Below are 57671 nucleotides of genomic sequence, written 5' to 3'. Positions count from 1 at the left end.
CTCAAAACGAACCTGGACGGCGACCGGATCGCCGGTGAGACGAGCGGGAGCATCCACCACTTCCTGCTCCCTCACGAGGGCTGGGGTTCAGCGGTCGACGCGAAGGAAGCGAAACCACTCGCGCCTGAGGCTCTTGCGGCGCTGAAGGCGTGGCGGGGTGAAGTGCGCAAGCGCCCTTCCAAGAAGCAGATCGACTCCCTGACTGCGTTGGCGTTCCGTGTGGAACGGCTGTGGCAGCTTTCCCTGCGCCGAATCGAGATCGCGGAAGAGCAGATCCGCCGTCCCATCGCCGTGTGGGGTGCGGAGCTCCCGGCAGGTGGCGCAGTGACTCGTGAGGAGATCGAAGCGGCACTCAACAACGCCGATGGGGCCTACCAGCGACTCAGATTGGTGATGGATGCGTGGTGCGCCATGTGGTTCTGGCCACTCACCGAGTCCGCAACGCAGGGCGCGCAGCCACCAACGATCGACGAGTGGATTACCGCGCTGGAAGGACTCCTAGGAGTGCACGTGGAAGCGCGCACCGCAAAAGAGAAGCGCGATGCTCTGGCGCGCGCCAAGGGCGGCTCGATCACCCTGCTCGCAAGCGCGACTTGGAACGATCTTGCGCTCGCTGAGGAGATCGAACTCGATCTTTCGGGCGCTCAGCGCGTGGCCGACGTGATCGCCGCGAGCCCGTGGCTCCGAGTGGTGCAATCCATCGCCAGCCGGCAGGGCTTCTTCCATTGGGAGCTCGACTTCGCCGCCGTCTTCGAACGCGGCGGCTTCGACCTGCAGGTCGGAAACCCGCCATGGGTGCGGCCACGTTCCGATGTTGATGCCCTTCTGTCCGAGGGCGACCCCTGGTGGCAGCTCACCAACAAACCGTCACAGGCGCAGATCGCTGCGAAGCGCCCCGAAACGCTGAACCTCCCGGGCATACGTGATCTTGTCGTTGAGGGCACCTCCGACGTCGCGGCAACCGCAGCCTTCGTGGGTTCGCCGTCGCAATACCCGCACCTCACCGGCCTCCAGCCAGATCTCTACCGTTGCTTCATGGAACAAACCTGGCGGAACGGGTCGCCGTTCGGAATCACGACACTCATCCACCCGGAGAGCCATTTCACGGACGAGAAGGCGCGCCCGCTGCGTTCCGAGACATACTCGCGCCTTCGACGTCACTGGCAGTTCATCAACGAGCTGCAACTTTATGCGGAGATCGACCATCATGTTTCCTATGGCGTTCACGTCTATGGAGCGCCCCGTGAGCGTCCGTCGTTCCAGATGGCAACCTCGCTGTACCACCCCGATACCGTCGAACGCTCCCTCGTCCACAACGGAGTCGGGTCTGAACCAGGCCTGAAGAACGCGGACGGCAAGTGGGACGTCAGCGCACACCGCGGACGCATCACCCTCGTCAACGAAGACGTGCTCGCCACCTGGCACGCGGTCCTCGAGGACGAAGCCGTTCCGGTGCGGCAGACACGCATGGTCTACTCCGTGAACACCTCCACCTCGGCCGTGCTCGCGAAACTCGCCGCAGCTCCAAGGCTTGGCCAACTCGGGCTCGAATTCTCACGCGGCTGGGACGAGAGCATTGACCGTAAGAACGGTTTCTTCGAGAAGGAATGGGGCGCGCCGGATTCGTGGCGAGATGTCATCCTCCAGGGGCCACACCTCTTCGTCTCGACGCCGTTCTACAAGTCACCGAACTCGACCATGCTCCACAACCAAGATTGGTCGGACACTGATTTCGAGACGCTCCCGGCGGACGCGATCCCGGTCACCAGCTACAAGCCCGCGGGCGGGCGTGCCCTCTACGATGCGGCCTACACGCGCTGGTCAGACGGTTCCTCCGCCCGCGACCACTACCGCATCGCGTGGCGCAAGATGGCGGCTACAACTGGTGCAAGAACTCTCATAAGTGCACTCATTCCACCTGGGGTTGCGCACATCGATGGTGTTTACACGGCCATACCGAAAGAAGGGTCGCAACTTGTCCCGCTGCTTGCCTCGATGAGTTCGATCCTGCACGACACGTTAATTCGGGTCGTACCGGGAAACAACATTCGTTCCGGTCCCATAGTCCGGCTCCCGCAAGTCGACTTTGGAACGCTCTCCGATGAGGCGGCCATCCGAGTTTTGAGACTCAATGCTCTGACTGACGCGTACGCAACAATCTGGGCCGCGGTGCGTCCAATCGCTACAGAGATAGCACCCTGGGTCGGAGGGATCCAGTACAGCGGCCGACCCGAGATAGGAGATGTAAGCGAAAAATGGAACTCAGACGTGCCGCTCCGCCGCGCATCCGACCGCCGTCAGGCGCAGCTTGAGATCGACGCGATCGTTGCGTTGTCGCTCGGAATCACAGCGGACGAGCTCTGCACGGTCTACCGCACGCAGTTCCCGGTGCTGTACGGGTACGACCGTCGCGAGTATCTGTACGACGCCAACGGTCGCCTGGTGCCGATGCCGGTCCAGCAGGTGTGGCGGAAGAAGGGCGACTCGATTGCCGAGGCGGAACGCACCCACACGAACGCGTCCGACAACACGTACGTGTACGAGCTGCCGTTCGTGAACCTCGACCGGGAGGCCGACATGCGCGCCGCGTACTCGCACTTCGAGCGAATCATGGAGGAACGTTCGTGAGCGAGCTCGTCCCTACCGTCCAAGCGTCCAGCCTGCGCGAGGGGCTTGTCGACTACCTGACGACGGCGTTCTCGCTCACCGACCCGCGCGCGGCCGAGGCGCTGCGCAGTTTTCTCGAGTCGCCGCGGTCTGGCATATTCCGGGGGCCGTTCCTCCGACTCCGACTTCCATTCCAGTCTGCTGACGATGAGTGGCGCCAGCACCTCGGCGAGTGGGCGCAAGATTTCACGCCATACGGGCACCAAGCCGCGGCGTTTACCCGGCTCAGCAGCCTCGGCGAAGGGATCACCCCGCGGCCGACGCTCGTGACCACGGGAACCGGCTCCGGAAAGACAGAAGCGTTCCTCTACCCGATCCTCGACCACGTCATCCGTGCTCGGCGTGGTGGCGAGACCGGAACTAAAGCGCTCCTCCTCTACCCGATGAACGCGCTCGCCAACGACCAAGCGCAACGCCTCGCCCGCCTCATCAGCAGCACCCCAGCCCTCGCCGGCGTCACGGCTGCGCTCTACACGGGTGAAGACACCTCCGGTCGCACGACCGTCACCGCTGACGGGGTCATCACGGAACGATCCGTCATCCGACAAAGCGCACCCGACATCCTCCTCACCAACTACAAGATGCTCGACCAGCTCCTCCTGCGGCACGACGACGCGGGCATCTGGGAACAGAGCGCGCACAGCCTCCGCTACCTCGTACTTGACGAGTTCCACACCTACGACGGCGCGCAAGGCACCGACGTCGCCATGCTCCTGCGACGCTTCGGCCTCCGCCTCAAGTCACTCAACGCTTCCACTTCCTCGAACCCGCTCGGCGACGTCACGCCCATCGCCACGTCCGCGACACTCGGCGACCGGGGCGACCCCGAAGCGATGATGACCTTCGCGGCAACCGTGTTCGGAGAGGAGTTCGGCGAAGACGCCGTCGTCACCGAGTCGCGGCTCGACTTCGACGAATGGCAAGGTCGAGCGGCGAGCCGCATCAGCGAGGCTGGCTTCCGGCCGGAGCCGCTCACCGTCGAACGCGTACAAACCCTCGCTGCACTCGCGACCGATGCGCTCGATTCCCATGAGCGATCGATCGCTGTCGCGAAGGTGCTGTTCTCTCGCACAGGTGACCAACCCGATGAGAGAGCATTCGATGAGGACACCGACCTCCTCCTCGATTTCTCGAAGGCGCACCCCGTCTTCCGCCAGCTCATCGGGCTCTGCAGCGACTCAGCCCAGTCTCTCGACGCGGTCGCAACCGTCATCCTGCCCGGCGAAGCCGCCGATCTGACCACACACCGCGGCGCCGCGCTGCAGTCGATCATCGCTTTCCTCAGCCACGTTCGAGCCATCAGCGGCAGGGCCGCGCTCAGCATCGACCTGCACCTGTGGATCCGCGAACTCACCCGAATCGATCGCACCGCCGCTGGAACCGTGGGGTTCCGCTGGAGCGACGACGGGGCTCGCGAAGTACACGACGATGGAGCCGACCTCGACGGCCTCAGCGCACCCGCGTTCCCCGCCATCTACTGCCGCCACTGCGGCCGCTCCGGGTGGGGCGTCACCCTCGCGTCAGTCGGAGAAGACCTCCACGCCGACGACTCCAGGATCCGAGCCAAGCACGCGGCACACGAAGGACGCTTCCGCGCGCTCCTCACGGCAGACAACGAGGCCGACACCGCGATCCTCGACAAGAACCTCGACGAGGCAATCCGTGGCGGTCTTCGATTCTTCGCCGTCCGCGACCGACGCCTCCTCGACACCATGCCCGGCGATGACGACGAAGACCTCGCCGAGGGCGGCATCCTGCCCGTTCTCACGCTCGTCGGCCCCGACGCCGACTCCAATTCCGCAGACGACCTCTGCCCTGCCTGCGAACAGCCGGACGGCATCCGGTTCCTCGGTAGTGCCATCTCGACGCTCCTCTCCGTGTCCATCTCAACAATCTTCGGCACCGAATCGCTCGACTCCCGTGAGAAGAAAGCGCTCGTCTTCACCGACAGCGTGCAGGACGCTGCCCACCGGGCAGGGTTCGTGCAAAGCCGCTCCCACACCTTGAGCCTGCGCGCAGCACTCGGTCGAGCCATCGCGACCGGTGGCAGCTCCCTCCCAGAACTCGTCGAGGCCGCACTCAACCAAGCCGGAGACGACAAGTTCGACCGCTACCGGCTGATGGACCCGGTCTACGCCGATAGGGACGGATTCAGCGAATTCTGGCGCACCCGCACCCAGCGCGCAGTTCCATCGAGCATCCGAAAGCGCGTCCGCGATCGACTCACCTTCGATGCTGCCCTCGAGTTCGGGCTGCAATCGCACGTCGGCCGTACGCTCGAACGCACCGGAGCGGCAAGTGCACGAGTCGAGGCCGGAACAGCGCAGAAGCTCGCCGCACTCGCCCGCCCGCTGCTCGAAGGGTTCGAGCGCGGCGCGGAGCTCGGTGAGACCGGCGAGGTGACCGACGAGGCCCTCATCGCCTGGGTCCGCGGAATTCTGGAACGTATGCGCACGCGCGGCGCGATCCAGCACCGATGGCTGAACCAGTACCTCAACAGCGATGGAAACCGCTGGCACATCAACGGCGGACGACTCCGTAGCGAAGGCATGCCCGCGTTCCCCGCTCGCCGACCCACCCCCGCATTCCCCCGAGTTGGTGGCGCTGCTCCGACGCGCGGCCGCGACACGCTCGACCCTGTCACCCCAGCACAGAGCTGGTACGCGACCTGGACCCACAAGGTATTACGAGTCTCCCCCAGCGACGGCGGCCGGCTCGCGACGCGCCTCTTCGCGCGGCTCGCCTCCGTTGGCGTGATCGAGAGCATCCGTTCTGAGAGCGGCAGCGAGATCTATGCGCTCTCGCCGGACTCCATCCTCGTCACTCCCGTCAGCGAAGCCGAACTCGCCGACATCCGGCTCCGGTGTGATGTGTGCCGCGACCCTGTTCACGGCGACGCGGAGACCATCGCCGAACTCAACGGCGCACCCTGCACGGTTGTTCGGTGTCCCGGCAAGCTTGGCCTCGCACCAGTCTCAGACAACTACTACCGATCGCTCTATCAGTCAAGGGACATGCGCCGCGTCGTCGCACGCGAGCACACCAGCCTCCTCGAAGCGGAGACACGCCTCGAATACGAAAACGGGTTCAAGAACGACGCGGACGACCCAGGTGCGCCCAACGTGCTTGTTGCCACCCCGACGCTCGAAATGGGCATCGACATTGGTGATCTCTCAACCGTCATGCTCTCTTCCCTGCCCCGCCGCGTCGCGTCCTTCCTGCAGCGAGTCGGCCGCGCAGGACGACTCACAGGCAACGCGCTCGACCTCGCCTTCGTGAGTGGCCGCGGCGAGAACCTGCCGCTCCTCAGCGATCCGCTCCGCATGATCAATGGAGCCGTGCGACCGCCAGCCACCTACCTGAACGCCGAAGAGATTCTGCGTCGGCAATACGTCGCCTCGATCGCCGACCGCTTCGCAGCTGACCCGGCGAGACCCCACCCGCGCCGAGCAAGCGCCGCCATCGCATCCAGCGAACCCGGCACGTATCTTGGCGACCTCATCGACACCTCAGAAGAACACGCCGACGTGCTCCTCGGAGCCTTCCTCGGCACCTTTGATGCACTTTCCGAAGACTCAGAGCTACGTCTGCGCTCGTGGGCGACACCAACAGACGGCCCTGGCACGAGTGCGCTCGCCCAGCATCTTCACCTGGCGTCCGCGAGCTGGCGTACAACCGTCGAAGCACTCGAACGCCGCCGCAAGCAGATCGAAGAGAGCCTCCCTGACCTCGAGCTCCGAGCCAAGCTCGAGCAGGCGGAAGACGAAGACAAGCGGGCCCATCGCACCGCCCTCGGCGCGCTCAAGCTCACCCAACGGCAGCTGAAAGATCTCCGCGGTGAACACTGGATCTCCGTGCTGGAGTCCTACGCGATCCTCCCCAACTACACGCTGCTCAACGACACCGTCACCCTCGACGTCACGCTCAACTGGATCGATCCGGACACCGATGAGTACCACAGCGACGGGGTGACCTACTCGCGCGGGGCATCCGTGGCTCTGAGAGAACTCGCTCCGGGCGCCACGTTCTATGCGCACGGCGCCGCCGTCCGCGTCGACGCCATCGACCTCGGTCACGAGGCCGAAGCCGTGCACCCGTGGGCGTACTGTGCCGCATGTGGATACGCGGTCGCGCTCGACACCGAAGGTGCCCCTCGAGTCGTCACCAGCTGCCCACGATGCGGGGACCGGGCGATCGCCGACACCCGCCAACACATCGACACTGTCGAGCTTGAACGAGTCAGCGCTGAAGTTCGACGAGACGAAGCGCTCATTACCGACTCGAGCGACGAACGCACCAGAGAACGCTTCGCAGTCGTCGTCGCGGCGGACATCGACCGCCGCGAGATGCAGGCGGAGTGGTACGCGGAACGCATAGGGTTCGGGGCAACACTCCTCCGAGCCGTTGACATTCGGTGGCTCAACCTGGGACGCAGTGGAGGCTCAGGAACAGCCAGAACCATCGCGAGCGTCGAAGAGTCCGCGCCTCTCTTCCGTGTCTGCGCACAGTGCGGGAAGCTCGACCGCGCGATCGGTTCGAACCGACGCGAAGAGCACCGCCCTTGGTGTCCGCTGCGCACAACGGTCGGTGAGGACCAGCGAACTGTCGCTCTCTCTCGCACTCTGAGGACGCAAGCCGTCGCGCTCCGGCTGCCACCATCGACCACTATCGGCGACTCGTTTGCCGTACCGAGCCTCGCAGCGGCCGTGCTTCTCGGGCTCCGCGAGCAGCTTGGCGGAGCGCCGGACCACATCCAGATCGTCGCGACCGTCATGCCTGAAGGCGATGGGGTCATCGACACGCTCCTCGTGCACGACACGGTGCCCGGAGGAACCGGCTACCTCGCGGATCTCGCCGACTCGGACCGTGTCTGGGACCTCCTCCTTCGTGCATATCGCATTGTCGGGGACTGCGACTGCAAACTGGACGGACGTCTCGCATGCCACGACTGCCTCTTGCCGTTCGCATCCGGATCGGCAGATGTGGTCTCAAGAGAAACCGCCGTCCGCCTGCTGCGCCAGATCCTCGTCGGGTCTTCAGAAGATGCCCCGACTGACGAGAGCTCCTGGTCAGTCACCAGCGTGGCCCCCGACTCCCACGACCCAGAATCAGTGCTCGAGCAGGAGTTCCGAGCTGCATTCGTGAAACGAGTGATGGCGACGGGCGCTGTCGTGCGAGAAGTTCCGGGCCCGACCGGCAACCGCATCGACGTGACCGGGGCGAGCGGCGGCATCCGCTGGTCGCTCATCCCGCAGAAGGGCAACGGATCAAGCCGCCCCGACTTCACCCTGCAGTCCCAGAAGACGACGATCCCCGAAGTGCTCATCTTCACTGACGGGCATCGGTACCACGCACATCGCGCCAACAACCGACTGGCCGATGACGCGGAGAAACGTGAGATGGCCCGACTCAACGGCGATGTGGTCATCGGCGTCACCTGGGATGATCTCAGGTCCGAGCCAGTCGCCCCAAGCTGGTATAGCGAACAGCAAGCACTGCGAATGATGAACGCCTACGGTTACAACCGTGAGCTGCTCTCCGTGCTTGCCGGGTCGCCTCTCGACTTCCTCCTCTGGTGGATGACAGCGCCAGACCAGCGGGCCTGGTCGACAATCGCGGACGCGGTGCCAGCGTTGCTGCGCAGCGCACAGTCCGTTGACGAGGGGGTCTCTGCTTCCACCCTGGCGTCGGAAGTGGCGAACGGCACATCCGCTCCGGGCGACGTGCGAGCCCTGCGATACCAGAACGGTCCCCTGAGCGTTGGAGTTGTCGCGCCTGCCCCAAATCGCATGCGCATTTCCCTGGTCCTCGATGACTCAGCAGATGCGGTGAGCCGTGACGACCACGCTGCGGCTTGGAGAGAGTGGCTTCGGCTTTCCAACCTGCTGGCTCTGCGCACCTTCGCTGCCGAGATCACGACCACGAGCCTGCTTGCCGAAAGGTCACCGCGCTCTCAGGGCACCCCCGTCGTTGCAGACTTCGAGTTCCCTGCGGGCTGGCAGCTCATCGTCGATGAGCTACCTGAGGAACACAAGCCCTTCGCGCGCGAGCTGGCAGAAGCCGGAGCATCCGCGCCAGTCGTGGGCATGGAAACCGACGAAGGTGCACCTGTCGATTTCGCCTGGCCATCTCAGCGTGTTGCCGCATCACCCGATTGGGATAGCGAGACTCGTGCCGAACTCGAAGCAGCAGGATGGGCGGTGTTCGATACCAACGTTGACGACATCTGCACCGCCCTTGTCCGAACGGAAGGCTGAAGATGCCCACGATTGTCATGACACCCACGATGAATAAACTCGACGGCACGCTCAAGCGAAAAGCGTGGGCGTTCATCGAGAAGCTGACAACCAGCGACGACACCCTCGGCTTGCACATCGAACCGATCAACAACTCCGTTGACTCTCGAGTGCGCACCGGGCGCGTTGATCAGCAGTTCCGAGCGGTGCTCTTCAAGATTCAGGGCAGCGGTCCTGAGGCGTACTACGTGCTGCACGGCGTGTGGAACCACGACGAAGCGATCGAAATTGCGAAGAAGTCGCGCCTGTCGGTGAACCCCGTGAACGGTGTCCTGGAGCTCGTCCAGGAAGAGCCAGTTGCGCCTCCCGCGCCTCGAGCCGAGCCCGTGCAACCTGCCCTTGCTGCATCAGTGTCCGACGCAGAGCAATCTGTCGTGTCACCTGATGCTGCGATAACCCCCGAGACTGCCGCCGAGCCGGTGCTGCGTGCGCGCGGGATCAGCCTGGCCGACCTCACGGACGTGCTTGGCATCGACCGTGACCTGGCTGCTGGGGCCGTCGAAGCAACAAGCGATGATGCGCTGTCCGCGGTGGCGGATCGCGCCGCAGATCAAGTCATCTGGCAGGGAATCGCGCTCCTGGAGATCGCCGCTGGTTCATCGGTCCTAGAGGTCCAACAGTCGCTTGAGCTCGAGCGCGCTGCTGTGGCCCTCGATTCCTCCGATGACGATGCGGTCATCGCGGCGCTTCAGCGGCCAGCGTCGCGCACGGGCTTCTCCGTCCTCGACGACGATGAGCTGCGTCGCGCCATCGAAGAGAAGAGCTTCGACGCGTGGCGTGTGTTCCTGCACCCGGAGCAGCGCGACTACGCGGAGCGGCGGCGGCTGGGGCCGTTCCGTCTCTCCGGCGGTGCTGGTACGGGAAAGACTGTGGTGCTCATCCACCGGGCGCGATCGCTCGCGCGCGCGAACCCGGATGCGCGCATCCTGGTGACGACGTACACCCGCAACCTCGCGGACGCGCTCAAGGCAGATTTGCTTCGCCTCGACCCGTCGATCGTGCTGGCTTTGAAGCTCGGCGAGCCCGGTGTGTTCGTGACAGGTATCGACGCGGTCGCGGCGGCTGTCCTGCGTGACGCGTCCGACTTGTCGGGTGCCGCGCGTGAGGTGCTCGGAGTTGACGCGGCCGGAGTTGCGAAGCGCACGAACAAGAATGAGTGGACGGACGCGTTGGAGTCTGCCGGGCAGAATCTGCCAACGGATGCGCGGTCCGTCCCATTCCTGCAGGCCGAGTACGCCCTCATCGTGTTGCCGAACCGGATCACGTCCAGGGAGGAGTACTGGAAGGCGCGCAGGCCCGGGCGTGGGGTGAAGCTCGATAGGGCGAAGCGCTCAGCTGTTTGGGATGTGGTGGAGACGTACCGACGACGTAGCCGCCTCGACGGATCCATTGATTTCGAGGAGGCCCCGGCGTTGGCCGCTGCCGCACTTGAACGGTCGGGCCAGCATCTCTGCGATCACGTGCTCGTGGATGAGGGGCAGGATCTGACGCCTACTCGCTGGCAGCTGCTTCGCGCTCTCGTAGAGAGCGGGCCGGATGATCTCTTCATTGCCGAGGATTCGCAGCAGCGCATCTATGGCCGGCAGGTCGTGCTCGGGCGTTACGGGATCGGGATCGTGGGCAGGTCTCGTCGTTTGACATTGAACTACCGGACGACGGCGGAAAACCTGGCGTTCGCGGTGGGCGTGCTGTCTGGAGCCTCGTTCACTGACGTGGAGAACACCGAAGCTGTCAGTGCCGGGTATCGCTCAGCTCGCCGCGGGCCGGAGCCGCTCCTGATCGGCACCGAGACCGTCAGCGAGGAGTTGCAAGCAGCCGCGGATCTCGTTGCCGGCTGGTTGAATGACGGTCTGGAGCCCGAAACCGTTGCTGTGCTGACGCGCGACCAACGCCAGCGGCACTTCGTGATGGAAGGACTTCGCGAGCGTGGCGTCCAAGCCCGCGAAGTCGACGCCGGCGAAGCAGGTGTAGGCCTCCCCCTCGTCATGACCATGCACCGTGCGAAGGGCACGGAATTCTCCAACGTGCTGCTCTTCGGGTTGGGTGCACGCGCCATGCCGAGTCCTGTGGCCACCAAGGGCCTCACCGACAGCGACCTCGAAGACGCGCTCCTCCGCGAACGATCGCTGCTCTACGTCGCCGCCACGCGCGCCCGCGATCAGTTGGCGTGCACGTGGAACGGGGAGCGGACGCGGCTGTTGCCTGAAGCGGCGGAGCATTGACCACGTCAGCCCCAGGTTTGTGGACAGTCCTTGGCCATTCGAACACCGGACCAAGGCACTCAACCGTCGTGCGCGCACAAACCAATGCGAGCAAGTGTCCGCACCAGCCTGGGCTCAAGTTCTACTTGCATGCAATCGCGCATCGAATGGCAAATACCCACCGTGAAGAGCTCAGGGGTCGCCAAGTATCGAGTGAGCAAGCTGATGTGCATGCGCGAGCGAACTCGTGCATCATTTCTTCCAGGCAGAGCACCGCTCTGCGCACACCAGGAGGTGGGCCATGTCCACCACGTCGATGACTTCCGACGGAGATGCGCGCGTCCGTGCGGCTCTCGGACAATGGCGAGATTCGCTCGTAAACCTCAGCGGAAATAACCGACTCCTGAATTACAGGAAGCTGAAGACGACGCTCGAGTTCAGCTTCCTGGGACTCAGGAGAACATCCATTCCAGCAGGCCTCACGTCCCGCTTCAATAGATGTGCACGGCAGGAGAGTAATCCCACCGGCGCGATGTACACCGTTTGTCGGTTGTGGGGGCTAGAGTCGCTGACACGAACGTCGAGCTGACAAACGAGGCCAGGGACAGGGTTCTACCGATCACTATGAGCACAGCGGAAACGTCGACGAAGGCCGCCCTTGCGGACAACAGGGCGGTCACGTCGCTACTCATCTCTCAGCCCCTGGAGTGGCGGGTACGCGCCGTGGAAGAACTCGTGATCGACTCGGCGACGTCATGCCAGCGGCGACGGTCGTTGCAGGTTGCCCCTCTGCGCACATTGTTGGCCGACTACGTCACGCCCACCCATGAGACGGCAATATTGGCTCTGAATGTGGCACCGATGCCTCGTGGACCCCTTATGGAGTTCGACATTAAGGGGCCCAACGGGGCTGCCTGGCTTCTGCCCCGCCCCGAGATTGCCAGACGGCAGGCACTCTATCTCGGGGACCTTGCAGCTGCTCACGGGCGCGATTTGTCCGAGCCGGTACTTTCCCTGCTGACGACAATAGTTGGGTTCACCGGAGAATGGTTTTCGCGCAACGGCCCCATGAGTCTTGAGGAGTACCTCGAAGAGGGCCTCGGGCGAAGCATCACAGCAGACACGGTTGGCTACTGGCGCCATATAGGAGACGAGTGCAGAAAGATTCTCCGCCCGCGGGTAGATGAATTCCGCGACTACTCAGCACCAGAAAACCCTGCTCTCGTGATACCAGAATTGTTTGCGGCCAATATCGTGGCAAGCGACAAAGAAGCGTCGAGCTTACTGGCCGAGTATGCCGACCTCCTAGATTTCCTTGAGAGACAAGCTCCAGTCGACGACTTACCCACATACGCTGACGACTTTTTGAACGCGCTTGCCGACTACGGTCGGAACTATGACCTTATTGCAGCAATGGAAGTCCCCTTGGATGAACCATTCATCGTCAAGTACTCGGAACGACGAAACCTAAACATCTCTCTCTTCGCGAACACATCACAGCAGTCCGTCTTCATTGCCGACGCACAATCAAATCATGTAAGCCTGAAGGTCGCAGACCCCAGCGTTCGCCTACGCCAGTTTTCCGCCAAGAACTTTGACTTAAGCGGATACGCGGTCGGCGCGTATCAACCACGACAGGATGACCAGAGCGTGGCGATTTACGCGCATGAGGCCGAGCGTGAGTACCGCGTCAATCTGCAGTTCAGCCTAGCCCCGCTTCGAAGACTAGAGGTGGTGCCGTACCTAGCAGCCGCGATGCTCACACTCCTGACGTTGGCGCTTCTCGAGCAGCAACCCAACACCCTGAGGGACCTGGCGATCATTGCGGGCCCCGCAGCGCTGGCCGCTTCCGTACTACTTGCCCGCGAACCCACAACTTTGGGATCTAGGATCAGACTCCTCAGCTCGACGGCATTGTTCTGCGCACTGACATTCTTATTGATTAGTTCTGCCTATCTCTATCTGGCAGAATGACGAACCCAAGAGCATAGAATCAACGAAGGGAAAATGATGGCCAAGAACACTGGTCGCGGATCACGTCAAGGCGCCGTCAAGAGTCGCTCACAACTGAAAACAACGTCTGGAACCTGGGTAAAGCGTGACACTTCCACCGGACGGTTCGAAGCAGCGAAGAAGGACGGTGGAAAGTTCAAGGGAGTGCGGCGCGAAAAGTAGTTAACACACCCACGCCCCCTCCTTCTTCTGAGGGAACCTCGCGCTAGATAAGCTGCCCCCGACGGAGAATTGACCGCGTCGTCGGCATATGCCCTCGCTTCACCGAGAGGCCCCCATGTCGATGATCTGCTTCACACTCCGCGCGCTTTGACGCAACGCGCCTCGGTGACATGCTCGAGCTCAGAACGTCCTCAAGGGTCGGCAGCAGCTCGAAGTTTGCCTGGTCGCCGTTGACACCTGGCTGTGCCCGCGAACCCTTCACGGGCGTCTTCATGAGCAGCATCCGCCAGCGCACCCACTTAGTCTTCGTCAACCTCGTCTCAGCTCCTTCAAGCGCGAAACCACCGATTGCAGAATACGATCGCCCGCGAGGCCCTAACTCCTCACCACCGAACTCCGTTTAGGCACGCGCAAGCTCGTCCGAGGATCGCGCCGAACGCGAATTGATCGCAAACAGAACCCACCCCCGCCCCAACTGTTCACCTGCGCGCTAATTTCCAGTCCACCGGTCTCGTAATTGCCGGTCACCTTCGAGGGTTTGCATACCGGTGTTCTCGAAATCCCGGGAGCATCCCTCGGAAGGACCTCGAACATGCGCCGTTCACCGCTCCTCGCCTTCGGCATCATGGGCGTCAGCGCCCTCGCACTCACCGGCTGCCAGACGGCCGAAGCCACCGCCGACGACACCACGATCACGATCGCCACCATCCCCCTCGGCGAAGACCCCACTCAGGCGAACCCCACCGACGCCCTCGTCGAGCTCCTCGAAGCCGAGACCGGCTACACGGTCGAGGTCACCGACGTGCCCGACTACCTGAGCGTCGTCGAAGCCATCCGCGCGGACCACGTCGACATGGGCATCATGAGCGGCTTCCCCTCCGCCCTCGCCGTCAACACGGGCGAAGTGGATGCGCTGCTCGCCTGGGAAGGCAGCGAAGACCCCGTCTCCACCTGCGTCGTCCTCAACGACTCCCCCGTGCACGAACTCACCGACCTCGAAGGCAAGACCGTCGCCTTCGCCGACCAGGCCTCCAGCTCCGGCTACTTCATGCCCGTCCACATGCTCCACGAGGCGGGCCTCGAGCAGGGCACCGACTACGAGGCGATCTTCGCCGGCGGCCACGAAGGCTCCTTCGCGGCCCTCGAGCAGGGCCAGGTGGACGCCGCCTGCACCTCCATCATGCTCACCGAGCTCGGCGCCCCCATGTTCCCGTTCGCAGACGGCGAGTGGCGCGGCGTCGGCGAGAGCGCACCCATGCCCGTCATGGGTAGCGTCCTCGGCAGCCCCGAGCTCAGCGACGAGAAGCGCACCGTCATCCAGGACGCCATCCAGGCCGTCTTCGTCGAAGAGAACGCCGAAGCCCTTGGCGCCCTCGGCTCCGGCTTCATCGGCCTCCCCGTCTCCGTCGACCCCGAGCCCTCCGTCTTCGACGGCTTCGTCGAGATCGCAGGCGTCGCCGGCGTCCAACTCGAGGACCTCGAATGACGAACCTCGCCCCGGCACCCAGCACAAGCACGGCGCCCAACGCCGCAACGAACACCACCAGCGACATGGATGCACTCACCCGCCTCCCTCTTGTCACCGTGCGCGGCCTCAGGGTCGCCTACGACGAGACGACCGTGCTCGACGGCGTCGACCTCGACCTGCACCCTGGCGAGATGGTCGCCCTCCTCGGCGCGTCCGGTTCCGGCAAGTCGACGCTCATGCGCAGCCTCACCGGCTTCGCCCCCATCACCGGCGGCACAGCACGCGTCGCCGGCCACGATGTCACCAACCTCCGGCGGGGCGAGCTGCGGCAGTTGCGCGCAGGCGTCGGGCAGGTGTTCCAGCAGTTCAACCTCATCCCCCGCCTCAGCGTGCTCACGAACGTGCTCACCGGCACCCTCCACAGCGCGGGCCCCATCAACCTCGTCGGCGGCTTCAGGAGCGAGCACCGCAAACGCGCGATGGAGCTGCTCGACCGCGTCGGCATCGCCCACAAGGCGAAAGACCCCGCCCGTTCACTGAGCGGCGGCCAGCAGCAGCGCGTCGCCATCGCCCGCGCCCTCATGCAGCAACCGCGGGTGATCCTCGCTGACGAACCCGTCGCATCCCTCGACCCGAAGCTCGCCGACTCCGTACTCGAACTGCTTCGCGACATCGCCACCCGCGACGGCATCCCCGTGCTCGTGAGCCTCCACGTGCTGCCCCTCGCGCTGCGCCACACCGACCGCATCATCGGCCTCCGCCACGGCGAGATGCTCGTCTCCGCGCCAACCGGTGCGCTCGACGCCGACAAGCTCTCCGTGCTCTACGACGACGAGGAGGCCCACGATGACGACCACCGAGCCTAAGCCGCCCCGCGCATCCACGACCCCCACCCTCACGACCGCCGAGCGCGACCGCCTCGAACGGGCCTTCTCGATCCCGCGGGCGCGCTTCATGCTCGGCATCCCGGTCGCCGTCATCGTGCTGCTGTGGTCGTTCGCGGGCGCCGAATTCAACTTCGCGAAGCTCGGCGACGGGGCCATCAACATGGGCGAGTTCCTCTCGCGCCTGTTCCCGCCCGACTTCTCGAAGTTCGGCACCATCTTCGCGCTCCTCATCGAGACCCTGCAGATGGCCATCGTCGGCACCGTCCTCGGGGCCGTGCTGTCGCTGTTCATGGCGTTCGCCGCCTCGTCGAACATCGCCCCGAAGTGGATGTACTACCCGGCCCGCTGGGTGATGAACATCATCCGCTCGGTGCCCGACCTGGTGTTCGCGCTCATGTTCGTCTCGGCCGTCGGCCTCGGGCCGTTCGCCGGGATTCTCGCCATGACGCTCGGCTCGATCGGCTCCATCGGCAAGGTGTACGCCGAGGCCATGGAATCCGTCGACCGCGGCCCAATGTCGGCCATGCAGGCCGTCGGCGCATCCCGCCGCCAGCTCATCCGGTACGGGGTGCTCCCGCAGGCTGCCCCGCTGCTCGTCTCGTACACGCTGCTGCTCTTCGAGGGCAACGTGCGCGGCGCCACCATCCTCGGCCTCGTCGGGGCCGGCGGCATCGGCCTCGAGCTCACCACGGCGATGAAGATGTACGACTACGGACACCTCAGCGCCATCATCATCTGCATCATCGTGCTCGTCACGCTGATCGACCAGGGCAGCGCCCTCATCCGAAAGCGACTCACATGACCACCACGCTCGACATCTCCCTCTCCGCGCCCGTCAACCTCCGCGACCTCGGCGGCACCCCCATCGCCGGCGGCACTCTCCGCGAGGGCCTCGCGATCCGCGCCGACGACCTGTCCGTCATCACCGAAGCGGATGCGCGGGAGCTGACCGCGGGCGGGCTCGCCTCGGTCATCGACCTGCGCACCGCCGACGAGGTCGCGCTCACGGGCCGAGGCCCGCTCGCCGCGCACGCCGTCGCCTACCACCACCTGCCTCTTATGGGCAGCGTCGGCGGGGGCATCCCCGCCACCGACGAGCACGGGAGCGCACACGCTGGCATGGGCGAGATGTATGCGCTCATGGTCGAGACGGCCGCGCCGCAACTCGCGACGGCGCTCGGCATCATCGCAATCTCCCCCGGCGCGACCGCCTTCCACTGCGCAGCCGGCCGCGACCGCACCGGTGTGCTCGCCGCGATGCTCCTGCTCGCGCTCGGTGCGAACGACGACGACATCGTGCGCGACTACGCGAAGACCGACGCCAACATGCGCGCGATTCTGACCCGCATCGGGCCGACGATGAGCGTGCTGCTCGCGAAGTTCGGCATGGACCTCGACGCGGTGTCGAAGCTCAACGGGTCCCTCCTCGACGGAGCCGAGCCCATGGACGTGTCGATGCGGATCCTCCTCGCGCGCCTCCGCGAGCGCCACGGCGAACCGCTCGCGCCGCTCCGCGCAGCCGGGCTCACCGATGCGACCGTCACGCAGCTCCGGGCGAAGGCGCTCGCGTGACGTTCACCGCAACGGCCACGACGCCCGCATCCGAGCAACGGGATGCGGGCGCCGCGGCGCACCCGGCAGCGGGCGAGGACGCCGAGGCGCGGCGCGGCCCCGGTCGACCCCGCACCGAGGAACTCGACGGGCAGATCCTGGCCGCCACGCTCGCGATCATCGACGCCGACGAGGCGGTGACCGTGTCGCGGGTCGTCGAGCGCAGCGGCGTGAGTCGGGCGGCCCTCTACCGACGGTGGCCGTCGATGACGACCCTCATCGCGGACGCCCTCGACGTCGGGCGCACGGTGCCCCCACCCCTGGCCAAGCCCGGCGACTTGCGGGCGCGCATCTTCGAGTTCCTGATGGGGGCATCCGCCGAGCTCGACGAGACCAGCTACCCGGACCAGCGGTTCCGGCAGCGCATCCGCCTCGTCATGAGCGACCGGGCGCTGCAGCAGGCCTACTGGGAGTCGCACGTCTCCGTGCGGCGCCGACCGATCGAAGACGCGCTACGCGCCGGCATCGCCCAGGGGTCGCTGCGCCCTGACCTCGACGTCGAGGCGTGCTTCGACCTCATCGCCGGCATCTTCTACTACCAGCTCGTCGTTCGCGGCGACCGCTTCGACGACCCAGCCGCGCGCGCCCGGTGCCGGGCGGGGCTCGAGGTGGCGTGGCGCGGGATGGAAGCGCAGCCGCCGGCGGGGGATCAGATGTCCCAGAGCACAGAGCCGTAGTAGTTGTTGAAGCCGCCAGCGGTCTGGGTGTTCTTGACGCAACTGTCGACACCGGTGATGTCCTTGCCAGCGTTCGCGTAGGTGTTCGCCGCGTTGTTGAGGCTGTTCTGGCACTCGTAGAGCGTGCTTCCATAGACCATCTGACGGTGCGTGGCCGCGTTCGCGGCCGGAGCGAGCGCAACGCTGACCCCACCCAGAAGTCCGGCGGCGACAACAACGGATCCGATGTTCTTTCGAAGGCTCATGAGTTCTTCCTTTCTTCGAGATGCAGCATCACAGCAGGTGGGCCGCAGTCGTTCTGAAGGATCAAGCCTTTCGCGCCCGCATGAGCGTTTCCTCCATCGAAGCACCGAAGTTGCGCTGGAGCCCGCCGGACAGGGCCTGGTTCGAGTTCGTACCCATCAGAGAGGCCGCGCAGAGCGCAGTCGCTAGGCCCGCTTGACCCCGCCCCAACGTCATAGTTTCTGCTGGGGTCCATGAACCTCCTCCCGGTCACCTACCTCGCGTCGCACGTCCTGTCCCTGCTCGGCAATTCGATCGCGGGCGTCGCCCTCCCGCTCATCGTGCTCTCGACGACGGGCAGCGCCCTCGGGGCGGGCACGGTCGCCGCGGCCACCGCCATTCCGGCGGTGCTCGCCGGCCTCTTCATGGGGGTCGTCATCGACCGCATCAACCGGCGCACCTCATCCGTCGTCACCGACCTCATCTCGGCTGCCTCGATCGCCGCGTTGCCGATCATCGACCTCGTGTCGGGGCTCAACCTCGGCTGGTTCGTGCTCTTCGGCATCATCGGATCCCTCGGAGACGTGCCAGGGATGACCGCTCGCGAAGCCCTGCTCCCCGCGATCGTGCGCCACGGCAACATCAGCGCCGAACGCCTCATGGGTGTGCGCGAGAGCCTCAGCGCCGTCGCCATCTTCATCGGCCCCGCCGCCGCCGGAACCCTCATGGTGCTCTTCAACGGCTCCACCGTGCTCTGGATCACCGCCGCCACATCCCTCCTCGCCGCCCTCTCCACCCTCCTCATCCCGAGGGCGGTCGGCGAGATCGTCGCCGACGACGGCACGCGCGCATCCGCCCCGGTCGGCAGCGGATGGTCGCAGCTGCGCGACGGCTGGCGGGCGCTCTTCAGCAGTCCCTTCCTCGTCGCCACCACGGCGCTCAGCCTCGTGTCGGTGTTCGTGCTCGCGGGGCTCCAGGGACTCGTGCTGCCCGTCTACTTCACGCTCGTCGACCAGCCAGGACTCCTCGGGTTCGTGCTCAGCGCGCTCGCCCTCGGCATGCTCGTCGGCGGTGCCACCTACGCGATCTCGGGCACCCGCGGCCCGCGCCGCGCCTGGTTCGTCGTCGGCATGATCGGCACAACCGTCGGCATCGGACTCATCAGCCTCCTCACCTCGGTGTGGGTCGTGTTCGCGGGCGCCTTCGTCATGGGCGTCGCAAGCGGGCTCTTCGGCAGCCTCATCGGCGTGCTCATGATCGAACGCATCCCCGAGCAACTGCGCGGCCGCATCATGGGCACTCAGAACGCGCTCACCACGGCGGCCCCGTCGGTTGGCATCATGCTCGCGGCCGTGATCACCGAGTACGCGAGCGTCAATGTGGCCGCGTTTGTGCTGCTCGGGGCGTGGGGATGCGCGTTCGCCTACGGCCTCGCCGCCCGCCCGCTTCGTACACTGGAACCCCAGGCAGTCAGCGTGAACGCGGGTGGTGTGCGATGAACAGCAGCGAGCTCGCCCGCCGCGCCGGTGTCACGGTGCGCGCGCTGCGGCACTACCACCAGGTCGGGGTGCTGGATGAGCCGCCCCGCACCTCCAACGGATACCGGCAGTACGGGGTGCACGATCTGATCCGAGTGCTGCGCATCCGTCGCCTGGCCGCACTCGGCATCGCCCTCGAAGATATGCCGAACCTCCTCGACGAGCACGGCAGCGATGCGCCCGCGATGCTCGACCGGCTCGACGCGGAGCTCGAGGCGCAGATCGAGCGGCTGACCGCGCAACGCGCCCTCATCGCGCAGCTGCGCGGCCTCCCCACGACCCCGGATCTGCCGCCGGAGCTCGCCGCCTTCATGGGCACCCTCTCCGGCCACCTCTCCCCCGAGCTCGAGCAGATGGATCGCGACCAGACCGTGCTCCTCGCGCACCTCGTCGGCGAACAGGGGATGCCGCACCTGGTCGGGTACTACGAGCAGCTCAGCGACCCCGAGATCGTGCCGCAGCTCGTCGCGATCACCGCCGAGTTCCATCAGCTCGGCGACCGCACCAGCGACGGCGCGTTCGACGCCTTCATCGACCGCTTCGTCGCGACGTTCGCGCAGGTCGTCGAGTCGCTGCGCGCGGATGCGCCGGAGCTCGACCTGACCGACGCGGCCGGCCTCTTCGACGAGTACTCGGCCTCGGTGCTCAACCCCGTGCAGCAGCGAGCGATGGCGATCGTCGGGGAGCGGCTGGACGCGTCCCCGCTCGGGGAGGCGCCCGAGGTCACGCCGACCTGATCATCCGGCTCGCTCTCGCCTCACACCTTCCCGTACGCCTCCATCGCGTCGGTGAGCCCGCGCGCGAGGACGTCCTGCCGGAACGCGTCGGAGTTCTCGGGCGACAGCGCCTGGGCGGCTGTCGACGCCGTGAACCCCGCCGCTGTGAGCCGCGTGGGCGCATCACGCCGAAGAGGCTGCGCCCGGAGCGATGAGCTCCAGGCGCAGCCTCGTGTGGCGCACTTGTCTGCGTGCGGCGGACCGCACCGTGCGGGTCAGATCTGCGGCACCGTGATCTGGTCCATGTCGGCGAACGACTGGTTCTCGCCGGCCATGACCCACAGGAACGAGTAGTTGGTGGTGCCGACCCCGAAGTGCATCGACCAGGCCGGGGAGATGACGACGTCGCCGTCCTTGAGCAGCACGTGGCGGGTCTGGCCTGGCAGCCCCATGAAGTGGAAGACCCGCTCGTTCTCGTCGAGGTCGAAGTACGCGTACACCTCGGTGCGGCGGTCGTGGGTGTGGGGCGGCATGCTGTTCCAGACGCTGCCGGTCTCCGGAGCGGTGATGCCGAGCACGAGCTGGCTGCTGCGCACGCCGTCCTCGTGGATGTGCTTGCGCACGATGCGCCGGTTCGCGTGCTCCACCTCACCGGTCTCGGTCGTGAGGGCTTCGGCCTTCGGGATGAGGGTCGTGGAATGGGCTTCTCCCGAAACGGCTGAGGACAGGAAGAAGCGCGTGCCTTCGATGTCTGCTTCGAACGAGATCTCGCGGGCGCCGCGGCCGATGTAGAGCGCGTCCATGTGTCCGAGCGGGTATCGCGTGCCGTCGACGACGACCGTGCCGTGCCCGCCGAGTCCTGTCACGGCGAGCTCCCGGCGCTGGCAGAAGTAGTCGGCCCGGAGTTCCGCGGGGGTCTCGAGGTCGAGCGCTGCTCCGGGGAGCGGCGACGCGCCGCCGAGCACCATGCGGTCTTCGTGGCTGTAGACGAGCTTGAGGCTGCCGGGGACGAACAGGTCGCTGATCACGAAGCGGGCTCGCAGCTGCTCGTCGCTCATGTGCGCGATCTCGTCGGGGTGGGTGGCGTGGCGGATGTCCATTGGTTCCTTCATGTCCGATGCTGCTGGCTAGAGTGCGGCGCTGCGCACGACGTTGCGCGGGGCGCCTTCGGCGAACGCGACGATGTTCTGCCCCGCGATGGCGAAGACCTCGTCGGCTTCGTCGGTGTGGAAGCCGATGTGCGGGGTGAGGATGAGGTTCGGCTGCTCGACGGGCAGCTGGTCGAGCTGGGGCGGCTCCGATTCGAAGACGTCGAGCCCCGCACCGAAGATGCGCTCCTCGCGCAGGAGCGCGAAGAGCGCCTCCCGGTCGAGGATCTCGTCGCGGGCCGTGTTGATGACGATGGCGTTGCCGGGCAGCGAGCCGAGCAGCTCGGCGGAGATGAGGCCTTCTGTCTCAGGCGTGTGCGTGAGGTGGAGTGAGACCACGTCACTCATGCGGAACAGCTCTTCGAGCGTCACGCGGCGCGCTGGGAGCTCTGCTTCGGCTTCGGGCCGCTCCGTGCGGTTCCAGAACACCACGTCCATCCCGAGGGCCTGGCCCATGTCGATGACCTCTCGGCCGATGGCGCCGGTGCCGACGACGCCGAGCACGCGGCCGCGCAGCTTGATGCCCTGGTTCTTCTGCCAGTCGCCGGCGCGCACGACGCGGTCGCCTTCCGGCACGCGGCGTGCCACGGCGAACATGAGCGCGATGGCGTGCTCGGCGACGCTGCGGCTGGCGAAATCGGGAACGTTGGTGACGGTGATGCCGAGGCGCTCCGCCTCCGCGACGTTCACGAACCGGTGAGCGCCGGTGCCCACGAAGCTGACCTGCTTGAGTCCTGGCACCTCGGAGAGGAAGCGCTCGGGAAGCGGACCCTGGTCGCCGATGATGTAGATGCCGTCGTAGCCTTGCGCTCTCGCGATGGTCGCGTCGGCGTCGGCGAAGCGCTCCTCGAACCAGTCGAGCTGGTGGCCGGCCGCGGCGAGCGGCTCGATGACATCCCGCTTCACGATGTCGTAGTACTGCGATTCGCCGTCGATGCAGACGATTCTCACGATGGTTCCTTCTCTCTGCGTTGGGAAAGGGTGCGAGGCCCGGGAGTGTGCTCCCCCGGGCCTCGCCGGGTGACTACTGCGCGACCCAGCGGTTGAACTGGTCGGTCAGGTCGGCGTTGTTGGCCTTGTAGTAGTCGGCGTCGAGCGTGATCGCGGTGGCCGTGTTCTCGCCGACCGGCAGGAACGGCTGGACCTCGGCGGCGAATCCGTCGACCTCGAGCCCCTTGGTGGCAGCAGGGATGGGGGTCGGCACGCGCGAGCCGAAGGCGATCTGCCCCTCGGTGTTCTCGATGACGCTCTTCAGCAGGTGCTGAGCCGCTTCCGGGTTCGGTGCGTCCGCCGGGATCGCCCAGACGCTGTTGGCGTAGCCTGCCTGGTCCCAGCTCACGTCGATGGGGAACCCGTTCTGCGCTGCGACGGAGGCTCGGTTGGCCCACACGATCCCGAGGTCGCACGAGCCGTTCTCGAAGCTCTCGATCGACTGCGCGCCGCTCGACCACCAGGTGATGTCGCTCTTGATGGTGTCCAGCTTCGCGAGGGCGCGGTCGACGTCGAGCGGGTACAGTTCGTCAGCGGCGACGCCGTCGGCGAGCAGCGCGGACTCGAGGGTCCAGCCGTACTGCGGGTTGTTGAAGAAGCATCGCTTTCCGGGGAAGGCCTGCGTGTCGTAGAGGTCGGTCCACGTCTGCGGTTGAGCATCGGCGGGGAAGCTCTCCGTGTTCCAGGCGAGCACCATCCCGAACGTGCCGACCTCGATGCCCGTCTCCGAGTAGGTGCCGTCGACGAGCTTGTCGACAGGCACGATGCTCGTGTCGATCTCGGCGAGGTAGCCGTTCTCCGCGGCTTCCTGAGCGTCGCTGAGCGAGGGCAGGAACACGAGGCTCCAATCGACGGCCCCGTTCTGGGCCGCGGCGAAGAACTTCGTGGAGGCCTCGTTGTAGTCGTCCGTGACGGTCACCCCCGTCTCCTCGGTGAAGTCGGCGAAGAGGGTCTCGTTGAGCCCCTCCCACACGTCGCCGCCGCTGGTGTCGTAGAAGAGGACGTCGCCGGACAGCGCCCCCGCTTCCCCGCCGGTGCCGTCTGTGCCCGCGGAGCTGCAGGCGGTGAGGACGAGAGCTCCAGTGAGGCCGAGGGCGCAGATGGAGGTGAACCTGGACAGTCTTTTCTGCATTGTTGTTCCTTCTGGGGATTCGGTTAGCGGTTTGCGGGGAGGACGACTGCGCTGTGCGAGCGGATGCTCATCACGGCGGGGGCGCCTGGCTCGGGGATGGAGTCGGAGGAGTCGAGGTCGACGAGGTACGAGCCGTTGACGTCGGAGAGGCGCACGCGGATGGTCTGTCCGAAGAAGCGCGCCTCCGTGACGGTCACGTCGGCGACGGGCTCGAATCCTGCAGGCACGGTCCCGAGGCCGGTGCTCAGGCGGATCTGCTCGGGGCGGGCGCTCAGCGTGCAGAGCTCCCCCGGCTTGAGTGCTGGCTGCCCTGTCGCGGTGACCGCGTAGTCCCCGACGCGCACGACGGTGGCGCCGGCCTCGTGACCTCCCACCTCGCCGGGGAACGTGTTGGTCTCACCGAGGAAGTTGGCGACGAAGGCGCTGGTGGGCGCGCTGTACACCTCTCGGGGAGCCCCGACCTGACGGATGAAGCCCGCTTCCATCACGCCCATCCGGTCGGAGAGGATGTAGGCCTCTTCCTGGTCGTGGGTGACGTAGATCGCCGTGGTCTCGGACTCCTGCTGGATGCGACGGATCTCGGAGCCGAGGTCCTGCCGCAGCCTGCGGTCGAGAGCCCCGAGCGGCTCGTCGAGGAGCAGGACGCGGGGGCGCTGCGCGAGTGCACGGCCGAGCGCGACCCGCTGCTGCTGCCCTCCCGAGAGCTGGGACGGGTGGCGGTCCTTGAGGCTGCCGAGCTCGGTCAGGTCGAGGATCTCGTCGACGCGCTTCGTGAGCGCGGCGCCGCGGACCTTCCGCAGCTTGAGACCGAAGGCGATGTTCTGCGCCACCGTGAGGTGCGGGAAGAGCGCGTAGTTCTGGAACACGAACCCGATGTCTCGCTGCTGCGTGGGGAGCCTGGTGACGTCGGAGCCGTCGATCGACACACGGCCGGAGGTGAAGTCGATGAGACCGGCGATGATGCGCAGCAGCGTGGTCTTGCCAGACCCCGAAGGGCCGAGCAGGGTGAAGAACTCCCCAGCCTGCACGGTGAGATCGGTCTCGTGGAGCACCCGGTTGCCGCTGAAGTCGCAGGTCACCTTGTCGACGTTGACCTCGCCGCGCTTGCCGCCTGCGGGAGCGTCTGCGTTCGTGGACGACATGTCGATTCTCATTTCTTCTCTGCGCGGGCCGCGGCCGCGGCCTTTCGCGACTGCATGATGCGCTGGACGACGATGACTGCGACGACCAGGAGCGTGAGCATTGCGGCGATCGCGGGGACCGTGGGAACGATGCCGCTCTCCAGGTACTGGTAGATGGTGACCGGCAGCGTCTTGACTGGCCCGGTCTGGAGGAAGAGCGCGAGCACCACTTCGTCCCAGGAGGTGATGAACGCGAGCCCGAAGGCACCGACGAGCACCGGGATCATGCCGCGCATGGTCACCGTCCAGAACGCGGTCGTCCGTGAGGCGCCCATGGTCCAGGCCGCCGTCTCGAGGTCGAGGCCGCGAGACGCGAGCGACGTGTTGATCATCGCGAACGCAAGCGGGAAGGCGACGAGGGTGTGTGCGAAGACGAGGCCAGGGATGGTGCCGGCGAGGTCGAGGCGCAGCTCCACGGCGTAGATGCCGATGGCGAGCAGGATCGCGGGGGTGATGATCGGCGCGAAGGCGAGCCCGGACACGAGCACCTTCGTGCGCTCCGACTTCGCAGTCTGGACCACGCGCGCAAGGTACAGCGCGAGCGCGGTGGAGCAGATCCCGGTGAGGGTCGCGACAAGCAGGCTGCGAACGATGGGGTTGAGCCAGGTCGTCGTGGTGAGCACATCCCCGTACCACTGCAGTGTGAAGCCGCGAGGCGGGAACACCACGGTCTGCGTCTCGCCCACCGAGAGGGGGAACACGATGAGCACCGGGAGGAGCAGCACGACGAGGGCGATGAGCGTCATGGCGCCGGTGAAGACCGTGCCAGGGGTCCATTTGAAGCGCTGCTCCTGACTGACGCCCTTGGCCTGACCCCCGAGGCCCGGCGCTTGGAAGCCTCCGCCGATTCGAATGACGGCGACGTAGAGGATGAGCGTCGCGAGCAGCAGCACGATGCCGAGCGCGGAGGCCACGCCCCACTCGAAGAGATCGATCTGCTGCTGGATGTAGACGGCAACCGTCTGCTCCTGCGGGCCTCCGAGGATGGCGGGGACGATGAAGAAGCTCAGCGCGAGGATGAAGCAGAGCAGCGACGCGCTGAGGATCGAGGTGCGCACGAGCGGCAGGAACACCTTCGTGAAGGTCTGCACGCCGCTGGCGCCCAGCGTTCGTGCCGCCAGGATGACGTTGTGATCGACGCTGGTCATGCCCGAGTACAGGATGAGGATCATGTACGGCAGCAGGTACATGACGGTGCCGACGAGCGTGCCGCCCTGCGTGTAGAGCAGGGAGAAGCTCTCACCGCCGACGGCTTGGCTGGCTTCGCTGAGGAGTCCGTTCGGGCTGAGAATCGATGTCAACGCGAAGAGGCGCACGACGATCGACACCTGGAATGGGATGAGCACCAGGAGCAGCACGACGCCGGCGGCCTTGCCAGGCAGGCGCGAGATGAAGTACGCGACGGGGAAGCCGAGCAGCAGCGCGATGACGGTCGAGTTGAAGGCGAGCACGACGGTGCGCCATTCGACGAGGTGCAGGTAGTCGTCCTGCAGGAGACGCAGGTAGTGCTCGAGCGTGAGCTGCGGGTTCGTCCAGTCCATGACGCCGTCGACGCTGAGGCTGCGGAGCAGGACGTCGAAGAGCGGCCAGAAGAAGAAGATCACGAAGAAGCCGGTCGCTGCGAGGGCGAGCGCGATCTTCGGCAGGCGCGCCAGGTCGAACGCCGACCGTTTCGGTGGCCGTGGGGTCGGGATTCCGGTCGTGTTCAGGGACATCGTCGGCCCTTGTTCCTGACTGAGCACGGTCATGCCGGTGACTGCGTGATCACGTACAGCTTGCGGCTCTGCTCGGTCACGTCCCACACGACGTGCGAGCCATCTGGCAGCGAGACGTAGGCACCGGGGCCGTAGGGGACGACCTCCCCCGATTCCCTGGTGATGGTTCCTGCCCCGCTGAGGAAGTACATGTACTCGGAGACGCCGACCTTGCTCGAATGGAAGCTGCCTGGGCTGATCTCCCACACTCCGATCTCGGTCGTCGCGTCCTCGTGGAGGATGAGCTCCTGCGCCTGGGGGGCGCCGGAGATCACGCGTGCCGGATTGGCGCTTGGGCCGAGGGGCACCGAGGCGAGGTCCTGCTGGCTGACCGGGTCGAGGGGGAATGCGCCCATTCGTCATGCACCTTTCTGAGCGGAGCCGCGTGCCAAGCCCACTGGCGCGCGTTGAAATTTGAAACACTGTCCCATAAGCTCGCGACCACCTGCAATAGAAAATTCGTTGCAGCTTTGTAAAATGTGCCGGAGCACTGCCGATCACCATTCAGCGGCGACAGCCCGCCCAGAAAGAACGGAAGTCCATGACTGATCGAGTGATCTCATCTGGAGGACTGACCTCAGCAGAGCGGGTGACGGGAACGCAGAGCCTCGAGAAGGCGATGGACATCCTCGAGTACATCGCAGCCGCACCCCGGCCGGGCGTGACGCTCGCTGAGTGCACCGGCATCCTCGGCTACAGCAAGGCGACCACCCAGCGGATGCTGCTGACGCTCACGAGGCGCGACATGCTCCACTTCGACGAGGAGCTCGGCGTCTACTCGCTCGGCATGCTGACCGCGAAGCTCGGAGCCGAGTACCTGAGCCGCCTGGACTACCGTCGGGCCGCACTGCCGGTCCTCCGGGAGCTCGTCGCGGAATCGGGCGAGACCGCGCACCTCGGCGTCCTGACAGGCAAGGACGTCGTCTACATCGAGCTCGTGGACAGCCCGAAGCCGATTCGCATCTTCAGCAAGGTGGGAGACACCCGCCCGGCCTACATGACCGCGATCGGCAAGGCGATCCTGGCGCAGCTCCCGAGCGACCAGCGCAGGGAACGCCTTCCCGAGACGCTGGTCGGGAGCACCGCCCACACCATCACATCCTTCGACCAGCTGTACCGCGACCTCGCCGAGACTCGCGAACGCGGCTATGCCATCGACCGGGGCGAGAACCGCGACGGCATCCGCGGCGTGGCGGCGCCCATCTTCAACTTCTCCGGAATCGTGTGCGCGGCGATGAGCATCGCGGGCCCATCAAGCCGACTCGACAGCGACGAGCGCTTGGCAGAGCTCGGCACCAAAGTGGTCCGCGCTGCCCGCCGCGTTTCGGCCGTGCTCGGCGCCCCCGAGGGCCTGTAACCACCACAGAGAGGCTCGCCGGCGGACACTACCTGCGACGGAATATGGAATGATGTTCCAAAATTCTGAGTCCAACGGAGGATCTCGTGCACCAAGCCCCCACAGTGGTCATCACCGACTGCGACCATGGCAGCACCGACATCGAGCGCGCGCTCGCACGCGAGGCAGGGTATGAGCTGGTCGTCGCGCACTGCGCCAGCGAAGCCGACGTCATCGCCGCCGCCCGTGGCGCGGCCGCGATCCTCACCCAGTACGCGCCGGTGAGCGCAGCCGTGCTCTCAGCACTGCCCGGCCTGCGAGCCGTCGGTCGGTACGGCGTGGGAGTCGACACCGTGGACGTCGACGCCGCCACGTCGCGGGGCGTCGCCGTCTGCAACGTGCCCGACTACGGCACGGAGGACGTGAGCGACCACGCGATCGCGCACATCGTCGCGCTCCTCCGTGGCCTGCCCACTCTCGACAAGGGGCTGCGCCGCGGCGTCTCAGACCTCGGCCCGGCGCAGCCCTTGCACCGATTCTCCGCGACCACACTTGGCCTCTACGGCCTCGGCCTCATCGGCGAGGCGACCGCCCGGAAAGCACGGGGACTTGGACTGCAGACCATCGGAAGCGACCCACGCTTCAGCCCCGGAGAGACCACGCCAGACGGGACACTGGTCGTCACCCCGGAGGGGCTCCTCGAGCAGTCCGACATCCTCTCGCTGCACCTCCCCCTCATCCCGCAGACGAAGCACCTCATCGACGACGCTGCGTTCGCGCGGATGAAGCACGGCATCAAGATCGTCAACACGTGTCGGGGCGGAGTCATGGACACTGCCGCCCTGGTCAGAGCGTTGGGCGCGGGCGTCGTCTCGGCCGCCGGACTCGACGTCTTCGAGGAAGAGCCGCTCCCCCTGACGAGCGAGCTGCTGGGCTTCGAGCAGGTGCTGCTCACACCACACGCCGCCTGGTACAGCGAGGAGTCGTTCTCCGAGCTGAAGCGACGCGCGATGCAGAACATTCTCGACGTCTGCGCTGGCCGGGAGGTCCGCAACACGGTGAACGCCGGGGCGCTCGCCACCCGCGCGTCCGAGGAGCGAGCCGATGTTTGACGGGGTGCTGCTCGGGAAGACCGCGGTCGTCACGGGAGCCTCACGTGGAATCGGTGAAGCGGTGGCCGTCGCGCTCATGCGCAGCGGCGCCGACGTCACTGCGCTCCAGCGTGGGCCAGCCTCCCAGGACCTGCGCCAGCTGGCGGACGAACTCGGCCGTCGCCTCACCAGCGTCTCGGTGGACTTCACCGAGGAGCAGTCGATCGGGTCCGCCATCACGGAGATCGGCGCCGTCGACATCCTCGTGAACAACGCAGGAACGCAGATCCGGCACGACGCCGTCGACTTCCCGCTCGCCGACTTCAACAGGGTCCTGCAGGTCAACACGAGCGCGGTGTTCCAGCTCAGCCAGGGCTTCGGTGCCCACATGGTGGCGCGCGGCGGGGGCAAGATCGTGACGCTCGCCTCACTGCTCTCCTTCCAGGGCGGGCTCCGCGTGCCCGCCTACGCCGCTTCCAAGGGGGCCGTCGCGCAGCTCACCAAGGCGCTGAGCAACGAGTGGGCCTCACACGGGGTCAACGTCAACGCCGTCGCCCCTGGCTACGTGCAGACCGACATGAACGAGGCGCTGCTCGCCGACCCCGACCGCTTCAGGCAGCTGAGCGAACGCATCCCCGCCGGACGCTGGGCGCTGCCGGACGACATTGCGAACGCCGTCGCATACCTCTGCACGCCGTACGCCGACTACGTGCACGGCACGATCCTGGCCGTCGACGGCGGTTGGCTCGGCCGATAGAGGGGAACCAGCTGGCACCGCTGGTCCAACTCCGTCGACACGAGTTGACCGACCAGGCGATGCCGGCGCACGCACGTCCTAGCGCCACTCGGCCATGGCGACCGCGAGGGCCTTGCGTGCACGCGCGATCGCCCCGCGCACCGTGCTGACCGGAAGCTCGAGCTCGTCCGCTATCTCCTGGTAGCTCAGCGATTCGAGCTCGCGCAGCACCCAGCATCGGCGCTGCGGCTCGGGAAGATTGGACAGGGCGATGTGGAGGGCCGCGGAGAGGAGCGCGAGCTGCGCGTTGGTGGTCGGCGACCCGTCGTCCGGCGCCGCAAACTCGGCCTCCTCGACGCTGGCGTGCTCCCGGCGCCGCCTGAGCACGTCGACGCTCCTGGATGCGACGATGCGCAGCATCCACGAGCGGACGGCGGCGAGATCCTTGAGCGTGGAGAGCTTCGTCCAGGCGTGTGCGAGCGCCTCCTGGACGACGTCGTCGGCCTCCGCGTCCGAGCCGAGGCGCCGCCTCGCGCACACGTACATGAGCGTGCGGTAGCGCTGCACCAGCAGGTCGAAGGCGTGCGCGTCACCAAGGGAGGCGAGCCCGGCCAAGCATTCGTCGCTGTCATCGGCGGCGGCAACGCTCTTGAACTGCGAGAGCGCCCGCGCCCGCTGCGAGCCTGTCGCCACGCGGGCAGTGGATGCGGTGGGCGCGTCCTGCAGTTCAGGGAGCTGCGGCGCTGCGTCAATCGCGAGCATCATCGTGGGCCTCACATTCGACACCCCAGAACCTCGCGGCCCTGAGCTGTCCCCGATCGAGGGTTCCCCGCTGGGGCGTGCGGCGTGCGGAACCCGGACGCGGCACCGCGTCTGCCATCCATTCGGAACGGCCGCGAAAAGGGATTGCGGCCGCGTCCACCCAGTGCTTGCCGGTCGTGCTCAACCGTGTTCTTCCTCGCTCCGATCGTCCGGCGTCTTGCGCCGCCGTAATAGTTAGTTAGACTAGCTATATGACGAACACGAGCATCGACCAGGAGACGGAAAGCCGGCAGGTCATCGCCGGCGACGGCTTCTGGGATGCCTACCAGCGCAGGACCCTCCCCCTGGAGGCGCTCGCGATCTGCGGCACGGGCCTCGTCATCAGCGTCGGCATCATCACGGCCATCACGACGCTGTTCTGAACCGGCCTGTCCGGCTCACGGTCGCATTGTCCAGCTCCACCTCACCGGCGCCCTTGGTCTGCAACATGACAGCCGGCAGGACTCACGTCCGTGCCGGTCACACTCCCACCCGTATCGCCGCTTCTTGCAGCGCAGCCACTGCCGGTCTCAGCCTGAGACCGCCGTCGCGAACACGACCACGTTCTTGTCGTAGTGCCCGACGTCGCGATCGAAGTAGCCGCCGCACGTGATGAGCCTGAGCTCGTCGCCGGGCACTGCACCGAAGACGCGTGCCGTCGGGAAGTCAGCCTTCTCGACGGTGACGACCTCGGTGACCTCGTAGCTCGTGCCCCCGCCCTCGGCGTCGGTCACACGCACCACGTCGCCTCGAGCGAGCTCGTCGAGTCGGAAGAACGCGGCGGGTCCGGCGAGGCCGTCGACGTGCGCCGCGATGACGGTCGGGCCGCGACCGCCGGGTTTGCCGCCGCCCGTGAACCAGCCGATCTCATCGAAGTCGACGGGAACCTCCATCTTCCCGTCGGCGGCGATGCCGAGGTCGATGAGCGTGTCCTCGACGTCGATGGCGGGGATCGAGACGGCGGTGGGTTCGATGCCTTCCGGCATGACCTCGACACCACCGCTCCCGGTCGGCGGCTGGGTTTCGGGTGCGGGGGCGGCGGTCGTCGGTGACATGGTCGCGGGGGCGCTGGATGGCGCCGCCTCGACTGCCGCGGGTGAAGGCTGGGCCACCTCAGGAGCGGATCCGTCCCCGCCCGCCGCGGCCGCGCATCCACTCAACAGGAGCGCGGCCGTGACGACGAGCGCCGGGACGCGCAGCGCGCGCCCCGGCTTTCGAGAGATGTTCCCGGTCACTGACCCGCTGCGCGAGCCTTGCGCGCAACCGCCACGCCAGCCGCGCCGACGACGGCGAGGCCGCCGAGGCCGAGGAAGCCGAGCGTCGTCGCGTCGAGGCCACCGGCAGCAGCGCCGCCGGCACCCGTGTCGACGCCGCCGACAGGAACCTGCACGAGCTGGCCGCGCACGACACCTGCCTTGAAGTCAGCGGTGTGCGAGTCGCCCGTGAAGCCGGCCGGGTTCGCCTCGATCTGCTTGAGCGTGAAGCCCTCACCCGTGTCCGTGCCGGCGTCGCTGTTGATGCCCGTCGTGAAGGGACCCTCGAGGCAGCCGCTGCTGGTGCGCGTGCCGTCACCGTTGTCGGTGGGGTTCGGGAACGCGATGCGCGGCGGGCCAGCCTGGCCCTCGACGGCCTCGTGGATGTGCGTGGCCGTCTTCGCGGGGCTCTCGTACTCGCCCGTCACGCCCGTGAGGGTGATGTCGTAGCAGATGATGTTCAGGTCGGAGTTGATGCGGAAGTCGAACTGGCCCATCGATCCGGGCTCACCCGGCGTCACAGCGCCGTCGTTGTTGATGACCGCATCCGGGGTGGCCATGACCGTGTAGGCGCTCGTGAAGGAGTCGGGTTCGGCGACCTCCGTCTCGGCAGTGGCGGGGGCGGCGGCGACCAGCGCGATTGCGGCGACAGCTGTGGCGCCGAGGGTGAGCGACTTCGCGAACGTGTGCTTGGGCATGAGGGGGTGCCTTCCTGCTTCGCAGCTCCCCGGTGGAGCCGTCGTACAGGGGCATACGTGGCTCAGCGCATCCGCGTTCATCCGAGCTCAAACTTTTTCGCAAGAGTTTTTTGGGGGCGCCCTGAACGCGGCGGGCCGTCAGGCAGTACACCCCTCTACCAACCGCAGTTGGGTCGCCGGAGGGAGTTGCCGTGAGCACTGCCGTTATCGTTGACCGCGCCAGGGGGTCGACGACGAGAGGATGCGCACGCATGGCGGATGCGCCGCACTCGTTCGATCTCCACTCTGCGTTCCGCGACCACGGCAGCGTGCTCCTCGGCTTCACCATCAACGCGTTGCGCGACCGCGCGCTCGCCGAGGACTGCGTGCAGGAGACGTTCCTCCGAGCCTGGCGAGCACGCGACCGCTTCGACCCCGCGAAGGGTGGCGAACGCACCTGGCTGTTCGCGATCGCCCGCAACGTCATCGCCGACGCGCTGCGCGCCCGCGACAGACTGCCCCGCATCTCCGCGAGCAACGAATCCACCGCAGACGTTGACGTAGCAGCCGAGACACCCGACCCGCTCACGGGACTCGGCCTCACGGAAGCCCTCGCCCTCCTGCCCGACGAGCAGCGCGACGCGATCATCGCCATCCACCTCACCGGCTACAGCTACGCTGAGTTCTCCGCCCGCTGCGGGGTGCCCGTCGCCACACTCCGCACCCGCGTCTTCTACGGCCTCCGCGCCGTCCGCGGCCACCTCGACGAACCCGGAGGAGCTCGTGACTGACCACAGCGCAGACCGCCGCGGCGAGCTCATCGCCGCCGCCCTCGTCGGCGAGCTGACCGCCCGCGAAAGCGCCGAGTTCGAGCGGATGCGCGCATCCGACCCCACCATCGACGCCGAGCTGGCGGAGCTTCGGGCACTGACGGGGCAGGTCTCCGGGCGCCCCGAGTGGCTGGATGCGACGCCGAGCGACGGGCTCCGTGACGCCGTGCTGGCGATCGGGGCAGGTGGCGGCGTCGACAGTCGCGAACTCGGTGACGGAGACCGAGCCACGCCCGCCGGTGGTCAAGCTGGAGCAGATGACGCGGACGGGCCTACCGGGGCTGCCGGCTCGGCTGGCGCGGTCGGGTCTACCGGGACTGCCGGCTCGGCTGACGCGGATGGGCCTGCCGGGGCTGCCGACTCGCCTGACGCGATCGACGCTCGCAACGGCGCTGATGAAACGGGCGGACGCGGCGAAGCCGACGAAGCCGACGAAGCGCCTGTCACGCCGCTGCGTCGCCCACGCTTCGGAGGCGCCATGCTCGCAGGAATCGCCGCCGTCGGCCTCGTGGTCGGCGTCGTCGGCGGCTCCTTCCTGCCCCGCCCCGAGACGCCGCCGCCGGTCGGCGACCCCGGAACCCTCGGTGCCGTCGAGCCCGTCGACTTCCAAGGCGAACCCGTCGGCGTCGAGATCGACGGCAGCGTCGTCGCCCACACCTGGGGCACCGAGACGCTGCTCACCGTCAACGGGCTGCCGAGCGGCGAGTTCTACTCGGTGGTCGTCGTCGATGCAGCCGGCGAAGACGTCGGCTCGGGAACGTTCCTGGGCTCAGAGGTCGAGATCAACTGCGCCGTCAACGCGGCCGCACTCCGCGAGGAGGTCACGAGCGTGGAGATCCGCGCAGAGAGCGGCGACATCGTGGCATCGGCCGCGTTGCCGCGAGTCGAGGGGTAACCGGCTCACGCCTTTGGGAGTCGCACGGCGGCGGCTGTGGCCGTGGAAGCGGCACCGAGCAAGGCCGGGCCGGCGGGGGTCTGGCAGAGCCGGGACGTGACGGGTGGGTCTGGCAGAGCCGGGACGTGACGGGGCGGGCAGAGCAGGGACGAGCCGAGCCGAGCAGGGCACGGCAGAGCAGAGCCGGGCAGAGCAGAGCACAGCCGGTTGAGCAGAGCGGGGCGTCCGGGGGCCATGGGCTGAGCGCAGCAGAGCCGGGCCGGGCGGGCCGAGCAGAGCCGAGTGAGAGCGGAATTGAACCGAACCAAGCGGCGCGCGAGCGGCGCGGCGACACGAGAACGGCGGCACGCCACCCCAGCGTCAAGCGAGCGGCACGGCGGCAGGGTGGCACCCGTGAGCGGACGTGGACGCGTGCGAACAGGTCGCGGGCGGCACGACACCGGCCGCAGACGGCGCAGGATCGGCGTGGGGCCAGGAGCGGACAGCACGCGAGTGCAGGCGGACACTTTCGTCCGACAAGGCCCACCGAGGCGGGACCTGAAGGCGACGACTGCCGCTGCCGACACATGCGAGCAACTCCGACCGCAGCCCCGAGGTGCTCAGCGTCGGTGGTTCGTGGTCTGCTGAATGGTAGGTGAGCGTCGATTCGGCCCACCGAGCACCGCGCGGTCGACGAGTTCAAGGCACCGAAGCTGCCTGGATCGCGGAGACTCACGGCACCAAGGACACCCTTCGTATATAGCTTCGCATAACTCAAAAAATCCCTGTTGATGAAGGGATTGAACGAGTCCAATCGGGTAGACTGGTGGTGATCTTGGGGGAGGTTATCGTGGCATCGGAGTCGGAGCAGGAGGCGCGTCGTCGGTCGTCAGTGGAGACGGCGGTGGTGGATGCGCTGCTCGAGGCGCGGTGTCAGCTGGCGGGTCTTCCGGATGGGGAGGTCGTGGTCGCTTTGCGGGAGTTGGCGGCTCGTCGGCGGGTGTTGGATGCGGCGTTGGTGGAGGTGGCTGGCGAGTTGCTGCGGCGGGAGGATGAGTCGCCGCGGGCGGAGTCGGTGGCGCGGAAGTCGGGGTTCCGGAACCTGACGGCGATGGTGGAGCAGGTGCTCGCGGTGCGGCCGTTCGAGGCGTCGACGCTGGTGCGGGTGGCGGCGGCGACGCGGGAGCGGATGAGCGTCACGGGCGAGACGATCCCGGCGAGGTATCCGGCCGTGTCTCGGGCGGTGGGGTCGGCGGTCATGTCGATCGCGCAGGCGTCGGCGATCACGAAGGGCCTGGATCACACCGGGAACCGCGTGGACGTCGACGAGGTGGCGCGGGCCGAGGTGGAGCTGGTCGCGTCGGCGTGCGGGGTGAATCCGGAGGACGAGCAGCCGGCGGCGCCGAAGGTGCTGGAGGTGCAGGCGGCGACGTGGGTGTCGTATTTGGACCCGGATGGTGACGAGCCGCGGGCCGACAAGATCGCCGAGGAACGCGGGCTGTGGATCTCTCGCCGCAGCGACGGCGCGGTCGCCGGGAAGTTCGTGGCGACGCCCGAGCAGGGGGAGCAGCTGCTGTCGGTGTTCGACGCGCTGCTCTCGCCGCGGCGGAGAGTGGAGTTCCCGGCCGCGTCCGAGTGCGGGGAACCCCTCGCACCGGCCCTCGGTGCCCACGGATTCGCTCCGGCCGCCGACAGCGGCGGTGGAAGCCACACGCTCGGCGACGGCGACGGCGACGGCGTCGACTGCGGCCTCGGCGATGGCAACGGTGGCAGCTTCGGCCAGGGTGAGCGCGACGACGTCGAGGTTCAGTTAGTGGACCCGCGCTCCATCGAGCAGCAGCGCATCGACGCGCTCACGATGGTCGTCCGCGCCTACGCCGAGTCGCCCGACGCGCCCAGAACCGGCGGGGAAGCGCCCACCGTCATCATCGTGACCACCACGGCCGGCATCGCCGGAACCGCGGAACGTCCCGACGAGGTCCCGCACCTGGAGCGCACCGGCGAACCAGTCCCGCCGAGCGTCGCCGCGCAGCTGATGTGCGACGGGTTCATCCGCGTCGCGACCCGCAGCAGCACCGGGGAGATCCTCGACCTCGGCCGCAAACAACGACTCTTCACCACCGCCCAACGCCGAGCCATCGCCATCCGAGACCGGCAATGCCGAGCACCCGGATGCAGCGCACCCGTGCGCTGGTGCGAAGTGCACCACGCCATGCCCTGGAGCGAAGGCGGACCCACCGACGCGAGACACGGCATCCTGCTGTGCTCCTTCCACCACCACGAAGTCCACCGCGGACGGCTCGCCCTCACCCAAAGCAGCAGCGGACGCTGGCACGTCGCCCCCGCCCTCGGACACCACGCCCCACGACGAACCACCCGCCGCCGCGCCTACCCCACCACCAACACCAACACCAACCAGGCCCCACGCCCAGCAATCAACCGAAGACCCTGAAACCAAAGGCAGGAGGACCAAAGCTCCGACCGAAGACCCCGCCACAGGCAGAGGGATCGAAACCGCTGACCGTTGACGCCGCAACCGCAGACAGGGGAATCGTCCCCAAACCGGCGACCCCGATCGATCGAGGACTCTAGACCCGGGCAGCCCAACGGTCAGAGACGAGACCCCAGCCAGGAGTCCCCGAAACACCGGTTCCACCGTCAACCCTGCTGTGCGCTCCTCTCCGCCGCGAGAACCAGCTTGATCGTGGCCGCGTCATCAGGAACCGTCGGATCGAGCCCCGTCACCGATGCGAACTTCGCCAACCGGTTCATGATCGTGTTCCGATGACAGAACAGCACCCCCGCGGCCTTCGACGCCGAACCATTCGTCATATACACCTCGACGGCCTCAACCAGCAGAGTCCGCTCAGACGAAGGCAGGCGAGCGAAATCACGAAGCGAATCCGCAGCCAGACTCGACGCGACCGGCCCAAGCCGCCGCACGACAAGACTCGGCCAATGCTGCGCCAGCAGCGCCGCCCGCCCCGGAACCGCGAACTCAGCCAGCTCGGACGCCAGATGCCACATCTCACTCAACGACGACAGCGTCGCCGCCGACTGAGACACGCCCACCTGCAGATCAGCGAGCCCCAACTGCACAGACAGACCAGCAGAGCGCAGACCAGCAGAGCCCAGGCCCGCCGACTCAACGCCAGCAGACCCCGCGCCAGCAGACCGCAGCCCAACAGACCGCAGGCCGGCCGACTCAACGCCAGACGAGCCCACGCCGGACGACCCCACGCCGGACGAGCCGGCGATGACCGCGAACTCCACACCATCCAGGCGCAGGCACACGGCCGCAGGAAGAACGGCCCGCACGTCCGAAACGAAGCCGGCCGCCGCATCCTGATGCGCAACCGCAACCCAGTACGGACCAACAAGCGGAATCTCGAGCGCCTCCGCCGCCTGCACATGCAACTGCGAGTCGTCGACACCACCGCGCAGCAGACGACGCAGCAGGAACGCCTGCTCCTGCTCGAGCTCCGCCTTCACCTGCCCCAGCTCGAGCATGTACCCCGACTGCACGCTTGTCGTATGCGCCTCCACAACCTCCCAAATTGCGACAACATCGTCGGAAAGGCGATCCGCCTCACCCGGCAGACGGTCGTTGAGCGCCTGCCAGATGAAACGGAAATCCATCCGCACCGCCCGCAGCAGCGACTCGAGCGGCACCCCCTGACGGACCCGCTTGCGCCCGATCGCTCGCGAGTGGGCCCGCAGCTCGTCCTCGAGCCGCTCCCCACCCAGCTGCCGGAACATGAGACCGAGCGTCGTGAACGCCGTACTGTGCACATCGCGCTCCGCGATCACCGACTCGACATAGCCGGTGAGCGTGCGCACCTGCATCACGTACAACGTCGTGATCTCGTCCAAGTCGTCAAGACACGATCGGATACCGCGCCGCAACGGCGCCGAAACAGACGCGTCATTCACCGGCCCGAAACCCATCAAGATTGTGCATTTGCCCATCCTAGGCGTGCAATCGAGTGGGCCTGGCGATTGCCCGACCCAGCCATGACGGGGTTGCATAGGTACACCAACGTCACCGCAGACGTGCACGTTCACATGCAGGCCTTTCCCCCAACATCGGAGCCACCATGTCCCACGACCCGCAGACCTCGACGCCAAGCGCGCCCGCCAGCCCGCCGAAAGTCAGCCTCAAAGAGGCGCGGCGCATCGCCTTCGCCGCCTTCGTCGGCACCGCCCTCGAGTGGTACGACTACTTCCTCTTCGGCACCGCCGCGGCCCTCGTCTTCAACCGCCTCTTCTTCACCGACCTCAACCCGGCAGGCGCCACCCTCGCCGCCTTCGCGACCTTCGGCGTCGGCTTCGCGGCCCGCCCCATCGGCGCCGTCGTCTTCGGGTGGATCGGCGACCGCTACGGCCGCCGCCCCGCCCTCCTCACCACGATCGTCATGATCGGATGCGCGACCGGCCTCATCGGCGTCCTCCCCGACTACCTCGCCGTCGGCATCGCAGCCCCCGTCATGCTCGCCGTCCTCCGCCTCGTGCAAGGCTTCGCCGTCGGCGGCGAATGGGGCGGCGCGACCACCATCGCCATCGAGCACTCCCCCGAGAAGATGCGCGGCCGCTTCGCCGCCCTCGTCCAGATCGGCTCCCCCGTCGGCACCCTCGTCTCCTCCGGCGCCTTCGCACTCGTGCTGATGATGCCGCCCGAGGCCTTCGACGCGTGGGGCTGGCGCCTCCCGTTCCTCCTCGCCTTCCCACTCCTCGGCATCGCCCTCTACATCCGCCTCAAGGTCGAAGAGTCCCCCGTCTTCCAGGAGCTCGCCGCCGCCGGCGAACAGGTCAAGGTCCCCGTCGTCGAGCTCTTCCGCAAGTCCGGACTGCGCCTCCTCGTCGCCGTCGCCGCCGCCATGCTCGGCGTCGGAGGCTTCTACATGATGACGACCTTCGTCGTCTCCTACGGCACCAACGTGCTCGAAGTCGACCGCCAGGTCATGGTCAACGCGACCCTCGTCGCCGCCGTCCTCCAGATCGGCGTCACCATCTTCGCCGGCCGCCTCGCAGAACGCTTCGGCCCAGGCCGCATGACCGTCGTCGGCGGCCTCACCACCGGCATCGCCGCCTTCCCCCTCTTCTGGCTCATCGACACCGAGAGCCCGATCGCCATCATCGCCGCCGTCAGCATCGGCATCGCCCTCATCACCCTCTCCTACGCCGTCACCGGCGCCCTCCTCGCCGAGCTCTTCCCACCCCGCCTCCGCTACAGCGGCGTCTCCCTCGGCTACAACCTCGCCGGCGCCATCAGCGGCTTCCTGCCCCTCATCGCAACCGCCCTCATCACCGTCGGCGACGGATCATCCTGGCCCGCCGTCCTCGTCCTCATCGGCATCTGCCTCATCACCGTCATCGGCGGAGCCTTCGGCGAGCGGATGCGCCTCCGCGACGACATCGTCGAGATCGACGAAGCCGCCTCCTGAGCCCCAAACGCTCCCTCCCCGAACCGGGCACCGCCGCCCGGCAGCACCACACGCGAAAGCAGGACACGACCATGACAACGCCAACCACCCCCACCGCCGGCACCAACCCCAGCGCAGCCACCACACCCGCCAGCCCCCTCACCGACGAGCAGCGCCAGCGCATCCTCGACGCCGTCGACGCCGCCTTCGACCGCCAGATCGCCTTCACCCAGGAGCTCGTGCGCCACCCGTCGCTGCGCGCCAACGAGTCCTCAGCCCAGGACCTCCTGTACGGCGCCATGGCCGGCCGCGGCCTCACCATGGACCGCTGGCAGCTCGACCCCGTCGAACTCGCCGCCCACCCCGGCGCCGGCGCCGTCGAGATCTCCTACGACGGCCTCGAGAACGTCGTCGGCACCTTCGCACCCCAGGAGGAGCGCGGGAACTCGCTCATCCTCAACGGCCACATCGACGTCGTCCCCGAAGGCCCGGAAAGCCAGTGGGCCCGCTCCCCATGGGACGCCACCGTCCGCGACGGCTGGCTGTACGGCCGCGGCAGCGGCGACATGAAGGCCGGCCTCGTCGCCAACCTGTACGCCTTCGACGCCGTCCGCGCCGCCGGCCTCACCCCCACCGGGCGCATCCACTTCGAATCCGTCGTCGAAGAGGAATGCACGGGCAACGGCTCCCTCTCCGCCCACCTGCGCGGCTACACGGCCGACGCCGTCCTCATTCCGGAACCCGAAGAGGACATGCTGGTGCGCGCCAACACCGGCGTCATCTGGCTGCGCCTCCGCGTCGACGGCAAGCCCACGCACCCCCGCGAGATGCAGACCGGCTTCAACGCCATCGACGCCGCCTACTTCGTCATCGGGGAGCTGCGGAAGCTCGAGGCCGCCTGGAACGCGAAGCAGGGCGAGCACCCCTACTTCGAGGAGCTCGACCACCCCATCAACTTCAACGTCGGCAAGATCCAGGGCGGGGACTGGGGCTCCAGCGTGCCAGCCTGGTGCGAAGTGGATGTGCGCGTCGCCCTCTACCCCGGCATCACGGCCGACTCGGCGTGGGCGGAGATCACGGACGCCCTCGCCGCCGTCACAGCCGACAGCAACGGCAACCCGATCGCCACGACCGCCACGAAGACGGGCTTCTACGCCGAGGGCTACGTGCTCGAAGAGGGCGGCGCCGCCGAACAGGCGCTCGAGCGCAGCCACAGCGCCGCGTTCGACGGGGCGAAGCTCGAGTCATTCGTCACCCCCGGGTACCTCGACGGCCGCGTCTTCGTGCAGTACGCCAACACCCCCGCCCTCGTCTACGGCCCCATCTCCGAAGCCATCCACGGCTACGACGAGCGGGTGGACCTCGAGTCGGTGCGCCGCATCACGAAGTCCATCGCGCTCTTCATCGCCGAATGGTGCGGGGTCGAATAGACGCCACCCACGAACCCTCACCTCACCGGCCGTGCGCACTCCCCACCGCGGGAGCGCGCACGGCCGATCGCATGCAAGAGCAGCACTGTGCCGAGCGGCGCAGCGCAGCTCAGTGCAGTGCAGTGCAGTGCAGTGCAGTGCAGTGCAGTGCAGGGCAGTGCTTCGCATCACTGCGCAGCAGAACTCGCCACAGCGCGCATTCAGTGCGCCCCGTCGGAGACCTCGAACCCACCCTCCCCGTCGGCGCCGACGTAGAGCAGCTCGCGCGATGCGACGTGACCCGGGAGCAGCGGCACCCCAGTAGCGGCGCACTCCTCTAGGAGCGCCCGCCTGGTGGCCTCCGCGACCTCCTTCATCGAGCAGAAGCTCGACGTGAGCCCCGGCGTCGCCACCTGCAGCACGTGGTGCAGCGCGTCGCCGGAGATGATCGCGACCGTGGAGCCTGACGAGGGGTCCAGCACTCGCACCACCATGTGCCCCGGGGTGTCTCCAGGCGCGTGCTCCAGCACGATGCCGGGCGCCGCCCGATGCGGCAGCTCCACGACGTCGGCCTGCCCCGCCACGAAGACCGGCTCGATCGAGTCGGCCCAGAAGTCGCCGTTGCGCTCGAACATGACCCGCGCGTCGGGGCCCGTGATGAATGAGCGGTCCAGCTCGTTGAACAGGTACCGCGCGTTCGGGAACGTCGGCACCCACGCGCCCGCCGCATCCGTCGTCGTGTTCCAGCCGACGTGGTCGCAGTGCAGGTGCGTATTGATGACGACGTCAACCTCGGCAGGATCGACGACCTGCGAGACCTCCTCGAGCCAGCTCGTCGTGAGCCCGTTCCACATGTCGCGGATGCGCGGCTTGCCGTTCCCGACGCCCGTGTCGACCACCGCGACGAACCCCCGCGAGCGCACGACGTAGCTCGTCGAGGCCATCACCAGCCGGTCGCTGCTCGCCTCGTAGTCGTCGGGCCCGAGGGCGGCGATCTGGAGCCGCAGGGCTTCCGTTCCGATGAACATCTCCTCGACCGGCAGCATCGCCGAACGGTACTCCTCGACGCGGTAGATCTCCGTGTCACCTGCACTCAGCAGTGGCCGCATGGTGCCCTCCTCTGGTTGGACGAAGACACGGAACCAGGCCAGGACCGTGTGAGACGCCAGGCCTGAAGGCCCACATCCACCCTCGGTGGACCATGTTGCCTGGAGATTTCATTGCATGCAATGAGTGTTACCAGCGCGTAAATATGCACCCGTATCGCCAAGATTGCATGCAGATTCCGGCTAGCGTCCATTTCATCGGCTCAGCACATAGCCGAATTCGGGAGCGAACCCAGCTTCATCGCCCCAGCACTATCACCGCAGCACCATCGCCCCACCTGCACCGAGATCTCCAGCCCCAGCACCCCACCTCTCAGCACTCGGAAAGGACGCGCATGCGTTCCCACAGACTTCGCGTCGGCACCGCCGTCGCCATGCTCGGCGTCACGACATTCGCCGTCACCGCCTGTTCCACGGGCTCCTCTTCGGCCTCCGAAGACGCCGCGTTCGCGGTGAACATCGCCGCCCTCGAAGGCGCCCCGACCTTCGACCCGGCCGCCAACATGCGCGGCTCCGCCTTCAACTACGCGGCCGCCGCCTACGAGAGCCTCGTCACGAGCGACGCCGAGGGTGCCCTCCAGCCGGGCGTCGCGACAGCCTGGGAGTACACGAGCCCAACCGAGCTCACGATGGACTTCCGCCTCGACAGCGTCTTCGAGGACGGCACCCCGATGACGGTCGAGCTCATCAAGGCCAACCTGGAGCGCTACCAGGAGACGCCAGGCACCTACCAGGCGCGCCTCAACTCGATCGACTCGATCGAGGTCGTCGACGAGGACTCGCTGAAGTTCACCCTCAACACTCCGGACCAGTCGCTGCCCGAGGCCTTCTCGCTCACGGTCGGCATGATGGTCAGCCAGGCCGCCCTCGACGACCCCTCGCTCCTCCTCACCGACACGTACGGCTCCGGCCCGTGGATCCTCGACACCTACACGGAAGACAGCGAGTACAGCTACATCCGCAACCCCGAGTACGCGGGCCCCATGGACGTGCAGGTCGACGAGCTCAACATGTTCGTCATCACCGACCTCACGGCCCAGCTCAACGCGCTCCTCGCCGGCGACGTCGACATCATCTCCGCCCAGTGGAGCCAGCGCGACCAGGCAGAATCGCAGGGCTTCGCAGCCGCCTCCAACGAGTCGAACGTCGGCGGCCTCATGCTCTTCGACCGGGGCGGCGAGGTCATCCCCGAGCTCGCCGACGTGCGCGTCCGCCAGGCCATCAACTACGCCCTCGACCGCGACGCCATCGGCACCGCACTCTGGAGCGACTACCAGCGAGGCACCTCCTCCGTCTTCGGCAAGTTCACCTCCGCCTACGACGAGTCGCTCGACGACTACTACGAATACGACCCGGAGAAGGCGAAGCAGCTGCTCGCCGAGGCCGGATACGCGGACGGGTTCGAGCTGCCCATCCTCAGCCGCACCATGTTCGGCGAGAACAAGCGCCTCGAGGCGACCATCCCGTACCTCGAAGCCGTCGGCATCACCGCCACCCTCACCGACCGCACCAACGACTACTTCGACGCCATCAGCAACAAGGAGTTCGGTGCCTCGCAGGGCCAGCAGAACGGCGGCATCGACTCCTACGTGAACAGCATGAACATGCTCGCCCCGAACGCCCAGCTCAACCCCTTCGGCACCGACGACCCCGAACTGACCGCCCTCATCGACGACGCGTCCAGCGAGCTCGACGCCGACGCGGCCGCCACGAAGTGGCAGGCGGTCAACACGTGGGTCGTCGAGAACGCCTGGTTCGCCCCGGTCGCGTTCTACCACACGCACACGGTGTGGGATGCGGAGAAGCTCGGCGGCGTCGAACTCGCCGCCGGCCAGGTCTTCCCGCTCCCGTTCAGCTGGGCCCCCGCCGAGTAGCTCTCCCCGCCGGCTGACGCCGGCCGCGGTCTCTGCATCACCGCAGCCCCCGGATGCGCGGGGAGGCTCCCCCTCCCCGCGCACCCGCCAAGCACGCTCACCACAGCACCCGCTTCAACCCGAAAGGAGCACACGTGGCCCTCTACATCCTCCGACGAGTCGGCATCACCGTGCTCATGGTCTTCCTCGTCGTCTCGGCCGCCTTCTTCCTCGTGGCCCTCATGCCGAACGACGTGACCCAGACCATCCTGGGGCCGGACGCCACCCCAGAGGCCCGCGCGCAGCTGCGCGACGAGATGGGCTTCAACGACCCGGTGCTCGTGCGCTACGTGACCTTCCTCGGCGGCCTCCTCACCGGCGACCTCGGCGTCTCCTACCTCAGCCAGCAGTCGGTGACAGCGCAGGTGCTCGAGCGCCTCCCCGTCACCCTCACCCTCTCCATGGGAGGCATCCTCCTCACCACGGTGCTCGGCATCGTGCTCGGCATCCTCGCCGCGAGCCGAGGCGGCTGGCTCGACACGATCATCCGCGGGGCCGCAGGGGTGATGCAGGCCATCCCGAGCTTCTGGCTCGCCGTGCTGCTCGTGCTCGTCTTCGCCGTGAACCTCAAGCTGTTCCCCTCCTCAGGATGGGAGCCGTTCGCCGAGGACCCGGCGGAGTTCGTGCGCCGCATCACGCTCCCCCTCATCTCCATCGGCATCGCGGGCACCGCCGCCGTCGCCCGCCAGGCACGCGTCGCGATGATCGACGTGCAGGGCCGCGACTTCATGCAGACGCTGCGGGCCACTGGCCTCCCCGAGTGGCGCATCGTGTGGCTGCACGGCCTCCGGAATGCGGCCATCCCCGTGCTCACCGTCATCGGCCTCCAGTTCGTTGCCCTCTTCGGCAGCGCGGTCCTCATCGAGCAGGTCTTCGCGCTCCCCGGCGTCGGCAAGCTCGTCGTCGACTCGGTGAACCTCGGCGACATGCCCATCGTCCTCGGCGTCGTCGTCGCCCTCAGCGTCGTCATCCTCGCCATGAACCTCGTCATCGACATCCTCTACGGCATCATCAACCCGAAGGCGAGGCTCGCATGACCCGCGTCCGACGCACCGACACCGCCCTCTCCAGACTCCTCAGCAAGCCGGGTGCGGTCGTCGCCCTGGCGTTCCTGGTCCTCCTCGGCCTCTCGGTGCTGTTCGCCGACCTCGTCGCTCCCCTCGACCCGCTCGCCCAGGACCTCTCGCTTGCGCGTCAGATGCCGAGCGCAGAGCACCTCCTCGGCACCGACGACCTCGGGCGTGACGTCTACTCGCGTCTCATCCACGGCGGCGCCGCAACCCTCGGGGGTGCCGTCCTCGCGGCCGTCGTCGCCATGAGCATCGGCATCCCGCTCGGCATGATCGGCGGCTACTTCCGCGGCTTCACCGACACGCTCGTCTCCCGTTTCGCCGACTTCTTCCAGGCCCTCCCCACCATCGTCATCCTCATGGCCGTCATCGGCGCCTTCGGCAACAACACGACGGTCGCGATGGTCACCCTCGGTGTCGCGATGAGCGACGGCTTCGTGCGCCTCGCCAGGGCGACGACCCTGCAGGTGCGGCGCGAGCTGTACGTGGATGCGGCGAACGTCGCCGGCATCGCACCCGGCCTCATCCTGTTCCGCCACGTGCTCCCGAACATCCGCGGGCCGCTGCTCGTGCAGCTCTCCATCACGATGGGTGCCGCCCTCCTCATCCAGGCGGGCCTCGGCTTCCTCGGCCTCGGCACCCCGCCACCGGCGCCCAGCTGGGGCGGCATGATCAGCGAGGCCAGCGAGCTCATCTACCTGCACCCGTGGCTGCTCGTGCCGAGCGGCGTCATCATGATCCTCTCCATCCTGTCCTTCAACGTCGTCGGCGACGCGCTCGCCGGAAACCGGCCGGGCACCACCCTCGTGCGCTCCTTCTTCCGGACGAAGACGTCAGCGCCCGTCGCGTCGAAGCCCGTCGCGGTCGACGACCCACAATCCGACGTCGACGACGCCATCGTCTCGGTGCGCGACCTGAGCGTCTCGTTCGCCGACAGCAACGGCGAGTTCGCGGTCGTGCAGGGCGTCTCCTTCGAGGTGTCCCGCGGTGAGGCGCTCGGCATCGTCGGCGAATCGGGATGCGGCAAGTCGGTGACCGCGAAGAGCCTGCTCGGCCTCGTCGCCCCAGGCGGCCGCGTCTCCAAGGGCGAGATCCGCATCGACGGCACCAACATCGTCGGCCAGACCAACAAGCAGCTCCGAGCCGTCCGCGGCTCGAGGATCGCGCTCGTCTCGCAGGAGCCCATGACGGCCCTCGACCCGACCTTCACGATCGGCGCCCAGCTGCGCGAGGCCATCGCCCATCACACGGGCCGGAAGGCCGGGGAGGCCCAGGCGCGGGCGCTCGAGCTGCTCCGCCTCGTCGGCATGCCCGACCCGCAGCAGGCCGCGGCCAGCTACACCTTCCAGGTCTCCGGCGGCATGGCGCAGCGCGCGGCGATCGCCATGGCGCTGACGGGCGACCCAGAGGTGCTCGTCGCCGACGAGCCCACCACCGCCCTCGACGTGACGGTGCAGGCGGAGATCCTCGACCTCCTCAGGCGCCTCCGCGAGGAGCTCGGCCTCGCCGTCATCCTCGTCACCCACGACCTCGGAGTCGTCGCCGACACGTGCGACCGCGCCATCGTCATGTACGCGGGCCAGGTCATCGAGGAGGCCGACGTCGACACGCTCCTCACCGCCCCCTCCCACCCGTACACGCGGGCCCTCCTCGCGGCCATGCCCGCGAATGCCGTCGCGGGAGTCCCCATGGACGCCATCAGCGGCGCGGTTCCCGCGCCCCGCGACTGGCCGAGCGGCTGCCGCTTCGCCGACCGCTGCACCTTCGCGACCGACCGGTGCCGCACCTCCCCCGTCGCCCTCACCCTGCTGCGCCCCGGCGCCGGCCAGCAGCGCCCCACCGCGGGCATCCAGCGCTCTGGCATGGCCCGCTGCGTCCGCGTCGAGGAGGTCGCCAAGGCGACCAGCACCGGCTCGGCCACCCAGAACTCCAGCGCGAACGAGAGGAGCATCGCATGAGCGAGGACCTGCTGCGCATCGACAACCTGCAGATGCGGTTCAAGAACCCCCACGACCGCAAGCAGACCGTCCACGCCGTCGACGACGTGAGCTTCACCGTCGCCCCCGGCGAGATCCTCGGCGTCGTCGGCGAGTCGGGCTCGGGCAAGTCGACCATCGGGCGCTGCCTCCTCGGCCTCGAGCGGCCGAGCGGCGGGAGCATCCGCTTCGGGGGCCGCGACCTCACGAAGCACTCGCTGCTCCGCAACCGCCGCGACATCGCCAAGCAGCTGCAGGTCGTCTTCCAGGACCCGTACAGCTCGCTCAACCCCTTCCGCACGATCGGGCAGACCCTCGCCGAGCCGCTGCAGGCAGCCCTCAGGCTCTCGGACAAGCAGGCGGATGCACGGGCTCGCGACATGCTCGAGACCGTCGGCCTCCCGAGGGCCGCCGCCGACCGCTTCCCCGGCCAGTTCTCCGGCGGGCAGCGGCAGCGCATCGGCATCGCGAGGGCCCTCATCATGCAGCCGCAGCTCGTCGTCCTCGACGAGGCCGTGAGCGCCCTCGACCTGTCGACGCAGGCGCAGATCCTCAACCTCCTCGCCAAGCTCGCGAAGGAACGGGGCCTCGCCTACATCTTCATCGCCCACGACCTGGACGTCGTCAGGTACATCTCCCACCGAACGCTCGTGCTGTACCGCGGCCGGATCATGGAACAGGGGCCCGCCGGCGAAGTCCACGGCGCTCCCCTGCACCCCTACACGGCGGCGCTCAACGCGGCGGCGCCCGTCACCGATCCCGTCGAGCAGCGCAGACGCCGCGCGGCACGCGCCTCGGCAGCCGCGACCGCAGCCGCCGCCGACACGGGCGACGGCACCACCCCGGCCACGCCGGTCGCCGGCCCCGCGACGGGCCAGGTCGGCTGCCCGTTCGCGGCCCGCTGCGCCTTCGCCCAGGAGGTCTGCCTCACGAAACGGCCCGCCGACACCCCCGTCGGCAACCGCACCGTCGCCTGCCACATGTACGACGCGACAAGCGGACACACCCGACTCGGATCCGGCATGCCCGCCGCCGAGCTCGTCGCGAATTGACCCCGTCCCCTCACCCACACCACGTTGAACAACCCCGCCGCGACGCCCCGCGCCGCAGCCAACCCGAACACGAAGGAGCACGTCAATGCCTGACGTCACCGGATACCGCGCGAAGATCGGCGTCATCGTCCCCTCGACCAACACGGTCGTGGAGCACGATGTCAACAAGCTCGCGCCGCACGGCATCACGTTCCACTGCGGCCGCATGTACGTCGAGCAGCAGGCGATGGGCGACCACGCAACCTTCATGGGGCTGCAGACCCAGATCCGCGGCTCCATGTCGGTGGCCCTCCGCGACGTCATGACGGCGCAGCCCGACCTCATGATGATGGGCATGTCAGCCCCCACCTTCAGCGGCGGCGTCGCCGGCAACGAGGCCTTCCAGAAGGAGGTCAGCGACCAGATCGGCGGCATGCCCGTCACGACCGGGGCGTCCGCCTGCCGTGCCGCCCTCGAGGCCCTCGACGTGAAGAAGATCTCCGTCTTCTCGCCGTACCAGCCCGTCGCCGACGAGTGGGTCGACCAGTACTTCACCGAGGCCGGCTTCGACGTCGTCAAGGTCACGGGCCTCCGCTGCCCCACCGCGACGTCGATCGCGAGCGTCACCCCCCGCGACCTCGTCAAGGTGCTCGAGGAGATCGACACCCCGGAGACCGAGGCGATCGTGCAGGTCGGCACGAACCTGTCGTTCATCCGCATGGCCGACGAGGCGGAGACGTGGCTCGGGAAGCCCGTCGTCGCCATCAACACCGCCACCGTCTGGCACACCCTCCGCCAAGCCGGCTTCACCGACACCGTCGGCGGCTACGGCACCATCATCCGCGAATTCTGACCGCCACAGCGCACCCAAAGGACCACACCATGACTGCTTCCCCCCAGTTCGATGTCATCGTCGTCGGCGGCGGCCCCGTCGGCACCACCACCGCCCTCAAGCTCGCCAAGCGGGGCATGACGGTCGCCCTCTTCGAGAAGCGCGAGGCGAGCACGCTCGAGCACCGCGCATCCACCTTCCACCCGCCGACACTCGAGATGCTGGAGGAGCTCGGGCTCTCGCAGCCCCTCATCGAGGCCGGGATCATCGCCCGCTCCTACCAGTTCCGGGATGCGACGATCGGGAAGATCGTCGAGCTCGACTTCGCGGTGCTCGACGACGACACGGCCTACCCGTACCGCGTGCAGGTCGAGCAGAGCCGCCTCACCGCGGCCGCCCAGCAGGTGATCGCCGACGAGCCCAACGTCACCTCCACGCTCGGCGCCGAGGTCATCGCGATCCGCGAGGACGACGAGGGCTTCGAGGTGGATGTGCGCGGCGAGGGCGGAGAGGTGACCACGGCGACGAGCACCTACCTCGTCGCGGCGGACGGCTCCCGCTCGATCGTGCGCGAGCACTACGACATCGACTTCTCCGGCCACACCTACCCGGAGCGCTACCTCGTCATCACGACGAGCCTGCCGCTGCACGAGATCCACGAGGACCTCGCCGTCGTCAACTACGTCGCCGACCCCGAGAACTGGCACGTGCTGCTGCGCAACCCGAGCGGCTGGCGGGTGCTGTTCCCCTGCGACCCGGCCCTCACGACCGAGCAGCAGACCGACCCCGCCTACGTCGTGAGTCAGCTTCGGCGTGTGGTGCCCGAGCTCGACGGATACCCTGTTGTGCACGTCACCGTCTACGAGGTGCACCGCAAGGTCGCGCAGACGTTCCGCAAGGGCAACGTCTTCCTCGTGGGCGACGCGGCACACGTCAACAACCCGTTGGGAGGCATGGGCATGAACAGTGGAATCCACGACGGGCTCCTGCTCGCCGAGCTGCTGCCCGGCTACGCCAACGGCGAGATCTCGAGCGAGGCGCTCGACGACTGGGCAGAGAAGCGCCGCGCCGTCGCCCGCCACTACGTGGGCGAGGAGACCGAAGGCAACTGGAACGCCCTCCGCGACACGAGCGAGGAGCGCCGCGCCGCGAAGCGCGCCGAGTGGGAAGCCCTCGGCCGCGACGAGACCGCCCGCCGGCAGTTCCTCCTCACATCGTCCATGCTCGCGAGCGTTCGATGATCGAGACCCCCACGCACGCGCTGCTGCCCGAGAGCCTCACGGGCGGCGACCTCGCGTACGCCGAGCTTCGCTCGCGCATCATGAGCGGCGAATACGCGCCGCACACGGTGCTGCGCGCGCAGGCGCTCGCCGCCGAGTTCGGGCTCAGCAGAACCCCCATCCGCGAGGCGCTGCAGCGCCTCGCGGAGGCAGGGCTCGTGGCGTACATCCCCAACAAGGGGGCCACCGTCATCGGCTACACGACCGAGCAGATGGCCGAGACCTACTTCGTGCGCGCCTCCCTCGAGAGCCGCGCCGCCGGCCTCGCCGCCGACCGCATGACGGACGCGGACGCCGAGCTGCTCATCGACCGCATCGAGCGGATGGACCCCCTCGTCCACGCGAGCGATCAGGACGAGATCGTCGAGCTCGGGCGCCTCAATCGCGAGTTCCACGAGCACATCGTCAAGGTGTCCGGCAGCCTCCAGCTGCAGACGCTCCTGCGCAGCGTCAGCCAGGTGCCCATGATGATCCGCAACTACCAGGCGTACGGCGACACGTTCCGCATCCGCTCGAACCACCACCACCGCGACATCCTGACCGCCCTGCAGTCAGGCGACTCCCTGTGGGCCGAGGTCGCGATGCGCTCGCACATCCTCGCCGCGCGCAACGCCGTGCTCCAGGGCCCCGGGTCCTCCCTGCACGCCGACACCTCCGCGCACGAGGACTGACCCATGTCGCGCACCACCGGGCCCACCACGGGGTCCGAGCAGCAGCATGCCCTGATAGCCGCGCCAGACGAGGTATCTGAGGCAGACGCAACGGGCGCAGTGGATGCAGCGGATGCAGTCTCAGCCTCCGAGGCACCGACGCACGTCTGGCGCACCCGGCGCCCCGGCCGCACCGCGACCCTCGCCGGCATCGGGACGACCGTCGTCACCGCGCTCCCCGTCTTCCTCGTCGGCGGCCTGTCCATGCAGCTGCGCGCCAGCACGGGGCTCACCGAGTCGATGCTCGGCATCGTCGTCGCCGCCTACTGGGGCGCCTCCGCGCTCCTCTCACCCCTCGCCGGCAGCCTCTCGAGCAGGCTCGGCTTCCGCTGGGGCATGGTGATGGCCTCCTCGATCGGCGGCCTCGCCCTCATCGGCATCGCCGCCTACACGCCGACATGGCAGTGGCTGCTGGTGTGGCTCATCCTGGCCGGCGCGGGGAACTCGCTCGGGCATCCACCGTCGAACGCCCTCATCGGGGCGGGCGTCTCCACACGGCGCCGGGCCCTCGCGTTCGGACTCAAGCAGGGAGCCGTGCCCCTCGCGACCTTCAGCGCGGGCCTCGCCGTCCCGGCCCTCGGCCTCACCGTCGGCTGGCAGTGGACCTTCGCGATCGCGGGCGCCCTCGCAGCCGTCGCCGTGTGCTTCCTCGCCTGGCGGGTGCCGCGCACCAAGCGCGCGCCCCGCCTCGCGCGCCGACGCCCCGAGCGTCTCCCCCGCGACCTGCGCGTCTTCCTGGTCCTCGCCTCGGCCGCGAGCGGTCTCGGCGCCGCCCAGTCGAGCGTCATCGGCGCCTTCACCGTCACGACCGCCATCGGCGTCGGCTACTCAGCAGCCGTCGCGGGCCTGCTCCTCAGCCTCGGCTCGCTCTCGAACATCATCGCCAGGCCCCTCGCCGGCTGGCTCGCCGACCGCGGCATCGGCGGCACGCTCACGACCGTCTCGCTCATGATGCTCTCCGGCGCCGTTGGCCTGACCGGCATGGCCCTCGCCCTCCCTTGGAGCTTCGCCGTCGGCGTCGTGCTCGCGTTCGGCCTCGGCTGGGGGTGGAGCGGACTCCTCCACTTCGCCGTCTCCAACGCCGTGCCGCGCTTCGCCGCCCAGGCGACGGGGCTCGTGCAGTCCGGCGCGTACATCGGCAGCGCCGCCGGTCCGCTCGCGATGGGGTTCGTCTTCGAGTACTTCGGGCCAAGCACCGGCTGGCTCGCCTCGGCCTGCATCGCGCTCGTCGCCGCCACCGCGGCCGCCATCGCCGCCCGCTTCCACCCCACCCGCCGCCAGGCCCGCGCCGCCGCACGAGACAGCGCGGCCCAGAACAGCGCGGCCCGGTGAGCTCGCGCAGCGCCGCGAACCCGCCGGGCAGAACGAACCCTCTCGACTTCCGCTTCCAGCTCAACCTCCCCCGCAACCCCACGAAGGGAACCACCATGACCACCACCACACCAACCGCCTCCACCGCCGAGAAGCAGGCCGGCAGCAACACGGTGACCGCCGACAACGACACGGTGTCAGCAGACAACGACGCCGTGTCAGCAGACAACGATTACGCGGCCGCGGGCTTCGGCCAGCGCCTCGGCTTCGGGAGGAAGCCCGCCCTCATCGTGATCGACTTCGTGGACGCGTACCTCGTCGAGACGTCGCCGCTCTACGCGGGCGTCGAGGACGAGCTCGCCTCGGCCGCCCGCGTGCTGCAGTCGGCGCGCGCCGCAGGCATCCCCGTGCTCTACACGGTCGTCGAGCAGGACACCGGCCCGACGGGCGGCGGCGTCTTCGCCCGCAAGGCCGCTGGCCTCGCGACGCTCGCGACCGGCTCCCCCCTCGGCGCCATCGCCGCGCCCCTCACCCCCGCCGCGGGAGAGCCGATCCTCTCGAAGAAGTACGCCAGCTCGTTCTTCGGCACCTCCCTCGCCACCGACCTGACCGTCCTCGGCTGCGACAGCGTGATCCTCGTCGGCCTCTCGACCTCGGGATGCGTGCGGGCCACGGCCGTCGACGCGTGCCAGCACGGCTTCATCCCACTCGTCGTGCGCGACGCCGTCGGCGACCGGCGCTCGGAACCGCACGAGGCCGCCCTCTTCGACCTCGACGCGAAGTACGCCGATGTCGTCAGCGAGCACGACGTCGTCGACTACCTCGCGGGCATCGCCGCCGTCCCCGCGACCAGCTAGACGCAGTCTCCGCGCCTGCCTTCGCGGCACGCGCCGCAGGAGAGCCTGTTCCATCAACGTTGTGGCGAAGTGCTCGCGGGGGCACGCCCGACAGCACCTCGCCACAACTCTGCGCGCCCATCCTCAGCTCAACAGCAACCACAGACAGCCCCCGACCGTGCGCCGACCCCGCGCTCGATCGACTGCCGCGCCTGACGCCCCCACAAACCACCGCAGAAACCACCGCAGAGTTGTGGCGAAATGCCCTCTGGGGCACGCCCGACAGCACTTCGCCACAACTCTGCGCACTGGGTGCGGGTGCGGATGCGGGTGCGGGTGCGGGTGCGGACGCGGATGCGGCGCGCGGATGCGGCGCGCGGATGCGCGCGGGCGCGCGGCGCCGTCAGCCCGCGACGACGTGCGCGCTGCTCGCCGCGGCGAAGGCCTCAACGGCTGACAGCGTCGGGTCCCAGAGCTTCGCGATGACGCGCGCCCCGGAGACGCTCGCGCTCTCGGGCGAGCAGAGCCAGACCGCCGGCGCGGCCATGACCTCGGGCGACAGGAGGTTCCCGTCGGCCCCCTTCCGGTCCGGGCCAGCTGGCAGCAGCTCGGTGTCGGCCGCCCCGCCGGGCAGCAGCAGGTTGGCCGTGACACCGGTGCCGGCGAGGTCGGTCGCCCACGAGCGGGTCATCGCCTCGAGCGCGGCCTTCGACGGGCCGTACGGGGCGTAGCCGGGGCGGACCATCGTCTGCGCGCTCGTCGACACGTTCACGAGCCGCCCGTCGCCCTGCGCCAGGAAGCGTGGCATGACGGCCTGCGACATGACGAACGGCCCGTTGACGTTCGTGTCGATGATCTGCGCCCACGTGGCCGGGGGCACGTCCCAGAAGTGCACGGGGTCGGTCGTGAAGGTCTCGCTCACGAGCCGCATCCCCCGCCCCGCGTTGTTGACCAGCGCGTGCACGCCCCCGAAGCGCTCGACGGTCGCCTCGACAACCTGGTTCGCTCGGTGCGGGTCGCTGACGTCGGCGACAAGCGGCAGCAGCAGCTCGGCGCCGCCGGGCAGCTTCGCGGCGTCAGCCACCACCTCGTCGAGGGCAGCGGATGCCCCGCTCGCGGTGATCGTGACGGCGTAGCCTGCCGCTCTCAGCGCGAGGGCCATGACGCGGCCGAGGCCACGCGACCCGCCCGTGACGATGGCGACTCTGACGGTGGTGGTGTGTGCATCCATGCATCAAGATTGCGTGCAATATGCGCCGCAATGACCCGGAACTGACAATTTTTCACACGATCGCAACATGGATTGCATGCGATATACGCAATCGGAGCCGATCATGGTCACATGCATCTCGACTCCTTCATCAACGGGCGCCGCGTCGCCTCCCCCGCCTCGATCGAGGTCATGAGCCCCATCGACGGGCACACGGTCGTCGGCTCGGTCGCGACGACGAGTGCCGAGCAGGTGCGCGACGCGCTCTCCGCTGCCCGCACCGTCGGCACCTTCTGGTCGCAGCTCCCCGCGGCCGTCCGCGCACGTCAGCTCATCGATGCGATCGAGGACGCGGCGGCGATCCCCGACCACTCCGGGCAGCTCATCGCGAGCGAGATGGGCAAGCCGGCGCAGGATGCGGACGGGGAGTTCCAGTTCGCCCGACGGCTCGCCGCGTTCTGCGCCGCGAACATCGAGGCGATCTGCGCAGACCAGGTCATCGACGACGACGAGGGCACACTCCTGCGCATCGTCGAGCCGATGGGCGTGGTCGCCGCGATCACCCCGTGGAACGCACCTGTCATCCTCGCCGCCCTCAAGGTCATCCCGGCCCTCATGACGGGCAACACGATGGTGCTCAAGCCCTCGCCGCTCGCGCCGCTCGCCGTGACCGCGTTCTACTCGGCGATCGCCGCCCGCCTCCCCGACGGGGTCCTCAACCTCGTGAACGGCGAGGGCGAGACCGGAAGCGCCCTCGTGGAGAGCGCGGACGTCGACCTCATCTCCTTCACGGGTGGCCCCGCCGCGGCGCGCGCGATCGGCGCCGCGGCCTCGCGGACCATCCGCCCCACGGTCATGGAGCTCGGCGGCAACGACGCCGCCATCCTGCTCGACGACGCCGACTGGGGTCCGGAGCTGGCCGAGCGGGTCGTGTTCGGCGCGATGCTCACGAGCGGGCAGGTGTGCATGGCGATCAAGCGCGTGTACGTGCCTCGCGAGCGCCACGACGAGTTCGTCGCCGACCTCGTGGCGGCGGCCCGGCGGGTGCTGCGCATCGGCGACCCCAGGCTCGAGGGCGTCACCATGGGCCCGGTCATCAGCGCCGAAGCGCGCACCCGCCTCGAGGCGCTGCGGCAGCGGTCAGTGGATGCGGGCGGCACGGTCACCGAGTTGGGCTCGCTCGACGAATCGGTCACCCCGGGCGGCCACTGGGTGCGGCCCGCGATCGTGACCGGGCTCAGCGACGCCGACGAGCTGGTGCGCGAGGAGCAGTTCGGGCCGATCCTGCCGATCCTCGCCTACGACACCGTCGATGAGGCCATCGATCGCGCGAACGGTGTCGAGCACGGACTCGCGTCGTCGGTGTGGAGCGTCGACATCCCGCGAGCGCAGGCCGTCGCGCGGCGGCTCCGCGCAGGGTTCACGTTCATCAACTGCGCCAACCGGGCCGGCGTCTCTCTGCGAGCCCCCATGGGCGGCCGCGGTGTGAGCGGCCACGGCCGCGAGTTCGGGGACCTCGGGTTGTCCGAGTACGTGCAGAGCCACAGCATCAACTACCCGGCGACGGCACGCGTCGGCTCGGCGATGGCCGCGAACCGCTACCCGGGAGCCTGACCGAGGCCCGGCAGCCGGGGCAGGCGCGGCGAGCGGAACAGGCGGGTCAGCGCGTGCCTGCCCCGTGCATCCATTCGTCGCCGCTGCCGTCGAGGGAGTCCTGCACCGCTTCCTCGGCGTCGGCGAGCGCCTGCTCCGCGGCGTCCAGCTCGAGCTTCGTCGCTCGCTCCGCCTCGAGGCGCTCACGGTCCGCCGCCTGTCGCTCGGCGCGATCGCGCAGCGACAACGCCTGCGAGTCCGGCAGCTGCAAGTCTTCGCTGCGCAGAGCCGCGAGCCGCGAGCGCAGCTCCCGGGTGCGCAGGTACGCCTCGCGGACGCGGAGCATCAGATCGGGTTCCGACTGCTGGCCTGCTTCATCTGCGCGCGCGTTCACAGGACAGAGCCTAGAACGTCCCGACGTCGCCGCCGAACGCGCAGCGGCCGCGCGCAACGGCCGCGCGCAACGGCAACGTGCATCCGGTAGACATGACGCATGACTCTCGACGACCGGGGCCGGACGATCCGCATGTGGATTCTCGCGAGCGTGATCGCCCTCGTGTTGGCGGCACTCGCGACGTGGTTGTTCTTCCCGCTCGAGATGGAAAGCTACTGCGGGCGCGTCGGCACCGGCCCCGAAACGTGTCTCGAAGCGCGAAGCTCCGCGGTCGGCCTCCCCACGAGCTTCTCGTCCTTGACGCGAGCCGTGGGGGCGGCGGTCGCGACGCCCTTCATCGTGGTTGTCGTGATCCGCTACGTCCGGAAGCAGCGAGCCCTGCGAGCCGGTGGCGCACCCCGGGGAGACTCGGGGGCCCAGAGCGCATGACCCCTCCGTTCCTCCGCCCTCGGTCGACCGCGCGGATTTGGCTCTGGACGGCCGTCATCGTCGTCCTGATCTCGCTCGCGTTGGCCCCGGTGCTCACGTCGACGACCTGCTACGACTCCCCCGATCCGGCCTTGAGCTACTGCGAGAGCGCCCAGCTCGGTTTTGCCGGCAACCAGACGAACGGCTGGATCTGGCTCGCCGCCATCCTCGCCACCGGAGCAGTCGGCTGGCTCCTCGCTCGGCGCCACAAGCGGCGCGACCCGCGATAGGCGCGGCGCGGATCGCCCCAGCGTCACCGCACGTCCGCGCGGGACCTCGCCTCAGCATCCTGCCGCTGCCCAGCGAGCCGCACCCGCTTCGCCCGAAGCCGGGCGCGCGGCCGCAACGAGGTGACGAAGGCCGCGAGGATGACCGCCGACCCGGCCCAGGCGGCGACGGCTCCCGGAATGGGCACGACGAGGCTCGTCCACAGCAGCACGCTGAGCAGCCCGAGCACATAGGCGGCCCCCGCCTTCAGGTGCCGCAGCTTGGAGAGCCCGTCAGCCGAGACGACGCCGGACGTGAGCCCGGCGAGGAACACCGCCCCGATGAGCACCGCCGTGCCCGCGACCATCGCCTGCACGGCGGGCACCGGAACGATCGTCACCGACTGCAGCGTCGAGACGCCGTCGAGGATCTCGAAGACGAGGAAGATGACGAGCGCCCGCTCGACGATGACGGTCGAGGCGTGCGCGTGCAGGCGGAAGGCGCCGACCCCGCCGCGGGCCCACTTCGAGACGCCCTTCGAGAGCGCGTAGGTGAGCCCGCCCGCTGCACTCCAGGCCAGCACGTGCGGGCGATCGGCCGGCGCGACGAGCGCTGCGACGAGCAGGGCACCGGCGGCGGCC

General features: G+C 68.0%; 48 protein-coding genes (2 of these 48 only partly in view). 32 read left to right on the top strand and 16 right to left on the bottom strand.

What is annotated here, in order from left to right; translation table 11 throughout:
- Nucleotides 1-2628: the 3' portion of a DNA methyltransferase gene (locus tag F8O03_RS14595; protein WP_151424513.1), read on the top strand. The gene continues 2082 nt to the left of window position 1, outside the view; 2628 of the gene's 4710 nt are visible here — the last part of the coding sequence; its start codon lies beyond the left edge, outside the window; it ends in the stop codon at nt 2626-2628.
- Nucleotides 2625-8924: a DEAD/DEAH box helicase gene (locus F8O03_RS14590; RefSeq protein WP_151424512.1), complete on the top strand. Its 6300-nt coding sequence runs from the start codon at nt 2625-2627 to the stop codon at nt 8922-8924. The genes F8O03_RS14595 and F8O03_RS14590 overlap by 4 nt, the downstream gene beginning before the upstream one ends.
- A gap of 644 nt (nt 8925-9568) precedes the next feature.
- Here the strand turns inward: F8O03_RS14590 and F8O03_RS18455 are convergent.
- On the bottom strand, nt 9569-9754 hold the full coding sequence (locus F8O03_RS18455; RefSeq protein WP_244296304.1) for a hypothetical protein: 186 nt from the start codon (nt 9752-9754) through the stop codon (nt 9569-9571).
- On the opposite strand from F8O03_RS18455, the gene F8O03_RS18450 reads away from it, so the two are divergent.
- The 7 genes from F8O03_RS18450 to F8O03_RS14555 all read left to right on the top strand — a co-directional run bounded on the left by F8O03_RS18450 (nt 9743) and on the right by F8O03_RS14555 (nt 17982).
- Nucleotides 9743-11185: a 3'-5' exonuclease gene (locus tag F8O03_RS18450; RefSeq protein WP_244296303.1), complete on the top strand. Its 1443-nt coding sequence runs from the start codon at nt 9743-9745 to the stop codon at nt 11183-11185. The genes F8O03_RS18455 and F8O03_RS18450 overlap by 12 nt on opposite strands.
- A 603-nt stretch (nt 11186-11788) precedes the next feature.
- On the top strand, nt 11789-13138 hold the full coding sequence (locus F8O03_RS14580) for a hypothetical protein (RefSeq protein WP_151424510.1): 1350 nt from the start codon (nt 11789-11791) through the stop codon (nt 13136-13138).
- A gap of 793 nt (nt 13139-13931) precedes the next feature.
- Nucleotides 13932-14825: a phosphate/phosphite/phosphonate ABC transporter substrate-binding protein gene (gene phnD, locus F8O03_RS14575; protein ID WP_151424509.1), complete on the top strand. Its 894-nt coding sequence runs from the start codon at nt 13932-13934 to the stop codon at nt 14823-14825.
- Nucleotides 14822-15673, top strand: a complete 852-nt coding sequence (gene phnC, locus F8O03_RS14570) for a phosphonate ABC transporter ATP-binding protein (protein ID WP_208851876.1) — start codon at nt 14822-14824, stop codon at nt 15671-15673. Before phnD ends, phnC begins: the two co-directional genes overlap by 4 nt.
- The gene (gene phnE / locus F8O03_RS14565; RefSeq protein WP_151424508.1) at nt 15654-16496 is read left to right on the top strand and encodes a phosphonate ABC transporter, permease protein PhnE; all 843 of its coding nucleotides are present in this window, start codon (nt 15654-15656) and stop codon (nt 16494-16496) included. Before phnC ends, phnE begins: the two co-directional genes overlap by 20 nt.
- Nucleotides 16493-17266 (top strand): tyrosine-protein phosphatase, encoded by a 774-nt coding sequence (locus F8O03_RS14560; protein WP_151424507.1) that lies wholly within the window; start codon nt 16493-16495, stop codon nt 17264-17266. The genes phnE and F8O03_RS14560 overlap by 4 nt, the downstream gene beginning before the upstream one ends.
- Nucleotides 17263-17982, top strand: coding sequence for a TetR/AcrR family transcriptional regulator (locus tag F8O03_RS14555; protein WP_151424506.1), 720 nt, complete (start codon nt 17263-17265; stop codon nt 17980-17982). The genes F8O03_RS14560 and F8O03_RS14555 overlap by 4 nt, the downstream gene beginning before the upstream one ends.
- Here the strand turns inward: F8O03_RS14555 and F8O03_RS14550 are convergent.
- Entirely contained in the window at nt 17955-18227 is a 273-nt protein-coding gene (locus F8O03_RS14550; protein ID WP_104251341.1) for a hypothetical protein, read from the bottom strand. The genes F8O03_RS14555 and F8O03_RS14550 overlap by 28 nt on opposite strands.
- A 231-nt stretch (nt 18228-18458) precedes the next feature.
- Here F8O03_RS14550 and F8O03_RS14545 point away from each other — a divergent pair, with 231 nt between their 5' ends.
- Nucleotides 18459-19703 carry an MFS transporter gene (locus tag F8O03_RS14545; protein ID WP_151424505.1) on the top strand — a complete coding sequence of 415 codons (1245 nt, stop codon included), beginning with the start codon at nt 18459-18461 and terminating at the stop codon, nt 19701-19703.
- Entirely contained in the window at nt 19700-20479 is a 780-nt protein-coding gene (locus F8O03_RS14540; RefSeq protein WP_167516596.1) for a MerR family transcriptional regulator, read from the top strand. The genes F8O03_RS14545 and F8O03_RS14540 overlap by 4 nt, the downstream gene beginning before the upstream one ends.
- A 254-nt stretch (nt 20480-20733) precedes the next feature.
- Here F8O03_RS14540 and kduI read toward each other — a convergent pair whose 3' ends face one another.
- The 6 genes from kduI to F8O03_RS14510 all read right to left on the bottom strand — a co-directional run bounded on the left by kduI (nt 20734) and on the right by F8O03_RS14510 (nt 27019).
- A complete protein-coding gene (kduI, locus tag F8O03_RS14535) occupies nt 20734-21570 on the bottom strand; it encodes a 5-dehydro-4-deoxy-D-glucuronate isomerase (protein ID WP_244296302.1) in 837 nt (278 codons plus the stop codon).
- A 15-nt stretch (nt 21571-21585) separates the two neighbouring features.
- On the bottom strand, nt 21586-22557 hold the full coding sequence (locus F8O03_RS14530) for a 2-hydroxyacid dehydrogenase (protein ID WP_167516595.1): 972 nt from the start codon (nt 22555-22557) through the stop codon (nt 21586-21588).
- A 73-nt stretch (nt 22558-22630) separates the two neighbouring features.
- Entirely contained in the window at nt 22631-23728 is a 1098-nt protein-coding gene (locus tag F8O03_RS14525; protein ID WP_151424502.1) for an extracellular solute-binding protein, read from the bottom strand.
- Between the two features lie 23 nt (nt 23729-23751).
- Nucleotides 23752-24870 carry an ABC transporter ATP-binding protein gene (locus tag F8O03_RS14520; protein ID WP_167516594.1) on the bottom strand — a complete coding sequence of 373 codons (1119 nt, stop codon included), beginning with the start codon at nt 24868-24870 and terminating at the stop codon, nt 23752-23754.
- A gap of 8 nt (nt 24871-24878) precedes the next feature.
- Nucleotides 24879-26624, bottom strand: coding sequence for an ABC transporter permease subunit (locus tag F8O03_RS14515; RefSeq protein ID WP_167516593.1), 1746 nt, complete (start codon nt 26622-26624; stop codon nt 24879-24881).
- 29 nt (nt 26625-26653) lie between these two features.
- Nucleotides 26654-27019, bottom strand: coding sequence for a cupin domain-containing protein (locus tag F8O03_RS14510; RefSeq protein WP_151424499.1), 366 nt, complete (start codon nt 27017-27019; stop codon nt 26654-26656).
- 185 nt (nt 27020-27204) lie between these two features.
- Here F8O03_RS14510 and F8O03_RS14505 point away from each other — a divergent pair, with 185 nt between their 5' ends.
- The 3 genes from F8O03_RS14505 (at nt 27205) to F8O03_RS14495 (ending at nt 29847) form a co-directional block, all read left to right on the top strand.
- Complete coding sequence (locus F8O03_RS14505) at nt 27205-28020, top strand: IclR family transcriptional regulator (RefSeq protein WP_151424498.1); 816 nt, start codon at nt 27205-27207, stop codon at nt 28018-28020.
- Between the two features lie 86 nt (nt 28021-28106).
- Entirely contained in the window at nt 28107-29111 is a 1005-nt protein-coding gene (locus F8O03_RS14500) for a C-terminal binding protein (protein ID WP_151424497.1), read from the top strand.
- Nucleotides 29104-29847 (top strand): SDR family oxidoreductase, encoded by a 744-nt coding sequence (locus tag F8O03_RS14495; RefSeq protein WP_151424496.1) that lies wholly within the window; start codon nt 29104-29106, stop codon nt 29845-29847. Before F8O03_RS14500 ends, F8O03_RS14495 begins: the two co-directional genes overlap by 8 nt.
- Nucleotides 29848-29925: 78 nt before the next feature.
- On the opposite strand, the gene F8O03_RS14490 is transcribed toward F8O03_RS14495, so the two are convergent.
- Nucleotides 29926-30612 carry an RNA polymerase sigma factor gene (locus F8O03_RS14490; RefSeq protein WP_244296301.1) on the bottom strand — a complete coding sequence of 229 codons (687 nt, stop codon included), beginning with the start codon at nt 30610-30612 and terminating at the stop codon, nt 29926-29928.
- 227 nt (nt 30613-30839) lie between these two features.
- On the opposite strand from F8O03_RS14490, the gene F8O03_RS18130 reads away from it, so the two are divergent.
- Nucleotides 30840-31010 (top strand): hypothetical protein, encoded by a 171-nt coding sequence (locus F8O03_RS18130; protein WP_167516592.1) that lies wholly within the window; start codon nt 30840-30842, stop codon nt 31008-31010.
- A 147-nt stretch (nt 31011-31157) separates the two neighbouring features.
- Here F8O03_RS18130 and F8O03_RS14485 read toward each other — a convergent pair whose 3' ends face one another.
- Nucleotides 31158-31862, bottom strand: coding sequence for a class F sortase (locus F8O03_RS14485; RefSeq protein WP_244296300.1), 705 nt, complete (start codon nt 31860-31862; stop codon nt 31158-31160).
- Nucleotides 31859-32578 carry a CHRD domain-containing protein gene (locus tag F8O03_RS14480; RefSeq protein WP_151424495.1) on the bottom strand — a complete coding sequence of 240 codons (720 nt, stop codon included), beginning with the start codon at nt 32576-32578 and terminating at the stop codon, nt 31859-31861. Before F8O03_RS14480 ends, F8O03_RS14485 begins: the two co-directional genes overlap by 4 nt.
- 191 nt (nt 32579-32769) lie before the next feature.
- Here F8O03_RS14480 and F8O03_RS14475 point away from each other — a divergent pair, with 191 nt between their 5' ends.
- The 3 genes from F8O03_RS14475 to F8O03_RS14465 all read left to right on the top strand — a co-directional run bounded on the left by F8O03_RS14475 (nt 32770) and on the right by F8O03_RS14465 (nt 36713).
- On the top strand, nt 32770-33348 hold the full coding sequence (locus tag F8O03_RS14475; RefSeq protein ID WP_244296299.1) for an RNA polymerase sigma factor: 579 nt from the start codon (nt 32770-32772) through the stop codon (nt 33346-33348).
- Nucleotides 33341-34282, top strand: a complete 942-nt coding sequence (locus F8O03_RS14470; protein WP_151424494.1) for a hypothetical protein — start codon at nt 33341-33343, stop codon at nt 34280-34282. The genes F8O03_RS14475 and F8O03_RS14470 overlap by 8 nt, the downstream gene beginning before the upstream one ends.
- A gap of 805 nt (nt 34283-35087) precedes the next feature.
- Nucleotides 35088-36713 (top strand): HNH endonuclease signature motif containing protein, encoded by a 1626-nt coding sequence (locus tag F8O03_RS14465; protein WP_341872796.1) that lies wholly within the window; start codon nt 35088-35090, stop codon nt 36711-36713.
- A 206-nt stretch (nt 36714-36919) separates the two neighbouring features.
- Here F8O03_RS14465 and F8O03_RS14460 read toward each other — a convergent pair whose 3' ends face one another.
- Complete coding sequence (locus F8O03_RS14460) at nt 36920-38134, bottom strand: RsbRD N-terminal domain-containing protein (RefSeq protein ID WP_151424492.1); 1215 nt, start codon at nt 38132-38134, stop codon at nt 36920-36922.
- Nucleotides 38135-38358: 224 nt separating this feature from the next.
- Between F8O03_RS14460 and F8O03_RS14455 the strand changes: the two genes are divergently transcribed.
- Together F8O03_RS14455 and F8O03_RS14450 are read left to right on the top strand one after the other, a co-directional pair.
- The gene (locus F8O03_RS14455; protein WP_151424491.1) at nt 38359-39705 is read left to right on the top strand and encodes an MFS transporter; all 1347 of its coding nucleotides are present in this window, start codon (nt 38359-38361) and stop codon (nt 39703-39705) included.
- A gap of 71 nt (nt 39706-39776) precedes the next feature.
- Nucleotides 39777-41114, top strand: coding sequence for an ArgE/DapE family deacylase (locus F8O03_RS14450; RefSeq protein WP_151424490.1), 1338 nt, complete (start codon nt 39777-39779; stop codon nt 41112-41114).
- 200 nt (nt 41115-41314) lie between these two features.
- On the opposite strand, the gene F8O03_RS14445 is transcribed toward F8O03_RS14450, so the two are convergent.
- The gene (locus F8O03_RS14445; protein WP_151424489.1) at nt 41315-42202 is read right to left on the bottom strand and encodes an MBL fold metallo-hydrolase; all 888 of its coding nucleotides are present in this window, start codon (nt 42200-42202) and stop codon (nt 41315-41317) included.
- 332 nt (nt 42203-42534) lie between these two features.
- Between F8O03_RS14445 and F8O03_RS14440 the strand changes: the two genes are divergently transcribed.
- The 9 genes from F8O03_RS14440 (at nt 42535) to F8O03_RS14400 (ending at nt 53179) form a co-directional block, all read left to right on the top strand.
- Nucleotides 42535-44073, top strand: a complete 1539-nt coding sequence (locus F8O03_RS14440) for an ABC transporter substrate-binding protein (RefSeq protein ID WP_104252422.1) — start codon at nt 42535-42537, stop codon at nt 44071-44073.
- A gap of 134 nt (nt 44074-44207) precedes the next feature.
- A complete protein-coding gene (locus F8O03_RS14435; RefSeq protein WP_167516590.1) occupies nt 44208-45149 on the top strand; it encodes an ABC transporter permease in 942 nt (313 codons plus the stop codon).
- Nucleotides 45146-47140, top strand: coding sequence for a dipeptide/oligopeptide/nickel ABC transporter permease/ATP-binding protein (locus F8O03_RS14430; protein WP_151424486.1), 1995 nt, complete (start codon nt 45146-45148; stop codon nt 47138-47140). The genes F8O03_RS14435 and F8O03_RS14430 overlap by 4 nt, the downstream gene beginning before the upstream one ends.
- Entirely contained in the window at nt 47137-48210 is a 1074-nt protein-coding gene (locus F8O03_RS14425; RefSeq protein WP_151424485.1) for an ATP-binding cassette domain-containing protein, read from the top strand. The genes F8O03_RS14430 and F8O03_RS14425 overlap by 4 nt, the downstream gene beginning before the upstream one ends.
- A gap of 85 nt (nt 48211-48295) precedes the next feature.
- Nucleotides 48296-49042 carry a maleate cis-trans isomerase family protein gene (locus F8O03_RS14420; protein WP_104252418.1) on the top strand — a complete coding sequence of 249 codons (747 nt, stop codon included), beginning with the start codon at nt 48296-48298 and terminating at the stop codon, nt 49040-49042.
- Nucleotides 49043-49071: 29 nt separating this feature from the next.
- Nucleotides 49072-50262 (top strand): FAD-dependent oxidoreductase, encoded by a 1191-nt coding sequence (locus F8O03_RS14415; protein WP_151424484.1) that lies wholly within the window; start codon nt 49072-49074, stop codon nt 50260-50262.
- Nucleotides 50259-50972: a GntR family transcriptional regulator gene (locus F8O03_RS14410; RefSeq protein ID WP_151424483.1), complete on the top strand. Its 714-nt coding sequence runs from the start codon at nt 50259-50261 to the stop codon at nt 50970-50972. Before F8O03_RS14415 ends, F8O03_RS14410 begins: the two co-directional genes overlap by 4 nt.
- 3 nt (nt 50973-50975) lie before the next feature.
- Entirely contained in the window at nt 50976-52343 is a 1368-nt protein-coding gene (locus F8O03_RS14405) for an MFS transporter (RefSeq protein ID WP_151424482.1), read from the top strand.
- A 95-nt stretch (nt 52344-52438) separates the two neighbouring features.
- Nucleotides 52439-53179: an isochorismatase family protein gene (locus tag F8O03_RS14400; protein ID WP_151424481.1), complete on the top strand. Its 741-nt coding sequence runs from the start codon at nt 52439-52441 to the stop codon at nt 53177-53179.
- A 382-nt stretch (nt 53180-53561) separates the two neighbouring features.
- Here F8O03_RS14400 and F8O03_RS14395 read toward each other — a convergent pair whose 3' ends face one another.
- On the bottom strand, nt 53562-54389 hold the full coding sequence (locus F8O03_RS14395; RefSeq protein WP_151424480.1) for an SDR family NAD(P)-dependent oxidoreductase: 828 nt from the start codon (nt 54387-54389) through the stop codon (nt 53562-53564).
- Nucleotides 54390-54500: 111 nt separating this feature from the next.
- Here F8O03_RS14395 and F8O03_RS14390 point away from each other — a divergent pair, with 111 nt between their 5' ends.
- Nucleotides 54501-55982: an aldehyde dehydrogenase family protein gene (locus F8O03_RS14390; protein ID WP_151424479.1), complete on the top strand. Its 1482-nt coding sequence runs from the start codon at nt 54501-54503 to the stop codon at nt 55980-55982.
- A gap of 46 nt (nt 55983-56028) precedes the next feature.
- On the opposite strand, the gene F8O03_RS14385 is transcribed toward F8O03_RS14390, so the two are convergent.
- The gene (locus F8O03_RS14385) at nt 56029-56355 is read right to left on the bottom strand and encodes a hypothetical protein (RefSeq protein WP_151424478.1); all 327 of its coding nucleotides are present in this window, start codon (nt 56353-56355) and stop codon (nt 56029-56031) included.
- 99 nt (nt 56356-56454) lie between these two features.
- Here F8O03_RS14385 and F8O03_RS14380 point away from each other — a divergent pair, with 99 nt between their 5' ends.
- Together F8O03_RS14380 and F8O03_RS14375 are read left to right on the top strand one after the other, a co-directional pair.
- Nucleotides 56455-56784 carry a hypothetical protein gene (locus F8O03_RS14380; protein WP_151424477.1) on the top strand — a complete coding sequence of 110 codons (330 nt, stop codon included), beginning with the start codon at nt 56455-56457 and terminating at the stop codon, nt 56782-56784.
- The gene (locus F8O03_RS14375; RefSeq protein WP_151424476.1) at nt 56781-57053 is read left to right on the top strand and encodes a hypothetical protein; all 273 of its coding nucleotides are present in this window, start codon (nt 56781-56783) and stop codon (nt 57051-57053) included. The genes F8O03_RS14380 and F8O03_RS14375 overlap by 4 nt, the downstream gene beginning before the upstream one ends.
- A 23-nt stretch (nt 57054-57076) precedes the next feature.
- Here the strand turns inward: F8O03_RS14375 and F8O03_RS14370 are convergent, their stop codons facing one another.
- On the bottom strand, nt 57077-57671 hold the 3' portion of the coding sequence (locus F8O03_RS14370; protein ID WP_151424475.1) for a DUF475 domain-containing protein. 503 nt of this gene lie beyond the right edge of the window; 595 of the gene's 1098 nt are visible here — the last part of the coding sequence; the start codon falls outside the window, past its right edge; the stop codon is at nt 57077-57079.

The sequence above is a fragment of the Pseudoclavibacter terrae genome (genome assembly GCF_008831075.1).
GTDB classification, from domain to species: domain Bacteria; phylum Actinomycetota; class Actinomycetes; order Actinomycetales; family Microbacteriaceae; genus Pseudoclavibacter; species Pseudoclavibacter terrae.
The sequence above is the reverse complement of the archived record's forward strand: the minus strand, read 5'-3'. Positions and strand labels throughout refer to the sequence as shown.

Coding starts and splice junctions, on each gene's coding strand:
- F8O03_RS14580 (WP_151424510.1), top strand. CDS start 11,789: ATGAGCACAGCGGAAACGTCGACGAAGGCCGCCCTTGCGGACAACAGG.
- phnD (WP_151424509.1), top strand. CDS start 13,932: ATGCGCCGTTCACCGCTCCTCGCCTTCGGCATCATGGGCGTCAGCGCC.
- phnC (WP_208851876.1), top strand. CDS start 14,822: ATGACGAACCTCGCCCCGGCACCCAGCACAAGCACGGCGCCCAACGCC.
- phnE (WP_151424508.1), top strand. CDS start 15,654: ATGACGACCACCGAGCCTAAGCCGCCCCGCGCATCCACGACCCCCACC.
- F8O03_RS14560 (WP_151424507.1), top strand. CDS start 16,493: ATGACCACCACGCTCGACATCTCCCTCTCCGCGCCCGTCAACCTCCGC.
- F8O03_RS14550 (WP_104251341.1), bottom strand. CDS start 18,227: ATGAGCCTTCGAAAGAACATCGGATCCGTTGTTGTCGCCGCCGGACTT.
- F8O03_RS14545 (WP_151424505.1), top strand. CDS start 18,459: ATGAACCTCCTCCCGGTCACCTACCTCGCGTCGCACGTCCTGTCCCTG.
- F8O03_RS14540 (WP_167516596.1), top strand. CDS start 19,700: ATGAACAGCAGCGAGCTCGCCCGCCGCGCCGGTGTCACGGTGCGCGCG.
- kduI (WP_244296302.1), bottom strand. CDS start 21,570: ATGAAGGAACCAATGGACATCCGCCACGCCACCCACCCCGACGAGATC.
- F8O03_RS14525 (WP_151424502.1), bottom strand. CDS start 23,728: ATGCAGAAAAGACTGTCCAGGTTCACCTCCATCTGCGCCCTCGGCCTC.
- F8O03_RS14520 (WP_167516594.1), bottom strand. CDS start 24,870: ATGTCGTCCACGAACGCAGACGCTCCCGCAGGCGGCAAGCGCGGCGAG.
- F8O03_RS14515 (WP_167516593.1), bottom strand. CDS start 26,624: ATGTCCCTGAACACGACCGGAATCCCGACCCCACGGCCACCGAAACGG.
- F8O03_RS14510 (WP_151424499.1), bottom strand. CDS start 27,019: ATGGGCGCATTCCCCCTCGACCCGGTCAGCCAGCAGGACCTCGCCTCG.
- F8O03_RS14505 (WP_151424498.1), top strand. CDS start 27,205: ATGACTGATCGAGTGATCTCATCTGGAGGACTGACCTCAGCAGAGCGG.
- F8O03_RS14495 (WP_151424496.1), top strand. CDS start 29,104: ATGTTTGACGGGGTGCTGCTCGGGAAGACCGCGGTCGTCACGGGAGCC.
- F8O03_RS18130 (WP_167516592.1), top strand. CDS start 30,840: ATGACGAACACGAGCATCGACCAGGAGACGGAAAGCCGGCAGGTCATC.
- F8O03_RS14480 (WP_151424495.1), bottom strand. CDS start 32,578: ATGCCCAAGCACACGTTCGCGAAGTCGCTCACCCTCGGCGCCACAGCT.
- F8O03_RS14455 (WP_151424491.1), top strand. CDS start 38,359: ATGTCCCACGACCCGCAGACCTCGACGCCAAGCGCGCCCGCCAGCCCG.
- F8O03_RS14450 (WP_151424490.1), top strand. CDS start 39,777: ATGACAACGCCAACCACCCCCACCGCCGGCACCAACCCCAGCGCAGCC.
- F8O03_RS14445 (WP_151424489.1), bottom strand. CDS start 42,202: ATGCGGCCACTGCTGAGTGCAGGTGACACGGAGATCTACCGCGTCGAG.
- F8O03_RS14440 (WP_104252422.1), top strand. CDS start 42,535: ATGCGTTCCCACAGACTTCGCGTCGGCACCGCCGTCGCCATGCTCGGC.
- F8O03_RS14430 (WP_151424486.1), top strand. CDS start 45,146: ATGACCCGCGTCCGACGCACCGACACCGCCCTCTCCAGACTCCTCAGC.
- F8O03_RS14425 (WP_151424485.1), top strand. CDS start 47,137: ATGAGCGAGGACCTGCTGCGCATCGACAACCTGCAGATGCGGTTCAAG.
- F8O03_RS14420 (WP_104252418.1), top strand. CDS start 48,296: ATGCCTGACGTCACCGGATACCGCGCGAAGATCGGCGTCATCGTCCCC.
- F8O03_RS14415 (WP_151424484.1), top strand. CDS start 49,072: ATGACTGCTTCCCCCCAGTTCGATGTCATCGTCGTCGGCGGCGGCCCC.
- F8O03_RS14410 (WP_151424483.1), top strand. CDS start 50,259: ATGATCGAGACCCCCACGCACGCGCTGCTGCCCGAGAGCCTCACGGGC.
- F8O03_RS14405 (WP_151424482.1), top strand. CDS start 50,976: ATGTCGCGCACCACCGGGCCCACCACGGGGTCCGAGCAGCAGCATGCC.
- F8O03_RS14400 (WP_151424481.1), top strand. CDS start 52,439: ATGACCACCACCACACCAACCGCCTCCACCGCCGAGAAGCAGGCCGGC.
- F8O03_RS14395 (WP_151424480.1), bottom strand. CDS start 54,389: ATGGATGCACACACCACCACCGTCAGAGTCGCCATCGTCACGGGCGGG.
- F8O03_RS14390 (WP_151424479.1), top strand. CDS start 54,501: ATGCATCTCGACTCCTTCATCAACGGGCGCCGCGTCGCCTCCCCCGCC.
- F8O03_RS14380 (WP_151424477.1), top strand. CDS start 56,455: ATGACTCTCGACGACCGGGGCCGGACGATCCGCATGTGGATTCTCGCG.
- F8O03_RS14375 (WP_151424476.1), top strand. CDS start 56,781: ATGACCCCTCCGTTCCTCCGCCCTCGGTCGACCGCGCGGATTTGGCTC.